We start from the raw sequence: 52,570 nt of genomic DNA, 5'->3' as shown, positions 1-52,570 counted from the left end.
GAGAGCCCCAGGCGGTAGTCGGCGGCCGCCGCAAGCGCCGCGGCAGCTCGCCCCTTGGCGCTCTCCCGCCCGGTGCGAAGCTCCTGGGCCTCATCGAACACCGCCGCGGTGAAAAAGCCGGTCTGGAAGAAGTCGATCCAGCCGAGCAACTGGCTGTAGCGAAAGAGATAGACATCGGCCTCTGGCAGCGCGTAGGGCCGCGCCTTTCTGATCCGGTGAACCCGAAGGGTCGTGAAACCGGTGAGCTTCTCCTCCCACTGGTACTGGAGATTGGTCTGCACGACAACTGCTGCGGGCAGCGTGCCCGGCGAGACCATGAGGCCTGCCGCGGAGTAAGTCTTGCCGAGGCCGACATCGTCGCCGAGAAGCAGCGTGCGGCGCGAGCACACCAGGTCAATGGCCTGGCCCTGGTAGGGGCGCACGGCCTGCCCGGGCCTGAGCCCGGTCAGCACACTCGGCGTGTAGTCGGGTGTCAGGATCTCCTCGCGCTGCGTGCAGGAGCGGTGGTAGCGCCGCTCACCGGCAAGGAGCGCCTTTCTGTCCGCCGCCTTCATCGCAAGCGGGTAGCGCGCCGTGAACCAGGCAAGATCCGCGCAGTGGATGTCATCGGCGGGGAAGCGAAAGACGCGCGTCTCCCACTTGGCAAGCCGCGGGAAGAGCTGCTTCAGGCGAATGGCGACATGCGGGGCGAGCTCGCAGAGCACCCAGCGCCCCGCCTCCTTGTCACGGGCAAGTTCTCCGTAGGTCCGCATCAAAGCCACCCCGCGCCAAGCGAGAGCACCCGCGCAGGCTTGCCGCCGATCGTCCCGGGCAGGCTGATCGCGGTATTGGAGACAAGCAGCAGCCCACCGATCGCCGGGGATGCCGCGTAACGCTCGAGCTGGCGGTAGATCGCCATGCGCGGGGCGCGCAGCTTCACCTCGATGCCAACACCGGCCTCGCACTCATCACCGACCAGAAAGTCGATCACAGAAACGGCATCCAGCACCACCTCGCGGCGCGCCGCGAGCCCAGCCCTCTCGAGGAGATCCCCGATCTCAGCCTGGGTGCGCTTCTCGCGGGTGAGCGAGAGCCGCGCGCCGTCGAGCGCGTCCATCACATGCATGAGGGCCGCGAGCGCCCCTGTCTGCCCGCCTGTCATCGTCTCGCACGCCACCGCCTGCCCTCGCCCCGCTGTAGGATCTTTTTATTTTCCCTTTTTTATATACGCCATGCAAGCCCGGCCTGCCCGCCGGCGGTGGGCCGGGCTGCTGGGTCCTCGCCTTGCGCCGCGCGCCCTAGCGCCACTCCCTCGGCGGGGTGATCGCAGCGAGGGCGCCGCCGAGATCGCGACAGAAGCGCTCGCCCCGCTCGGTGAGGCGCATGCGCTTCAGGCGCCGGTCGACTGGATCCTCCTCACGGCTCACCAGGCCAAGGCCATTGCCGACATCGCAGAGCTTGGAGATGTTGCGCGAGGTCCCGCCGAGGGTAAGACCAAGGCGCTCGGCGAGGTCACTCATGGCGATACCCGGGTGGGCTGCGATCAGCGCGAAGCAGAGCACGGCCTGCGCCTCGATGCGGCTGTCGAGCGCGCGCAAATGCCCCGTGGTGGTGATCAGGGTGTGGATGGCGAGGGTGTCCTGGCGCATGGTCTACTTGATCTCCTGTCGTGGTGGCCTGGCGGGCCACGGTACCCGAGTAGTCCCGGAAAGGCGAGCGGGGGTCGCCCACGATGCCGATGCGCGCGCTTGCGGGTGCGGTCCCTCGACACGGCAGACTGGAAATAAACCCTAAAATAATGTATTGTTACCGGTAACCTTGCAGACTCCAGGATACCCCCATGGACCAGCGACTGCTGCTGATCGACGCCTCCTCGTGCTTCTACCGCGCCTTTCACTCCCGCGCCCCGCGCCAGAGTGCCAGTGGCGAGGAGATCGGCGCCATCATGGGCGCCTACTACGGCATCGAGGAGCTGGTGCACGCCCACCCGTCGAGCCACCTGGCGGTGGTCTTCGATGTGCCGGGGGCAACCTTCCGCGAGACGCTCTACCCCGACTACAAGGCGAACCGCGGGCCAAAGCCCCCGGAGGCGCTCTCCCAGCTCGCCCACCTCCAGCTGCTGCTTGGCTATGCCGGCTACCCGGTGGTGGCCGTGCCCGGTATCGAGGCCGACGACACCATGGGCACCTTCGCGCGCCTCGGTGCCGAGGCCGGCCTTGATGTGGTGATTGCAACGCCGGACAAGGATCTCTGCCAGCTGGTCGATGAGCGGATCAAAATCTGGGACCCGCGCAACAACGTCCTGCTCGATGCCGAGGCTGTGCAGGCGCGCCACGGGGTTGCCCCGGCGCAGATGATCGACTACCTGACACTGCTCGGCGATACCTCCGATAATATCCCGGGGGTTGACGGCGTGGGACCGAAGACCGCCGTGCGCTGGCTTGCTGACCACGGCACGCTTGACGCCATCATCGCCAGCGCCGACAACGTCAAGGGCAAGGTCGGCGAGCGGCTGCGCGCGCATCTGCCGCAGTTCGCGCTCTGCCGGGAGCTTGCCACCATCCGCTGCGACTGCGAGACAGGCCTGGCTCTCGCCGACCTGGTGCGCGAGGAGCCACTGACCGCGGCCATGGCGGCGATGATGGCAAGCCTTGATCTCGGCGGGCTGCCGAAATCGATCAGCGGCGAGGCCGCAACGCCGCCTGCCCCGCCGTCTGTCAGCGCGCCGGTGGCAGCGTCTGCGGCGCCACAGACCCCGCGCAATGACGACCCCCAGGTGGCCATGGGCTTCTAGTTCCTTATTGACTTATATTTTATTGTCTGTATAATAAAGGACTCAGACATCAGAGGAGCTTCCCATGGCAGCGATCAACGCCGCGTTCACCTTCTCCGCCGTGCCGTTCCTCGCCCACCGCGGGCTTGTCATCTCGTTTGCCTTTGATGAGCGCCACCCGGACATGCAGAGCACCTACTTCTACGGCTGCGAGGGGTTTCTCTTTGACCTGCGCGACGTGGTGCCCGATGCCGGAGTGGCGAGCTGTGACTGGACGCGTGAGTATGCCGAGACACTGATCCGCCGGGCGATCGATGATGGCAGCCTGCGGGCGTATCTCGATGACGCCGAAGACCTCGATGAGGTGGACGAGACGTTCGCGATCGCCGCGAAACGCGCCAAGGACCCCGTTGTCCCCGCCGCCATTGACCTCCTCCTGCATGCGGATTTCGCCGTGGCGAATGGCGAGGGTGTCGATGCCGTGGTGGCACGCGGCGAGATGGCGGCTGCCATCCAGGCGGCGGTCAGGCGCGCCATCGCCGCTGGGGAGATTCCCCATATCGCACCAGGCGGCAGCCTCTTTATCGGCTGATGGACCCACCCGCCGGGCTCGCAGCGCGCGGGCCCCCGGCGGATAGGCAACACGAACCCAGGAGAAGAGAGCACCATTTGACATCCTCACCGGCCTGAAGGCCGATGATTCCTACGGCGCTCAGGCTACGCATGGAGCGTACCCTGAGTCGCTTCGGTGGGTTCCTGCTGCTGGCGACATTACTTCATCGCTCACTTCACAGGCGAACCGGGCGTGTCCCGCCCTTAGAATATTGATGGCGCCGACCAGGTCCGCATGCTCCTCGAAGCCGCAGTCCAGGCACGCGAACAGTGCCTGCTTGCGCCGGTTGTCCTTCGACACATGGCCGCAGCGCGGGCAGGTCCGGCTCGTGTTCTGTGGCGCCACGGCGATGAGGCATCCGCCGCTCCACGCGAGCTTGTAGTCGAGCTGGCGGCGGAACTCGAACCATCCCTGATCGAGAATCGCCTTATTCAGGCCGGACTTGGCCCGAACATGTCTCCCCGGTTTCTCAACGCAGCCCGCCGCCGACTTCGACATGTTGCGCACCTGCAGCTCCTCGATACACACCATCGCGTGGCTTTTGCTGATCGTGGTCGTGGCCTTGTGCAGGTAGTCGCGGCGGGCATTGCCGATCCGGGTGTGGATGCGCTGGATACGCGCCTTTGCCTTCCTCCAGTTGCTGCTGAATTTGGTCTTGCGGCCCATGGCCTGCTGCGCCTTGCGCAGGGACCGCTCGTGGCGCCTGAAGCTGTTCAGTGGCGCATAGAACGTGCCGTCCGAGAGCGTTGCGAAACGCGCGATGCCCATGTCGATCCCGATCGCGCTGACGGCTTGCGGCAGCGGTTGCTGCACCTCGCGCTCGGTCTGTATCGACACAAACCATTTGCCACCCGCCTGGCTGACGGTGACATTTTTCACCGTGCCCAGCACACCCCGGCTGTTGCGGTAGCGAAGCCACCCGAGCTTCGGCAGGTAGAGGCGGCTGTTCGCCTGGTCGAGCCGGAGCTGCTTCGGGTCAGGGTAGCGGAAGCTCTCGGACAGCCCTTTCTTCCTGAACCGCGGCCGCTCGGCGCGCTTCTCGAAGAAGTGGGTGTACGCCCGGCAGAGATCCTTCAGCGACTGCTGCAGCGGGTGCACCGGCGCATCCGCCAGCCAGGCGGTCTCGGCGCTGTTGCGCCATTCGGTGAGAAGCTTGCAGAGACCCGCATAGCCGAGGTGCTTCTCGCCCTGCCGATAGCGCTCCTTCTGAAGCGCCAGCGCCCGGTTGAAGACGAAGCGGCACGCGCCGGCGAAGCGGCGCATCTGGCGCTGCTGCTCGCCGTTGGGGCGCAGCTCGAACTTGAAAGCTTGCTGGCGCTTCATAGCCTCTATTATAGTTTGGCCTATGGCAACTGACAACGACTTGAGGCACGGTAGGCGCTGCGTTTTCAAGATGCACGTGCATTTGGTCTTTGTGGCGAAGTATCGCCGCAATGTATTCGATGGCGACGCCATCGAGCGACTGCGCGCGATCTTCGCACGCGTCTGCACCGACTTCGATGCAGCCCTGATCGAAATGGATGGCGAGGACGATCATGTACACCTGCTGGTCGAGTATCCACCAAAGATCGCCGTCTCGAGCCTCGTGAACAGCCTCAAGGGCGTGTCCAGCCGCCTTCTGCGCAAGGAACGCCCGGATATCCAGAGTCGCTACTTCAAGGGCGTCCTTTGGTCGCCCTCCTACTTTGCGGCGAGCTGTGGTGGCGCGCCGATCTCCATCGTGCGCCAGTACATCGAGCAGCAACAGACGCCGGCCTGAGCCGCAGGGGCGGCTGCGCCGCCGGCGCTATCCTTCCCCGCCCTGAACGGCGGGGCTTGTCGCGCACTTGGTCAGCAACAGCACGCCGGAGGCGCACGGGCTTCATCTAGTGACCATTCACTAGGAGAGCGCCATGATCAACCACCCCACCCCCCTGCTGCTTGAGACCCGCTGCGGGCAGTGGATTGCCTTTGCCGACGCGAACACGTTTCGCGCCCGCGTGCCGTCCTACTTCTACCGCCACTTCGGGCCGCACTTTCGCCCCGTGCCGCATGACCCGCTTGCCCGGGTCTTCTGTGTGCCGCGCCACCTGCACCTTGGCGAGATCACCCTCACCGCTGCCGGTATCTGCGCTCGCCTGCGCGATGGCCATGGCCGCATCCGGGACCCGCGCACGCTCCCCGGTGCGCAGCGCATCGTGACCCGTCGCCCGAGCCGACGCCGACGCCGCGCCAACACCGGTGGCTATCGCAACGTCCGCCACAGCGCCCGCCAGGAGCTTCGCGCCGATGCGGCCACCCGTGACCAGGCCGGGGCGCTTGGCCTTGGTCGGGACGCACTAGTGCGCGCGCGCCGCGCGGCCTACGTGCGCCACACCCTCGATGACTTCGACGCGCCGCTGCGCGGTGAGCGCTCGGGCTGGAAGAATAACCGCAGACAGCAGTACCGCGCGCGCCCTCACTCGCCCGGGGCGTGAAGACTAGCCGCGGGTGGGGGCACAGGCGCCCTCGCCCGCGCCGGCAAGCGCTGCCGCACGTTGAGCGACGCGGACCAGCTGCGCGTGGCTGAGCGGCGCACAAAGCCCCGGGAGCGCGACGCAAAGCGCACGCGCCCCCGAGCCCCCGTCGGCGCAGAGCACAACCAGGAACAGGCAGTCCTCGAGCGGGCCATCGCTCGCTGCCGCCATGAAGCTCGTCGTGCTCGCCACATAGTGCACCAGCGCTCGGCTGTAGAGCACCGCCTCGCGCGCCTCAAGCGCGCCCTCGGCGTCGCGATCGGCAAGCGCGAAGAGGCCGCGCTCAAGCACCTGCCGTGCGACATCGCGCTGCTCGCCGAGCGTCCCGGCGAGCGAGATGAGCTCCAGGGGGTCGGCGCGACGCGAGAGCCCGCAGTCCGCGCGCAGATCCCACAGGGAGAGCTCGATTCCGGGACCCGGTGTTTGCCGCGCAGGCTCTTCTGTGCCGATCAGCGCCCGCAACGCGGCAATCGCGCAGTACGCATCGAGTCGAATCACCCGTCCCATTGCCACTCCCCTGCCGCTGTCCTCCGGGGAGTCTAGCGCCTTTTGGGCCGCACCCGCAGCCCCGCCCGCGGCCTGCCTGCCGAAGACTGGCAAAAGCCCAGCACCTGCACTACCTTGCCGGAAGGGCCATGGCTTATGGTTCCGCCCGGGACAGGGGCCCGGTCAAAACGCCAAGGAGGACTCGTTATGCGTTTTTCCTACCCCGCGCTGATGCGCTACGCTGGTGGCCAGGAGATTGAGCTCACCTTCCCCGACCTGCCCGATACGCCAATCGCCCAGGGCGAGGAGCTCGAGGCCTATCGCCAGGCAACCGAGATTCTCACCGAGGCGCTGGCCACGCGGCTGAAGATCGGCGCGCCGCTGCCTGCCCCGGCCCCGGAGAGCGGGGACACCTCGGTGCCGGTGCCCGGTTGGCTTGCCGCCAAGCTTGCGCTGTACTTCGCGATGCAGCGCACCGGTGTGCGCTCGGCGGCGGAGCTTGGCGGGGCCCTTGGGATGAACGCAAAGAGCGCCGCGCGGCTGCTTGACCCGGATAAGCGGGCGCGGCTTGAGGATATCGAGCGGGCGCTCGCCGCCCTTGGGCTCAGACTGACGCTCGAGCTCACCACCCGCGGCGAGGGCTCGGGGATCGCGGCGCACTAGCCCGACGGCGGGGCTAGCGCAGCAGCTGGATCGGCTCCTGGAGCGCCCGGTGCGCGCGGCGCCGGGCGTGTCGGCAGTGTGCGGCAAGGACTTCCCCTGCGCGCGCCGCACTGACCGTGCCGACGCTGCCAACCCGGCCATGGATGATCGTCTCGCTCTCGGCGATGATCGCCTCGCGCGCATAGGCCTCGCGGGTCATGATCGCCGCACCCTCGCCCACGAGGGCGTCCGGCTCGAAGTCCGCGGCGAGGCGCAGGCAGCGCAGCTCGCCGCCACAAAGCCCGAGCAGGAACTCACCACTGTAGCGCTCCAGCGCGGGCAGTGACCAGTCATCGGGGTCGAGCCCCAGGTGCGCGCGGTGCGCGCCGATCAGTGGCTCGAGCGCCGCTGTGTAGCCACTGCGCGTGCGCCCCGGCGAGTCGGCGAGCACGTCCGTCAGGATCCGCTCGACCGCCTCGCGGTCGCTTGCAAGCGGCGTGTAGTCAACCCCCGTACCGGCGAGAAAGGCGAGCAGCCCGGCGGCGATCTCATCGGCCTCCTGCTCCATCTGCAAGCGCCCATCGGCGCTGTAGTCGGCGGTGCGCTCGAGGTAGTAGAGGCGGTTGTCGTAGCGGTGGTAGAAGTCGACCACCATCGGCGTGAAGGTCTCCGGATAGCCCGCTGGCTGGTAGAAGGCGGAGAGCAGCAGGGGGCTGTCGGTGATGATGTAGTCGACCTTGCCGACCAGGCGGTTGAGTCGTCGGTGCTGCTCGGCGAAGACGAAGATCTGGTCCTCGAGCAGCGAGAAGTGTCCGTCCCAGACCACGTCCTTGGCGAACTCGGTGACGAGCTCAACGCGCATGCCGCGCATCTTCATGGCATGAAAAAGCCCTGCCGCGACGGTGGACTTGCCCGCGCACGGCGCGCCAATCAGGTTGATGATCCGGGTGGTGGTCACGGTAGCTGTCTCCTTTCTTATTACTCCATTATATCTCAGAAAGGGACGCCATCGGTCGCCCTTTTCATTGACTTATAATTAATTACAGGTATAATAATAGGGTCGCAACAGGAGGTGAATCGTATGGCAGATGCGGACTTTCGGACCCGGCTGGCCGAGGCCGATGCGATGGTGCAGGTTGCCATCGAGGAGCTCCAGGCGCTGGTGCATGCCGAGGTGCGTGGCTGTTCGCATGAGTCACTTTTTGACCATGACGGGCATGGCATGCCCTGGGGGCGCGATCGGCTGACCTGCCTGCATTGCGGTGTCTCCGTTGAGGCAGGCATCGGTGGCAGCCTGTCGACGCCGCTGATCTCGCTCTCCGGCGCCAATCTTGTCTCCCGCACCAGCCGCCCGGTGCGCGTGCTGCTTCGCCTGACCCCCGAGGTCTGCTGGGCGCTGCGTTTTCCGCGCCGCTTTGCGCCGGACTACCTGTCGCAGGTGCTTGCCGAGACGCCCTGGGGTGCAGATGAGGTGCTCGCCGCCGATGCCGGTGGCTATGCCCTCGAGGGGGCCCCTTACGCCAGTCACGACGACTGGCGTGCCGCGGTCTACAGCGACTAGGCCAGGCCACCGTTTTTTGGTCTGTACGGCAACCTGCCTATACTGGGCAGACTTCATGAGTGCGCCTTTGGGCGCAGCAGCGATGGGACGGGCCGCATGCACGATGACAACGCCGCCGGGGAGATGAGCGCAGCGACGAACCCACTTGGCATCTGCCGCGTGGTGCTGCTTGACTCCTACCTGCCGCGCACCGCCTCCGAGCTCACCATCGATGGGCACTTGAGCATCACCGGGCGCAACAGCACCGGCAAGACCAGCCTGCTGCGGCTGCTGCCACTTTTCTTCGGCGCTGAGCCCCGGCGCCTGGTGCGCCCCGGGCGGGAGGGCGGACTGCTCTCCTTTGCCCACTACTACCTGCCGCGCGCCGGCAGTGCGATCGTCTTTGGCTATCGCACGCAGCGCGGCGAGCAGATGGCCGTTTTCATCCCCAACCCCCGTCAGGAGGGGCTTCGCGCGCTGCTGATCGCAGGCGCTTACGACCCGGCGCTTTTCATTGCCCCGGATGACAGCTTCCTGCCGAGCGAGGAGCTTGCCGCACGCGCCCGCGCAGAGGGCCGCCTGGTCGAGCCCTGCACCTCCTACACCGCCTACCGCAACCTCGTCTTCGGCAGCGCCCGGGAGCGCGGCAGAACGGAGGCGGCGCGGCAGTTCAACGTGCTCCACGGCACCGGTGCGCTCTCCGGGCAGTCGCTTGGCAACATCCACACCATCCTCACCGCGACGCTCCATAACCACATCGACGAGCGGCTTTTGCGGCGGCTGCTCTTCGAGCAGGCCGCAAGCGCCAACCCCGCGCACTCCGAGGACGCGCTCTCGCGCATCAACCTCGACCCCGAGCTGCTGCGGCGCTGGGTCGGCAACCACGCCGGGCTCACCACGTTGCTCTCGCTGCGCGAGAGCGCGCGCACGACCCTTGAGAGCGCCGATGCGCTGCGCACCGCCGCGCAGGATGTCGCCATCCACCGTGCCGCCGCAGAGAGGCGCCTTGCGCAGAGCGGCGAGCAGCTTGCGCGCGCCGAGAAGACCATCACCACCCAGATAGCACTGATCGGCGAGATTGACGGGAAATACCAGCTCGCGCAGAAGGCCCATGAGCAGGCGCGCGGCGCGGCCAATGACAACAAGAGCGCCGCGGAGTCGCGAATCAGGGGCTTTCGACTCAGTGAGCAGCGCCTTGTTGAACGCGGGATCGAGGATGCCAGGGCCATTGCCCCCTCGCTCGCTGATCGCCGTCAGGCGGAGGAGGCCGCCGGCAATCGCCTCCAGCTCCTGAAAAGCGAGAACGCCGATATCGAGACCGCCCTTCGCGCCCAGTGCGATGCGGCTCAGGCACATTGTGCGGAGCAGCAGCGCGCGCTTCGCGACGAGCGCGAGCAGGCCGATGCCAAAGCCCAGCAGCGCCGAGTCGCGCTCCGGGAGCGCGACCGCGCTGCGCTCGCCGCACTGCGCGAGCGCCAGCGCGAGGCGCGAAGCGCGCTTGCCGAGCGCCTTGAGCGAGCCAATGGGCAGCGCGCTGATGCAAGGGCGAATGTGCGCGTCGCCGACGCCGACGCCGCCCTGATCGAGGCCCATCAGGCCATGCTGAGTCAGCAGGTCGCGCTGGGGCGTGACATCCAGGAGGCGCAATCCCGGGTTAATGACGCCGGGCGCAGCCACCGCGAGGCGGTCGAGCGCCACCAGGCGGAGCAAGCCGCCCAGGATGCGCGGCTTGCCGAGCGCCGTCGCAAGGAGGAGGCGCGCAACGACCTCACCGAGCAGCTTGAGCGCCGCGGCACGCTTCTGCACTTCGTTCGCGAGCACGCCCCGCAGGCGGAAGCCCAGATGAGCGCGGTGCTGAGCCAGGGCACGGCGCTGCTCCTGAGCGAGACGCTCTCGCCTGCGCGTGCAAGCAGCATCGAGAGCAGTCTCTACGGCATTGAGATCGACCTCTCGCGGCTCGCGCCTGCGTCGTCGGTCGACGCCGACCTCAGGGAGGCGCTTGAGCAGGTCACGCAGCGCCTTGAGGCGCTGCGCGGGGAGCTTGAAAGCGGGGAGCGCGCCATTGCTGATGCCGAGCGCGCAGCACGCGCGCTCGCCAAGGCGAAAAGCGAGGCAGACCTGGCGCTCTCGCGCCTGCGCTCGCAGGAGAGGGCACTCGGCGATGCCGAGCGCGCCAAGCGCGAGGAGATCGAGGGGTCCCGGGAGGCGGCTGTCCGCGCGGCCAAAGAGGCGCATGCCGCCGCCGATGAAGCGTGGCAGCGCGCTGATGCCGATCTCAAGGAGATGATTGAGGCGCAGCGTCTGGAGGAGGAGACGCTTGTCGGTGATCACGATGCCGATGGGGTCGCCCTGGAGGCCGAGATCAGTAAGGCGCTCAGCGTACTCAGTGCGCGCGCCGGGGCCCTCGAGCGCGCGCGCGACGAACAGGTTGCGGCCGCGGAGGCGGCCGCAGACAAGAAGCGCTCGGAGCGCGGCGTCGATGAGCGCATCCTGCTCGACGCGGCCGAGGCCGTCAGACTCGCCACGGCGGCGCGCAAGGAGGCGCAGGAAGCGAAGCTCCTGGTCGAGGAGTGGGACATGCTCCAGAAGCAGATTGACGAGGAGCGACCGGGGCTTGAGGACACCGTGCAGCGCCTGGCAGCGGAGATCCAGGCGCTCGATCGCGACTGGAGGGCCGCCGCCGAGTCCCTCGCCGAGCGGAAGAGCGCCGCAGAGCGGATGCTTCAGCAAGCGCGCCAGGAAAAGGAGTCTGCCGAGGCAGCCATTGGTCCGCTCGAGACGCTTCTCGCCATGCCGGTCACACTGGAGGTGGACGAGGTGCCCGAGGTGCAATCGGTCAGCCTGCGCGCAGGGCTTCCGATCGCCGATCTCATCGCCTCGGCGAGGCGCGCCGGGCAGGCGGTTGCCGAGGGCAGCCAGGCGCTTCGCAAACACCTGGCAGGCTTCCAGCGCAACTTCACCCGCACGCAATCGGCGTTTCTGCGGGAGTTTGCCGCGAGCGAGGGCTATGCCGATCACGCCGGCAGCAGCGAGGCGGCAGAGCTCCTTCAGGCCGCCGGCTCGATCGAGCGCCTCTTCGGCGCGGCCGATGAGATCGACCCTGGCGCGCGACACCTCCCCGACGGGAGCCATGGCGCGAAGCTCGAGGCCATCGTCGCCGAGTTCCTGGTCCACCAGTTCGAGCTCGATGGCTTTGTCGAGGGACTCGAGGCGGTAAGCCGGGAGGTGCGCCGCCAGGCCGCCACCATCCAGAGCGCCTACCGCCGCCTGCTCTCGGCGATCGAGAGCGTTGACGCCGTCGAGATCGAGGCCGCCTTCGACCTCTCGGCAATCGACGGTTACCACGCCGCAAAGCGGATGAGTACTGCGCTTCGCGCCTACGCCGAGGAGCGCGATCGCGCCGGCGATACGCTGCTGCTACCCTCCGAGCAGCTGGTCACGTGCACCGAGGCGCTTGCCAACTATCTGGCAGGCCATGCCCATCGGCGGCGCAACGAGCTCTGGGAGGCCGTGCAGCTTGCCTTCACCGTGACCCGCATGGGTGGTCGCGAGCGCAAGCACTGTCGCCACGGCGACACCCTGGTGGCCGCCTTCTCCTCGGGCATCGGCATGCTGGTGGCGGTCACCGTGCTGGTGGGCTTTCTCGAGAATCAGCGGCGCGATGCGCCGATCGCCGTGCCGTGGATGCTCGATGAGCTGCTCGCGCTCGACGAGGAGAACATCCGCCAGCTGCTTGCCGCGATGGAGCAGGAGCGGATCTACCTCATGACCACCTCGCCGGATGTGCCCGCCGAGGTTGACCCCTGCTTCCGCCGCCGCTACGTGCTCCAGTCGGAGAACGCCCGGGGCGAGCGCCTGGCCGCACCGATCTTCATCGAGTCAGCACCCCGCGCCCAGGCCGGCGACCCCTTCGATGTGCTCGATGCGGGCGACACCGAGGCCCTGGCTGTGGACGGCGCCCACCAGGAGGGCTCGCATCATGCGTGACCAGGACGGCCTCGCCGCCGACTTCCCGCAGCTCATCGAGGCGCTGCTCGCCGGAGGGGCGCTCTGTGAGTACCGCCACCCGCGACTCCACCGGCTCGTCTGCGAGCCCGACAGCGCCGAGCGCCTGGAGGCCGAGCGGATTCTCGAGCGCCTGGGGCGGGTGCTGCGCGAGAGCGACGGGGTCTACTACGCCGCCTTCGACGGGCTCGATGCGAGCGTCGAGGAGGCGGTCTCAAGGCAGTTCACCCGCTACCTCGATGATGAGCCGCTTATCACCGAGTTCACCGAGCTGCTGCGCCAGAGCCTCACCGGTGGCGAGGTGCTGGTGGCAGGGGATCGTTTCCGCTTCGATGCCGCACTCTCGCGCATCACCGCCTCGCAGGCCCATCGCGAGAGCCTCCAGCGCCTTGCCGCACTGGTGCAGCGTCAGGGCAAGGTGCGCGACCGAAGCCCCGATGAGGCGCTGCGCCGGGTGGTGAACGCGCTCACCGATCGCGGCTATCTCTTTGAGTCCTCCCGCGAGGCGCAGGAGTATGTGCTGACCGGCGAGTACCAGCTCTTCGCCCATTGGCTTGCCTTCGCGCTCGACCAGGAGGGCTTTGTCGATCAGGGGGAGGACGCGGAGGACAATCGCGCGCAGGCCCAGGAGCAGCTGCTGTAATGGCCGGCGACGCCGCGCAGACGCCAGTCGCCGGATTCCTGCGGCTACTGAACGCGCACGCCGAGCTGATCGAGAGCCTCTTCCATCAGCGCGAGATCCACGTTGCCGCGAGCGAGCAGCGCCTGCTCGCCGAGCTCCAGGCGCTTCGCCGCGAGCGCGTGGTGACGCTCGAGGGCGATGGGCTTGGCGGCTACACCGTGCGCCTTCGCACCCAGCTGCGCGCGCTGCTCGCCACCACCCAGCGCGGCCAGCGCCTCCAGGACGTGGGCCTTGACATGGCAAGGCGCCTTGAGACGCTGCGCCACCTCGCCGGGAGCTGGCAGGCGGCGATGACCGAGCGCGACGCGGAGGTCTCCGAGACGCTCGCCGAGCAGATCACCGACCTGATCGAGGAGGTCGAGCAGGGCTTTGGCGAGCAGCTCGAGGGGATCAACGAACAGGTCGGTATCCGCTATGGCTTTGGCGCACAGCTCACCCAGCGCATCCGCGACTTCGATCTGTACATGCGCCGCCTGGAGGTGATGCGCGAGGGGGCGCAGAGCTTCCTTGATGAGCTCCAGGACGAGAGCTACATCACGGTCACCCCGGTGGGGCTCCTCGTCGCGCGGATGCGCACGCGCTTTCGCGCCCACGGGGCCGAGATGGCGCGGCTGCTCGATGAGCTCGAGCGCTTCATTCACCGCGCCCGCGCCCGCCAGGCGCAGACCCGGCGCTGGGCGCGGCAGATGGCCTGGCTGCGGCGCCACCGCCCGACCCTCGACTGGGAGCAGGCGCAGGCGGCGGCCTCACGGCTACCCACCCTCGCCCGGGCCCCTGCAATCCCGCTTGCGGGCCACCCTGACTGGGCCGGCGAGGTGTATTCAGAGACCTACGCAAGGCTGCTCGCGCGACTTCGCGCCCGGCGGCGCAAGCAGGCCGATCGGCGGCGCACGCTCGAGGACTCGGGGTCTGTCAGCACCACGCCTGCGATGATCGATGCGGCGCGGGCCGCGGCCGATGCCCGCCAGGCCGCCCGCTGGGAGGCGTCGGGGTGGATCGAGGACTTCCTCCGCCAGGTGGTGCGCGAGGCCGCCGCCGGATCCGCCACCGGCGTCTCCGCACTCGACTTTCACGCCGCGCGCGCCGCCGATGCGCCGCCGGATGCGTTTCTGCCGACCCCAAGAGCCTGGCTGAACGCGTTGTCGCTCCAGGCGTTCATGAATCGCCACAGCGGTGGCGCGCGGTTTTTCGAGCGCTTCGAGCTCCACCTCGACCCGCCGCTGCCGCGCGGGGTTGTCACCGGCCAACTTCAACTCCACGACCTGCGGGTTCGCCTGCGCGAGGGAGTCATTGAGCGGATGCGCCGCGCGCGGGGGGTTGGCGCATGAGCCAGCGCTACCGCGACGAGGTCGAGGCCGCCTGCGCGCTTGCCCGCACCAGCGAGCCCGCCCTCGACAGCCTGGTGGCTGCCCGGGGCGGGAATCTGTCGTTGCACCGCCGGCTTGCCGTTGGCCGCCGCGAGGGACGACTGCTGCGCTTTACCCAGCGCGACCGGGAGATCGTCCGTCGAGACCTTGAGCGCGCCGGCATCGATCCCGCCTGCGGGCTCCCCGAGAGCGCCACCTCGCGCACCGCGCTTGCCGCCCACCAGAGGAGCGAGAAGCGCGGCGCGCGGGGCATTGCCGCTGACCGCGCGCTCCTCGCCCTCGCGCCACTGCCCGGCAGCCCGCCTCAGATCGGCGGCAAGACGCTCTGCCTGCCGCCTGGCAGCCACCTGGTGGCATCGGCCGGGACACTCTCGATCGACGCGCTCGACTGGCTGCTCACCGTTGAGAACTACGAGACCTTTCTTGATTTCGCGAGCACGGCCCCCGGCGGCGAAATGCCCCCCGGGCAGGGCGTCCTGGTCCTGCGCGGCAGTCCCGCCTTCCCCGGCGGCTGGCGCTATGCCCGCCACCTCGCCGAGTCGCGGGGTGTCGCGCACTGGCACGCCCCGGATGCCGACCCGGCCGGACTCCTTACCGCAGCCCAGGCCGGCATTGCCGGTGTGCTCCTGCCCGCGGTCGATGCGCTGGCGACGCACCCGCTCACCAGCCCTGCCCTCTTCCACGACCAGGCGCGAGAGTTCGGCGCGCTGATCAATCGCCGTGACACGTTCCCGGGGCTCGCGCCCTGGATCGACTGGATGGCGGCTGCCGAGGCCGCGGTCACCCAGGAGAGTGCGCGCGCCGCCGCCCTGCCGCTGGTCTGGCAGGGGCTTGGCTGACCATCGACCTTCGCGCCGGCAGCGGCGGCCTGCTGCCCGCCTGCAAGGGGGGGGGTTGGCGCAAGCGCCTTGAGAGCCGGTCACCGATAGCCTTAAATAAGCGCAGGCGGCAGAAAGTGGCTTCCCGTCGCGGTTATTCTGGCATCCCAGGGCGCCGACTGCCCTCAAAAGGGCATGCCCCCGGGATACCCTTAAATAAGCGCAGGCGAGCGTTGTGTATACTTTGTGTATGCCAGGTGACCCGCTACAATCGAGGTGAGTCAGGTAGGGTAGAGTCGATGGAAGCGGACGAGAAATACCTCCGCAAGCAATACCTCCTCTCGGCCGAGCAGGTCAGAAAAATCGAGCGTCTGCGGACCCGGGGTGACCCTGTCGGCGCAACCGAAATCGTCCGTCGCGCCATTGATGCCTATGATCCCGATGAGCCTTCCGTTCGCGCTGAGGACGCGGCGGCGCTCGATGCGATGGAGCAAGCCCTGCAAGAGACACGGGCTGCGCTTTCCGCCATCCGGGAGCGCGTTGCCGCGCAGACCGCCCCGGAGATGATCGCCGAGCGCGAGCGCGGCGTCGCCGATGAGATCCGGGCGCACTATGCCGAGCACCCCGAGGCGCTCGACGCGCTCGGCGACATGCTTTTTGGCAGCGACGGGGGGCGCGATGGGCGTCTTTGATCGATTGTTTCAGTACACCCAGAGCGTGATTACCCTGATACGCGAGGTTTTGGAACTGGGCGGGGCGGTCGAGCGCATGGAGGCGCGCTCGCTTGCGCAGGGCGAGCGCCTGGTTCGCATCGAGACCATCATCGAGCTCGCGCAGCAGCGCCGCCGAGTGCAGCGGCCCGCAGAGGATCGCTAGGCGGCGGCAAGCGCCTGGCGGATCACACCCACTGCACGCCAAGGCCGAGGCGCTGCGCCTCGGCAAGCAAGGCGTCGAAGTCGGCGAGGCGCCGCTCAAGCCCCTCGGCATCAAGGCCCATGGCATGGATCGCCGGTGCGCCGTCGCGCACGATGCGCTCACCGCCCGCACTATCGACGACGCGAAGTGTCGCGCGCGCGGGCGTGCTGTAGCCCTCGCGGGTGTGCTGTGCGAGCCCGCCGTTTCGGGCAAGGAGGATGGCGCGGCGCACCGCCGGGATGTCCGCACAGGCGATCTCCCCATCGCTCTCCCCGCCAAGCCCGGCGGCGGCGATCACGGCAGCCGCATTGGCATTGCAGAAAGACAGCGTCGGCCACTCCCCCTCGAGGTCGTAATAGCCGCCGGCATCGCGCTTGTAATAGGCGCGTTCCCAGTCCGCCATCTCCGCCTCGAACGCCTCGCGGGTCTCGTTGTGGCGATCGTGCAGGTAGACCTTGCGGGTCGGCTCCACCACGCCGCCACTCGCCACAATCGAGATTTCGATACCCATGTCTTATCTCCCCTGACTTTTATTTAATTATACGCTTATTAAATGCAAAGTCAATCCCGATGACGTGTACCATCGGCGCCACCCAGCCCTGCGCGAGGCCCCGGATGGCGACGGGGCGGGTGCACGGCTCGCGCGCTTACGTCCGTGTTGCGCCAATGGGGGCCCTGCGGCCTTCGATGAAGGTGTTCTTCACCCGCCGGGAGACCAGGATGTAGGGAATCCAGATCAGTGCGCTCAGCACCAGTGTGGCAATACCCTTGATATCGCCCTCCAGGTAGGGCACGGGATCCCCGGTCACCGTTGACATCATCAGGTACTCGATGGGGACGTAGGCAAGGGCAAGGCCAAAGACGGCCAGGTAGAGTGCGGGAAAGAGCCAGTGGCGCATGAAGAAGAGAATGATCAGTGCCACCGCCGCCAGGATCATGATGCAGGTGTAGGCGGCCTCGATCAGCAGCGCCGCGTACCAAAGGGGATGGTAGGCCGGCCCCGCCGGGTCGGTCAGCCCCCACATGATGTCCGGGTCCTGGAACACTGTTATTGTCGCAGAGAGCGCTCCCAGTTGGGCAATCGGTGCGATTATAATCTGCAGGCCGATCAGGATCAGCCAGCCCCAAGCCCCCTTGGTCCATCGTTCTGCTGCCCACCTGCCATGCACCACCCCCGGTCGATTGCGCTTGTTCTGACAGCCTCCCCGGGCTTGAAGCCGGGCATCTCCCTTGCACTCAAGTGTCTGTCGCGCCCCGAGTGCTGCCCTTTGCGGGAAACTCCAAGTCTAGCGTGATGAGACAGCCAGCGCTCTCCCGCAACGACTCACCCGGCGCGCCGCGGCACCTGTTGCACCGAGAGCGCGCCCCTCGGTGAGAAGCGCGAGCCCCTAGCGCTTCTCGCCAAGCGTGATGGCCTGGAGCTCGTGGCTTTGCCTGCGGAAGCTCGCCACACAGTAGAGGGGCTCGCCTTTGATGCGGCCTGCAAGCAGGAAGTCGTACCCGGGCGTCGGGCCGTCGAGCTCGACCGCCTCGAAGCCGGTGATGTCGATCGTCTCGCCGCTGTACCCGCGCGTCCAGTCCTCGACCCGCAACTCGCCGGCTGTCACCAGCCGCACCCGCCCCTCGGCCCGGTGGCGCTCAAAGCTCTCACGCGCGCAGGGCGGCGCGCCATGGGGTTCGAACCCGGCCAGAATCTCGGCTGCGCGCGCATCCCCGGCGTTCGCGTTCGCCTCGATGTAGGCCAGTGCCCGACCAAAGGCGTGGGGTGCATGGTCGACCTCGATCGTATCGCCCAGGTGGAGCTGGAAGGTGGCGGGATCGGCGAAGGTGAAATCGATGGCGCTCGGCGCATCAGCCCCGGGAGCCTCCTTGCGCACGATCAGCGAGGTGTGCTCCCCATGGCGGTTGCCGTGGGTAAGGACAAAGAGTTCGATCGTCATGGCAGGACCCCGTTCCGGCTGGCGGCAGCTCACCCTATATATTATAGGGTTTTCTATTTAAAAGTCAACTGCGGGTGGCTGGCTTGCGCACACGCTCAGGCGACCAGGGGGAGTGTCTCCTGGCTGCGCCGCGCGTAGCGCCCGCGGCCAACACGCGGGAAGTGCGTGCGTGCCACCTTTCTGATCTGCTCGCGCCAGAAGGGGTTGTCCGTCGGCCGGCGGCCCTCGACGACGCGGTAGATGTCTGCCAGGGCGCCCTCGCCGTTGAGCTCATCGAGTGCGACGTCAATCACCCGCGCCCAGAGCGATCCCCGCCCGGTCCCCTCCATCGCCTCCCGGTAGCGCGCCTCAAGGCCGTGGCTTGCCACCGTCTCGCGGTAGAGCGCGAAGCCGACCAGAGTGCGGCGGCGATCCTTCGAGAAGATCGCAAAGCACAGCGGACACTGCAGCCCGCGGTAGATGTTGCGCGGGATCAGCGTCTGCTCCATCCCCCAGCGGCTTGCGTAGCGCGCAACGCGCGATGCCGTCTGGAAGGTGTAGACCGGCAGGATGAAGCCAACCCGGCCACCCTCTGGCAGCAGCGCGTGCGAGCGCTCAAGGAAGGCGTCAATAAGCTGGGTGCGAAACGGCGGATTGCCGATCACCGCCGTTGGCCGGAAATCAATCTCGGCGCGCGTGAAGTCCCCGGTAATCACCCGCCGCCCGGTGTTGCGCCGCGCCTGCTCGGCGAGCACCGGGTCGATCTCCACGCCCAGGGCCGGCACCTCGGGCGGGATGACCCCAAGGAAGCTCCCCGCGCCGCAGGAGGGCTCAAGCACGGCATCGCCCGCGCCAAGGCCTGCAAAGTAGCGCTCCACCAGCGCCTCTGCCACCCACACCGGGGTTGGGTACTGCCCGAGCTCGGCGGTTCTGTTCATGTGCACCTCCAGCGGCAATGCTTTAATTATAGTCTTATTATTCATCAAGTCAAGTTCGGCAGTTGCCTCCGAAATCACCCGTCCGGGAGCCAAACCCCGGACGGATGGGTGGTCGTGCACTCGTCTGTTGTGTTGCTCAGGCGCTCTTGCGGGCGTTGGTGACGCCGCGCTCGCAGGCCTCTATGCAGTCGGCGAGCGCATTGAACGCCTCGCGCGGGCGTGCCTGGTGATCGCCGCCCGGCGCGGGCTGGCTTGCGGGGATGAGAAAGCAGGCAAGCCCCTCCTCGGCAAGCACGCGCTCGCGCACCGACTCGCCGCAGAGACCGCATTCGACGCGCAAGCCGCGAAAGTGCGCCAGCACCCCACGGGCGGCCTCCGTCCACTCGGCCGGGAAGACCAGAGCGTGGGCGCGAAGCGCGGGCAAATGCTCGGCGGTGTAGTAGCAGATGCCGTCGGCGAAGGCGGCATTCTCGAGGAGTTGCTGGACGGTCACGGTCATCGGCGGTCTTCCCTGCACTGGTGGTTTGGTGTGTTGTCGCGCGTAGCCTACCGCGGGCTGCGGCGCTGTCAATCGCCTTGATCGCGAAGTCGAGAGATTGGTCACAATTTTGACAATGCGCTCCCCGGGCCTGGAACAAACCCCCACCCCTGGTGACCCTGGGGCGCGGGCTCTGCACGGCGCTCGCTGTCGGCAAGGGGCCTAATAGATAACGGTCTAATAGCCTTTCACCCATTCGGATTTCATTTCCGTACCTCTGCCGATTGATTTATTTAATTGTTTATTATATAATCAACCTGTAGCTGGTGATTAGGTGCGGTCATGCGAGAAGCAGTTCTTGCGCGTTACAACAAGCAACTCGTCGCCCTGCGCTTCTACCTCATGGGGCGCGGCTACCACACCGCGGCGCGCGCGCTCGAGTATGCCAGGCGCCACCATGCGGGCGTGCGAAAGGACGGCTTCACCCCGGAATTCGCCCACCAGGTCGAGATCTCGCTCTATCTCCTCACACTCAGGTCCGTGCGTGACCCCGAGGTACTGATCGCAGGCGCTCTGCTCCACGACGTCATAGAGGACTACCCGGTCACCCGCGAGGCGCTCGCCGAGGAGTTCGGGGCGTCCATTGCCGGCATTGTCTACACACTGTCGAAAAAGCACGACGGCAAGCCGCTCCACGGTGAGCACTACTTCGAGAACATTGCCGCCTGCCCGGTCGCCTCGATCATCAAGGGCGGGGATCGCATCCACAATGTGCAGACGATGGGCGGGGTGTTCAGCGAGGACAAGCAGCGGCACTACCTTGAGGAGGTGCGCGATCACTTCCTGCCGATGCTAAAGGCCGCGCGCTACCGCTTCACCGACCAGGCACTGGCCTACTTCAATGTCGAGCATGTGCTGCGAAGCCAGTACGCGCTTCTCGCCGCAGCCCTTGGCATGCCGCCGCTGATCGCCCAAAACGCCTGATCGACCGCTGCGCCGAGCATGCCTGTCGCACGGGGCGGGCTTAACGCGTCACCGACGCACTCTCAACCGAGCTCTGCCCCCTCGTGCGTCTTTGCTATCTCGCGCATTCGATCGCGCATCTCCTCGGCAATCTGCACCCGGTCCAGCGCCCGTGGTGGTGTCACGAGGAGCTTCAGCAGCTCCTGTCGGTCCGGCAGGCGGCCCTGGTAGACATAGTTGCGGTAGAGCTCCGTGTAGCCACCGAAGTCAGCGTTCAGTTCATCGCAGACGGCCAGTATCGCCTTGGTCTTCTCGCGATCGGCGAAGGCGTTGAACCAGGCCAGCACCTGCCCGCTACCGCCTGCCCCGTCGCCGGCCGCAGCCTTGTGGTGGGGCATCTCGTGGTCGATGAACCGCTGGAAGAGTGCTCGCTTCGCCCGATGCTCCGGGCTTGACTGAAGCGTGTCGAGAATCGCGCCACGTGTCGCATTGAAGCGCGCCTCGTCACCTTCCTGCCGCAGGCCTTCGATCAGGCCCAGGATGTAGCCGACGGTCACCTCATCACGGCGAATCAGCTCGACCTCGAAGTCGATATTGGCAAGCATTGACGGCTCACCCTCCGCCTCCTCCCCGCCCTCGGCTCCCTCCTTGCACGCAGCCTTCTTGCCCGCCTCTATATCCTCGCGCAGATCGAGGTACTTGCTCTGGTATTCCACCAGATCCGACGTCGTGATGCCAAGGGCCCCGCGCTCGATGTCCTCGCAATACTCGTGGAAGGTCTTCAGCGTGTTCTGCAAGCGCAGCACCTCGCGAAAGCGCACGATGAACTCGCACTGCTCCTCCTCGCTCTCCAGAGCGCCAACGCTGTCCACCGTGGGGGCGATAGACTTCAGCTTGTCCACCTCATCGCGAAACCGCTCGGCGAGATCCGCGTATGGCTCCATCACCACCGCATCCGGACCGCAGAGCACCGTCGACTTGGCGTGCCTGTTGGCAAAGATGGAGAGCGCCTCATCGGTTGCCTCCTTCAAGTCGCGATAGCAGACGATGTTGCCGTGAGACTTCTTTGCGTCGAACACGCGATTCGTCCGCGAGAAGGCCTGAATCAGCCCGTGGTGTCGAAGGTTCTTGTCGACGTAGAGCGTGTTCAGGGCTTTGCTGTCAAAACCGGTCAGGAACATGTTCACGACCAGGAGGACGTCGACCTCGCCGCGGCGAACCCGCTTTGAGACATCCTGGTAGTACTCGTAGAACGACTTGTTGTCGGCCGCGCGGTAGGAGGCCCCGTAGAGCGCGTTATAGTCATCAATGCAGCCCTGAAGGAAGGCGAGCCGGGAGGCATCGATACTCTTCGCGCTCATGTCCGGCAGGTCCTGTTCTGACACGCCCGAGAACTCCCCGGATTCGCCCCGGGCGCAGCTGAAGATCGTGGCAAGGCGAAGCGTGTGCTGCCCGGCGAGTTTTTTCTCCTTGAACTGCGTGTAGTACTCCTGGAGCATCTCCACATTGGCAACGCAGAGCATCGCCGTGTACTCACGCTGATGGGTCTTGCTCTCGTGGATCCTGATGATGTCATCGGCGACCTTGCCGATGCGCTGGGGTGAGGTGATGAACTCACGCTCTGCGGCCATCTCCGGTGTCAGCCCGACCCTGCCATCCTCGCGCGCCTCATCCCCATCGGATCCCGAGACCGCTGTGCGGTATTCGATGGAGAATCGCAACACGTTGCGATCACGGATGGCATCGGTGATGACGTAGCGATGCAGGGCCTGGCCAAAGAGGTGCTCCGTGGTGCGCTTGCCGAACTTCGTGTCGCTGATGTTCTGATCGAAGATCGGTGTGCCGGTGAAGCCGAACATCTGCCGGTTGGTAAAGAAGTCGCAGATCCGCTGGTGCGTCTCACCGAACTGGCTGCGATGGCATTCATCGAAGATAAAGACGAACTTCTGCGCGCGCACGCCCTCGCATTGCTTGCGGAACCTGTTGCGGGTGATGGCGGCGTTGAGCTTCTGGATGGTGGTGACGATGAGCTTGCAGGCCGGGTCGTTTAACTGCGCCACGAGCTTGCCGGTGTCCTCGGTGGTATCGACGCTGTTGGCACTGAAGGCATTGAATTCAAGGGCTGTCTGGTAGTCGAGATCACGGCGGTCAACGACAAAGACCACCTTGTCGACGGTCTGGTCATTGCTGAGGATCTGGCTTGCCTTGAATGAGGTCAGTGTCTTTCCGGATCCGGTGGTGTGCCAGACGTAACCATCCCCCTGGGCGCACGCCACCCGCTCCAGGATTCGCTCGACGGCGTAGTACTGGTAGGGGCGCAGGACCAGGAGGGAGCACGTCGTCTCGTGCAGCACCACGTAACGGGCGATCATCTTCGAGAGGTGGCAGCGCTCCATGAAGGCGTCGACGAAGGCGCTCAGGCGATTGATGCGCTGGTTCTCCTCGTCGGCCCACTCGAAGGTGAACTGGTAGCTCAGCTCGGCGTTGTTGGAGAAGTAGCGGGTGTCCACGCCGTTACTGATGACAAAGAGCTGGATGTAGTCGAAAAGTCCGCTGTTGGTGCTGTAGGAGGTTTTCCGGTACCGGTCGATCTGGTCGAAGGCGGTGCGCATGTCCGACCCCGGGGCCTTGAGCTCCATCTGCACCAGGGGCAGCCCGTTAATCAGGATCGTGACATCGTAGCGGCTGTGATTTGACGCAGACTTGTTGGTGATCTGCCGGGCCACCTGGAAGCGGTTCTGGCACCAGTGCCTAGTGTTGAGGAGTTCGAGATAGAGGCTACTCACCCCATCGGCGCACTTCACCTCGACGCGCCCCCGGAGTTGCTTGGCGCGATCAAAGACACTGCCGCGATTCAGGGTGTTCAGGAGCTGATCGAATTCGTCCCGGGAGAGTGTATCCCTGCCATGCTTCGCAAGCTCGTCCTTGTTGTGGGCCTCGATCTGGGCCTTGAAGTTGTCCACCAGGGCCGGCTCGTTTCTGATCTCGACGATCTCATAGCCAAGGCCGCCCAATTGGTCGACCAGGGCCTTCTCCATGTCGAGCTCACTCTGCATGGTCATGCCGCCTCCTCGGTCAGTTCAGTGTCGACGGCCAGACGACGCTTGCCAGTTAGCAGTTGCTGCATGAGGGCCTTCTTTTCTTGCTTCAGGCACTCTAGGCGCTTTTGCAATGCTTCGATTTCCTTCTCGGCATCGGATAGAACACTGGCTATAGCAAGTTGTTCGCGCAGGGAAGGCATAGCAATGTGTGTCTTTAAAAAATCCGCTGGATTAAGCCTCTTCGATCCAGTGCCAGTCATCTTTGCTTCGAGCCGCTGGTAGAAAGACTCCTGCGCGCAATAGTAGAGAAGCCACTGCGAGTGGCAATTTTCTTTAAAATCGAATGCTGGAATGTCTTGAGATGTCTCATACATATCAAAGCACTCAGGCACCAGACCGAATGCCCCTTTGTGGATGTTTTGTTTGCCGTAAATGAACTGGCCTGACCTTCTGACAAAGTGAGCCGTTGCCCCATCCGATTCGGTCCCTCGACACGCCCTTGCCTCTATACCATTTAGGTGGAGGCGCACGGTTAGTCTTTTGTGAGGGTTATTTTCTGTTGAATGGATACGGCTTTCGGAAAGACAGTCGGATAAGGCGTTTACTGCCCACTCCCCCTCAAACCCAGGCAACCGCTTCTCCCCAGTCAGCAGCACCTGCATCAGCCCCTTCTTCCGGGCCTGACTGTTTGTGAGCAATTGCTCTGTGGTGGCGATGGAGACGTCCCAGGTTGAGAGGATTTTGGCGATGGCTTTTTGTTCTTCAATGGGAGGAAGTTTGAGCTTGAAGTCTTTGACAATAGCAGCGTTTAAGTTGGCTTGAGTGCCCTGTTGACCTAAGGACTTAACATTGTCTTTTAGAGAGCAAAGATAGAAATACAAATAACTGAAGTCGAGACAGTCGCTCGGCACAATACCAAGTATTGCTTGCGACGAAGCAAGATCTGCCTGTGCAATGCTGCACTCGCCGATGGATCCATACATCGCATACAGTATGGTGTTTTTTGGATACAACCTTGCTGAGCTATTGCTCAGACCTAATTCGGTCAGGCACTTGTCAGTTTCACCAATCCACTTCCCCCGCTTGGTCATGTCTGAAATGGACACCCATGGGATATTTCCACCATAGTACTCAGACACAGTTGATTTTGGCGTTCCACCACTACCAATTGAGGCCACGTCACCCAGGCGGACATCAATCCACTGGCCGGAAAAAGCGCTCTTTAGCTCATTTGCGTCAAGAGACATAACCAATCTCCCTCAGGTAGCCGGCCATCTGTTCATTCAGCCCTGCAATGGTCTGCTCGATCTCCGCGCGCTCGGCCTGCACTGCCATGAGATCAATCGCGTCCTCCTCCTCGAAGGTATCCACGTACCGCGGGATGTTGAGGTTGTAGTCGTTCTCCCTGATCTCATCGAGGCTTGCCAGGTGGCTGTACTTGTCAATGGATGACCTGGTATCGAGGGTGTCGATGATCTTGCGAACATCCGCACTTCGCAGCGTGTTCTGATTCTTGCCCTTGGCAAAGTCCCGGCTCGCGTCGATAAAGAGAACGTGCTCGGAGTCCTTGCGGCACTTCTTGAAGACAAGGATGGCTGTCGGGATGCCTGTGCCGAAAAAGAGGTTCTGCGGCAGCCCGATCACCGCATCCAGCGCATTCATCTCCCGGATAATGTGCTGGCGGATATGCCCCTCGGCCGCGCCACGGAAAAGAACGCCATGGGGCACCACGACCGCCGCCGTGCCGTTGTCCGCAAGCTGGAACAGCATGTGCTGGATGAACGCCATGTCGGCCTTGGTCTTGGGTGCAAGCCTGCCGAAGCTCGAGAAACGATCATCATTGAGGTGCAGCGGGTTGGCCGACCAGTCGAGCGAGAAGGGGGGGTTGGCCACGATGGCCTCAAAGCGCTGCTCCCGGTGCTGCGGGTTCTCCAGGGTGTCATCCTGCTTGATATCAAAGTCCTTGTAGTGGACCTTGTGCAGGATCATGTTCATGCGGGCCAAGTTGAACGTGGTGCGGTTGAACTCCTGGCCATAATACCGACCAACCTTCTGAACATGCCGGGAGACGCGAAGCAGCAGGGAGCCGGATCCGCAGGTGGGATCGTAGACGCTTTTCAGTTCTGTCTTTCCCAGTGAGACGATTCGGGACAGGATTTCACTCACGCGCTGCGGGGTATAGAACTCGCCGGCCTTCTTGCCACCACTCGATGCGAAGTTGCTGATGAGATACTCGTAGCTATCACCCAGGACGTCGGCCTCCACTTCGTCCATGCGGAAGTCGATCTTCGAGAGCTGGCGCAGGATCTCTTTCACCACAGTGTTCCGGACGTCCGGGGTCTTGCCAAGCTTCGAGGAGCTGAGATCCATGTCCTCAAAGAGGTGCACGAAGTCATCCTCTGACTCCTCGCCGCGCGAGCTCTTCTCGATGTCGTTTAGCACGGCCTGGACGTCCCCAAGAACAAAGGCGTCCGCGTCAGCCTCAATGCGCGCCACGACATTGCGGAAGAGCTGGCCTGGCGCCAGATGGTAGCCAAGGGCGTCAACCGCCTCCTCGCGCACGGCCTCGATCAGCGCGGCCATGTCCGGGTCCGAGTCATCGATCTTCGCGTAGTCGATGCCATCTGCCTCAAGCGTCTTTTCTGCAATCAGGTACAACTGCTCGGAGAGGAACTTGTAGAAAATGAACCCGAGGATATAGTCCCGGAACTCATCACCGCTCATCTTTCCGCGAAGATAGTTGCAGATCGCCCAGAGCTGGGCCTGTAGCCTGTTTTTTTGTTCTTCTGACATGTGCGTTCCGCTCTCCAGGGCCAAGACGGCCCTCGGGTGGTGCGTCGATCACGGCCAACGAAGCCTTGGCGATCCCTGCCCTGCCACGCAACCGACGCTATTGCCCAAACTTTAATATATGATTTATTAATTGTCACGCTCCATGTCACACCTGTCTGCTGGTCGAGGGGGTCGTTAGGCGGGCGTCGATTGCCCCATGCGCCACCTTGCACACGTTCGGGCAATGTAGCGCGGGTAGCGGACCTTGGTCGCCGCCCACGGGCCACAGATGACCGAAGGTCCTGGGCGCATCGTGTCGCCGCCAGGGTCTTGCGCCTCCCGCGCCCGGATGCCCGCGCCAGCGATTTCGCTGCCATGCATCAGATCGCGCTGCCGCTCGACCACCCAGCGCTTTTCCGCACTCATCGCGAGCGGTGCGAGGAGGACGGTGCCTGCCAACAGGGCGGCGGCGAGCAATACACTGCGCGAGAGGGTGTGATTGGTTGCTCTTCTGCCTCTCATATCAGGACGTCATAATCTGGCGTGCGGGCAGCGGCTAGTTGCTCCCGCGGACGCACTCCGCGCCTTGAAATCAAGCTTGGCGCGGGGCACAGGCCGTTTCCAGAAACGACCACCTCAGAGCGCGGCTGTGGCGCCTACCAAGGCGAGCGCGCACTCTGCCACGAGCAGGGGCGTTGGTCGAGCCCGCACCGGGTGGCGGTCTGCTAGGGCAATACTAGACTCTTGGATGCGGCCACAAGGAGTTAAGTCGATGCGTCCATGGCCTTCAGTAGCCCAAACGATCCTGGCTCCGACATTGCTAGTGCTTGCCTCGGCAACTAGCGAGGCAATTATTCATGATGACGGGGACACTGCGTATGAGCCCCATGCCGGGGCGTGGGAGGTGGGCCTATATCACTCAAGCGAGACAGGCAAGCCCGCCGGTGCATACATCAGGGGGGTCTCCAATGACGGGATGACACTTAGAAGCTCCATGCTCTTCGAGCTCGGATGCTGGGTTATGAGGGGCTTCAACGTAGGGATTCCCGCGCATGTCGCGCCCTCAGACTGGCAGCCGCTCAGCGAGCGCTGGAGCGACGTAAGGGCCAGGGTTGACCTGGGGCAGATCCACGAAATTGAGGTCGACTACTCGATCGCGCCGGACTGGATGGAGGGAGCGATCGCCATCGCACTCGACCCTGTTTCGTCTGAGCCGATCTACCATGCGCTCGACGGTGATGCTCTCTACCTTGAGATGGGACCCCGCGAAGGTGGAGAGCGCCTCTATATGCGCCTGCCTTTAGAAGGTGCGCGTTCGGCGTACAGAAGAGCGCGTGACCTTTGCCTTGAGAGTGATCCTGCACTCCACTTCGTCGCCCCGGAGAGGATTCATGTAGAGATCGACCTGGATTAGCGGTGTCGCGCTGCCGCGGGGTACTCGGATCATGGGCATTTCGCGGCGCGCGCCGGCCGCCAGTGCTCCTCGCCGCGAGCGCCTGAGCCGCGCGCTTCCCACACCGGCGTTTCGACGCTACCCTTGGTCACGGGCGCGACAAGTCACTAGGGGGGGAGGCATGGCGGCGATGGGCGCGCCAACACTGGAAGTCGACTACGTGCGCCCGGCGAAGGCGAGCGGCGGGGTCGACCCGCTCGGCGTACAGACCATCGGCGTTGGCGTCTACACCCAGCTCCTGCCCGGCATCACCAATGTCACCAACCGCGCCTTCTACTATGTCTTCCACCCCTGGCTCTTCTCCGCCTTTGAGCGCCGCGGCTGGCGCAGTGCAGCCCTGGTGCGCGAGCGGCTTCGCCGCGCCGAGGTACTGCTGCTCCTGATCGCGGTGCACCACGGTGCGCGCGCCGGCGGGGTCGACCGCGAGCACAGCCCCGCGGTGGTCGGCATCAACCGCGTCTGGAACGCCTACCCCGGGATGGTGCGCGCGGGCGCGGTGCGCCTGTCTGACTTCGCCCACCGCCGCGCCGATGCGACACGCTACTTCAAGGCGCCGGAGGGTGGCCTTGGCCAGTACTACTTCGGCTCGCTCTGGCAGCTCGGGCTCCTTGATGGCGAGCGCGCGTCAAAGGCCTTTGCCACTGACGGTGTCGGCACCCACTTTGCCGCGCGCATCGACGCCGCGCTGCCCGCCGATGCCTTTCTCGATGCGCTCGAGGCCGATCGCGTGAGCATCGCAACACTCGAGGCCCTTGCGGGCTTCTGCCCCTGCTGCCTGCAACACCCCGGGGCGCTGCGCGAGGATCTCCTGGCGCTTTTCACCGAGGGCTTTGAGGCCATCGCCCCTGGGGCGGTTGGCGCGGCGGCGCGCGAGCGCGACACCGATGTCGCCGCGCGCGCCGAGAGCCTGGCGCTCATCCAGTGGCTCATCAGTGTGCGGGGCTGGGGCCGTGCGGGCTCCGATGGCGCCTTTCTCGCCGAGCGCTTCCGAGCCCTTGTCTACACGCTCCATGATGATGCTGGCAGCCCCCTTGCGCTGCCAGCAGGCCTTATCGACTGCGCCCGGCGCTGGCAGGTCTACCAGCGCCACGAGCTCCTCTCCTGCGCGCTCCAGGCGCTCTTCCATGGCGCGCTTAGGTGGCTCGAGTGCTGCCGTGCCGAGCAGCGCTTTGCGAGCGGTCAGGCGGCGGCCGACGCCTTTTTCGAGACCGGCCCAGGCTCCGCGGCACTCGCCGAGACGCCGGGCGCACACCCTGGCGCGTGGCTTGCCGCGCGCGCAAGCACACTGCCGGGGTACGCCGACTGGGGGCACCCGGGGCACGAGCACCAGCGCCTTCGCGCGGCGGTCGCCGCCAGTGCCCGCGGCGGGCTCGATGGGCCCGGCATCCAGGCGCTCACCAGTGATGCGCTCACCCTCCTCGCCGCGCTGCTGGTGCGCGAGGATAATGCGGATCGCTACGGCGCGGTGGGTTTTCGCGCCGGCTTCTTCGAGGACTACCCGCTCACGCTCGAGCGCGTCCACACACTGCTCCTCACACACCACCGGGATGCGACCCCGGCGCAGGCCTTCGCAGCACTGCTCCGCGACTGCTGCCTCGAGGCCCATCAGCGCGTCGCCCTTGGCAAGCTGCGCTTCCAGGGCACGGACACCTTCTGCGTGCTTGAGACCGAGGGCGGGCTTGCTGTGCAGGGCGTGCCGGCGATCGCCGAGACCACGCCGCGGCTTGCCAACGCGCTTCGCATCCTGCGCGACCTCGCGCTGCTGCGCCGGGCCGACGACGGGGCGCTCGAGGCCTGCGGCGAGCCGCTCTGGGAGCGCTACCTGTGAGCGGCGGTCTTTCGCTGCTCGAGGCCGTGCGTCGTGGCCGCTACAGCGCCTGCCTTGCCGCCACCTACGCGCTCGACTTCCCCTTCTACGAGGAGCTGCTGCTGCGCCGCCTCGCAGCCCAGGGGGTCACCCACCACCTGCTCTTCGCCGACCAGGCGCGGGTGCGCGAGGCGCTGCTCGCGCGCCCGCCACGGCTTCTTGGCACGCACTACACGCTTGCCCCCATGCACCTCGCCCGCGGCGCCTTCCACCCCAAGGTGGTGCTACTCCTCGGCGAGGAGCACGGGCTACTCGCCCTTGGCAGCGCGAACCTCACCGCCGCCGGCTTTGGCCACAACCTCGAGGTCAGTGCGCTTGCCCGCTTCAGCCCCGAGGCGCGCGGCGAGCACGCGCTCTTCGCGCAGGCCTTCGCCGCCTTCACCACCTGGCTTAGTGATTTCGGCGCGGCGCTTCCGGCGGCGATCAGTGAGCTCCTCGACGCCACCCATACGCTCTGCCCCTGGCTTGCCGAGACGCCGACGCCCGCGCCCGATCCGAGCGCGGCATTTTTCGCAAGCAGCGCCTCGCGCGCACCGCTCTGGGAGCAGGTGGAGGGTGCGCTGCCGCAGCGCGTTGCCACCGTGCGCGCACTCGCCCCCTACTTCGATGATGCGCTCGGCTTTCTCGCGACGCTCGCCGAGCGCAGCGCGAGCCCACCGGTCATCGGCATCCAGCCCGACCAGGCGCTCATCAACCCGAGCGCCCTCGCCGATCCGCGCTTTCGCCTCGCCGATGTGAGCGCGCTGCCGGCACTCGGTGAGCGCGCGCGCTTTGCCCACGCCAAGGCGATTGCGCTCGACGGCCCCGACGCCAGCACGCACCTGCTCGTTGGCAGTGCAAATCTCTCCCGCCCGGCCTGGCTGCTCGCACCCCCGCAGGGCAATGCCGAGGCGGTGATGCTGCTCGGCGGCGAGGCCGCGCGCGCGGCAAGCGAGCGCCTCGGGCTTGGCGCACTCGATACGGCCCCCACCCCGGACGCGCTGAGCGCGAGTGCGCCCGGCACATCGGCGGCGGACGTGGCCGGCGTCTCGATGCTGGTCCTGCCCTGCAGCCACGCGTCCGGGCTTGAGATCCCGCTACCGCCTGGGAGCGGTCAGGCCTGCGCCTACTACCCGGGGCAGGGCGGCCAGGGCGGCCAGGGCGGCGGGGCCGAGCAGCTCGCGCCCCAGCGCCGCGGCGACGCGCTTCACCTCGCCCATACCGTGCTTCGCCGCGGCGAGGTGGTGCACGTTGCCATCGATGGCGCATTGCGCCTGCTTGTCTGCCCGCTCTTCGTTGATCTCGTCCGCGAGCATGCGCGCTCGGGCGCGGCGCGTGAGATCCGCCAGGTGCTCTCGCGCCTTCGCGACGAGGAGCCTGCGCTGGCAAGTCTTTTTGAGTTCCTGGAGCGCGCGCTGGCCGAGTCCGATGACGCGCCGACGGTCGCCGCCCTCGACGCGCTCCCCCGCGAGGCGTCGGCCACCGCCGAGCCCGGCGACGTGCGCGGGCCGCTGGTCGCACCGGCCGATGTCGCGGCCCGGGAGCGCCTGGCGAGAAGTCGCGCCCACGCCCGGGGCGAGTCGACACTCTCGAGTCTGCTCTCGGCGCTGATCGACCAGGCCGGTGGCAGCACCGGGGGGTTCTCGCCAACGGCCCGCGACAGCGCAGCCGTCACCGAGGATGCGCTTGCCAATGCCGGCGATGAGGCCACCGAGGATGCCCCCATCGCCGATGCGCAAGCGCCCGGGGAGCAGGCTGCCGAGGCGCGTCGCCGCGCGCTTTGTGCGCGCAAACTGGCAACACTCGCCACCCGCCTGCAGACGGCCTTCGCCGACCGGGCCGATCGCCGAAGCCCGCCGGCGCGGCGCGTCCAGCAGGCCGCCGTCGCCCTTGGCACCCTGCGCCTGCTCCATCGTCTGGACGCGGCCTGCGTCGGGCGCGAGCAGCTCGAGGCGATCACCCGTCTTGCCCTGCCCGCGGTCTTCAGCGAAGAGCAGCGCCCCGGGCCACTCGCCAAGGAAGAGACACCGGCAACCGAGGGCTACGCGCAGGCGGCAGCGCTCGCGCTCTGGGCGCTCTACACGCTTGGCGCGTCGCTGCGCGACAAGCCACCGCTCTCCACCGACCCCGCCCTCGCCGCGGCGGCACACTGGGAGAACGCCGCCCTGCTCTTCCTCGGCCAGCGACTGAACGCCGATCCGGCGATTGCGCTCGCCGCAGGGCGCCTGCTCGGCGAGGGCGATGCGCCCGGCGCCGACTGGCTCCATCAGCAGCGCGCCGCCTGCCAGGGGCTTGCCAGCGGCGGCTCGCTTGGCGGCTACGAGCTGCTGCGCCAGACAAGCGGCGCGCTCTGGGGTGTCTGCCTTGGGATCGAGCGGGACGGCGGGTCGGTGCGCCTGGCAAGCATTGCCACACCCGAGGTCTCGACCCGGCGCTTTCGCGCGGAGGCGCTTGAACCCATCACCCCACCGACAGACAGCGGAGACGCCCCATGAAGGTACTCTATTTTATCGCCATACTCCTGCTCGGCCTATTGCAATTCCTCGCGATCTGGACCGGCATCGAGGTTTTTCTTGGCATCCACGCGATCTTCGCACTGATCCTCGCGCTTTTTCTCACCGGCATTCCGCTCATCGGCACGCTCGCCGGGGTCTACGGCGCGGTGGCGGGCTGGGGCTGGAGTCTCGTCGCCGCGCTCACCCTCTTCTTCGGGCTCTTCGCGCTGATCCTGGTGCTGTTCGCGCTCGACCGCGCGGACGGGCACCGCGGCTGAGGGGCAGCGCGGCTTGCCGGCGCCCGGCCGTGCTCCGCTGGAGAACCTGCTGGAGAACCTGCTGGGGGCTTGCTGGGGGCTTGCGGGCGTAGCGCCAGTGCTTGCGACTGGGCTGATCTCAGGCGGCTCTGTGAACCGACTCAGACTCAGCCCAGTCGCGGGCGAGCTGCACGCGTTCGCCGCGGCGAACGGCTTTTTTGGACTTCCCGTGGGCCGCCCCTTTGCCGAGGAGAGGGGTGCGATGCAGCGGATTGCGCTGCCGGATCGTCGTTACCTTTTTGGCCATAATAAATCTCCTGTGATTGTTCACTTATTATATCTCTTGATAATAATAAAGTCAATCACCTGCACCGCGCACGTCGCGGCTGCGCCCTGCCCCAGCGCAAGGCCCCGTGCATTTTTTAATCGATAACAAATTCCATTCTGTGACGTCCCGCACAGTGGTTTCGTGACCTGGTCACGGCATTGGCGCTCGCCGCTGCGTATCTTGCCGGTGCCTGTGGCTGCACCTGCGCTGCTGCCCATCGACCGAGGACACGATTTTGTTATTTACAAATAATTACCCATTTGGTGGCCGTCTGCCGCTTGCCGCCGCAACGCTCGCCTCGGTGCTGCTGCTCGCCGGCTGCGTCTCCGAGGGCAGTGCCCGCTCGGGCAGTTCAGCGGAGCGCGACCCACCGCTCTCCCAGGATGGTGGTGTGGGTGTTCCCGATAACGCGGCCGGCGCCGCTCCCGTGGTGCCCCCTCCTGCCCCTGAGCCTGCCCCTGAGCCTGCCCCTGAGCCTGCCCCTGAGCCTGCCCCTGAGCCTGCCCCTGAACCGAAACCTGAACCTGAGCCTGCGCCCGAGAATGAGCCCGAGCCAATCCCGGAGCCGGAGCCGGAGCCGGAGCCGGAGCCGGAGCCAGAGCCGGAGCCGGAGCCGGAGCCAGAGCCAGAGCCAGAGCCGCAGGCCACGGTCTCCTGGACCGCGCCGGTGACGCGCGTCAACGGCGAGCCGATCTCGCTCTCGGCGATCAGCCACTACACCATCCACATCGGGACACAGAGCGCGCAGTACGACCAGGAGATCCTGGTCACCGACTACGCGCAGACCGTGTGGGTGTTCGATGACCTCGATCCGGGCACCTACTACGTTGCCATGCGCGTCGAGGACGTCGACGGGCTTCGCAGCAGCTACTCCGAGGAGATCAGTTTTACCGTGGAGTAGGCGGGCCGTCTAGCCGCCCGCCTCGCCATTCGCGAACAGCTCAATGAAAAGCAGCACGCCATCGATGCCATAGCTTGCCGCAAGCAGTAGCGCCCCGATAATCAGCCAGACGTTGCGGGTCGACTGCCAGCTGTCCCAGTTGATCGTGATCTGCCTCTCGATCGCGGCGCTTGCCCGCTCCATGCGCGAGAGTCCTGGCGCGGGCTCTCCCGCAGGATCCGGGGCAGGCTCCGGGGGTGTCTCCAGGGGTGTCTCCATCCCCGGGGCAGACGCGGGCTCTCCCGCGCCCTGGTCACCTCCAGCGGGACTGCCGGCTCCCTGGGCGGGAGTCCCCGACCCTCTAAGTCCGCGCGCCCGGACGAGTTGCGTTGCCATCAGGCTCGCGCGCACCGCCTGCACCGTGAAGATCACGGCCGCCGCCGCGCTGAGGGCGAAGCTAAGCAGGGCCGCGGCCGCACTCACGGTGGGCTACTCCTTCTCCGCGTGCACCATGACGTGGATACCCCCGGTCTCGCCTGTCTCGCGGACCTCGGACGCCAGGTGCTCCTCGATCAGATTGCCTGCCTCCAGCATGGCCTCGGTCAGCGCCGCGTGACTGCGCCTGGCGCTGTAGGGGCGCACCGGCGGTTCCGCGACCTGCGCCAGAATCACCCGGCGCGGAATCGCCTCAATCGCAATCTCGTAGTCACAGGCGGCCGCAACCTCGCCGATCAGCAAGAGGCTTGGCACATACCCCTGGTTGCCACGCTCAAGGCGAGAGATCTGCGACTGCTTGAGCCCCGTGCGCTCGGCAAGCGCCTCCTGAGAGAGCCCGCAGCCAACGCGCATGTCGAACGCCATCTTGCCAAGCCGCGTTGCAAGATCGCTTGCCGCGAGCGCCTTGGAGAAGCGCGGATCACGGCGGCCACGATCAATGAAGTCCTGTACCTTGCTCATCATCTCAAGCCTCTGCGGCCATCAGTCATAGTCACCACGCCGAATCTCGGACTCAAGCACCCGCCAGTCCTTTGTCTTGTGGCAGTCGAGCACCATGAAGCGATCCTGATCAATGCGCTTGAAGAGCGTCGTGTAGCCATGGCGCTCGACAGCAAAAAAGCGCTCGCGCTCGCCGGCGGCGTTGACCCGCTCGAGCAGCACGTCGTCATCGTAGACATCGAGATGGCTCGGGTCATTGTAGGCTTTCTGTGCAAAATCGAGCCCTTCCAGCAGTCCAAGGTGCAGTTTGCTGCCATCCGCAGGCCCACCCTGCTCCACGCGCTCGATGCAGTGATCCACCCGCGGGTGAATCCAAGTGTCCGGTAGTTCCTTCATGAGTATAACATATCTGTTATGTTTGTCTCCCCGGCCTGCTCCGGGAGGTGAGGGTGAGGCCGAGCCGCCCGCAGGCGGCCCGGCCCGTAGTGCCGACTCAGAAGAGCCCCGGCCCCTGGTAGGCCTTGATCCAGGCGTCCATCGCTCGCACGGGGCGATCGCCGAACTCGGCCATCAGCGCATCCGCCCGGTCCTCGACCCCCGCAGGCAGCGCCGGGTCGGTGGCGCTCCAGGCGACTGAGCACATGCCGCCGGCTGGCCCCCGGAAGGCCTCCCAGACGCGAAACACCTCGCGGCCGCGCACCATCGGCACGCCGGCAACGCTTGAGGCAGCCCGCCAGCCGTGCTCGGTGAGATACCACTGCTCGCACTCGTGCGCAGGCTCCGCGCCGCTATCCTCGGGCGTGGCTGCCGCCTGCCCGGACGGCGCGCCTGCCCGCGCCCGCTGCCCCGCCACCTGGCGCTCCCGGGTGCGCACAAGCTCCGTCCAGTCCGAGCAGCCGCACTCGCGCGCCTTCAGCGCAAGCAGGTCCTTCAGCCGCAGGCGACCGAGATCGGTGTCAGGCGCGAGCCCGCAGGCATCCGGCGCCATGCGACCGGCACGCAGTGCTCGCAGCGTCTTTCGGGCATCCGCCTTCAGGCGGCCAGGGGTGGGAATAGTTTGATCGGTCATTGGATGATCCCTCTGTGTCGACTGGCCCGATCAGCACCATCCCGCCTGGTACTTCCCGAGCGTTCGTCGAGAAGAATGACCATCTGCCACAAGGGCTTTGCTCGGTGCAGCCCCGGAGCGGGGGCTTTTCAATTGCGGGATTGGGTGGCCGGCACCAGCGACACGACTTGACGCTAGCACGGCGCAGGCGCGCCGCGCAAGCACAGCGGCGCAGGCCCTCAGCCGGGGCGGTGCAGGCCAATCGCCTGCCAGCCGAGTGAGACGAGCTGCGCCTGGTTCGAGCAGTGGAGCTTGCGCCGCAGCTGCTTCACGTAGCTGCGGATGGTGCCAATCGTCGAGCCCCGGGCGGCGGCGATCTCCGCGAGCGTGCGCCCGTCGAGCAGGTGCGCCAGGACGTCGGCCTCGCCCGGGGTGATGCGAAAGCGCCGGCGCAGATAGCGCCGGTCGATGCTGCTCGCCTCCCCGGTGCGCCGGCAGAGCACCAGGCGCAGGCCCTCCGGCACCCCATTGCCCTCGAATGGCAGCACCGTCAACTCGAGCCCACAGGCCCCACAGGGGTCATCGAGGTAGAGCGTTGCACCCGCGTGCAGCAGCGCCGCCCCAGGGTCGCGCAGCAGCATGGCGAGGCGGCGGTCCGCGCCCTCATCGGCAAGGCGCAGCCGGCCGCTCGCGCAGCGCACCATCGCGCCCGAACCGGCGAGCAGCGCCTCCGCCTCGCCCTGCAGCGCGGTGATCAGCCCGCTGCGGTCGCACTGAATGAGACCAAGCCCCCAGTTGCTCAAAAGCCCACTGCTCGCCTCGGACGCACGGCGCACCTCGGCAATCCGCCAGCGAAGCGCCATCGCGCGGCGCAGATGCGGGATGACCGTGTCGAGATCGCGCAGCGTCTCGGGGCGGATCGGCCCTGTCCCGCGGCCATTCTGCACGCTGATCCCGCAGTTCAGCTGCGGGCCAACCGGCAGGTAGCCAACGGCGAAGTGCGTAACACCGCCCGGCTCGTAGAAGCCCTCGAAGACCGCGCTGCCCTCGAACTCCTCGCGGCTCATCAGCGCCTCATCGGTGAGCGCACGCCCCGGGGAGCGGGCAAAGAGCTTGGGTCCAATCTCGTCGCGCGCAGCCCAGTTGCGGATGTAGTGCTCGACTTCCGCCGCGCTCACCCCCGAGGAGGCGCCCTCAACGATGATGCCGCCGCAATTGATGGTGAGTATGTGACAGAGATCCGTGGCGAGGTAGCGGTGCAGGGCCGCCACGTCCCAGGCCTCGCCCTCGGCCGCCCGGGCGTAGAAGCTCTCAATGACGCGATTGAATTCCGCCAGTCGTCGCTGATGCATGCATGGCACCCCACCCTGCCACGCTTTGACATTATCGCGCTTCGGGCGTCGTCGCAACCCGACACTTTTCCGGGGCACGGGCGACATCGCCCGGCGGCGGTGCCTGCACTCAGGGGACAGGGGGTTCGATCAGCGACGCGTCCTCGGCGTCGGACCGGTTGACCCGGGTGCTGACCGCGTGCAGCGCGATCACCTCGGAGTCAAGCCGCACGCTCGCCTCGCGGATCGCCGCATGGCGGGTGATCGCCGGATCCATCCAGGCACCGAGGCACGCCGGCGCGAGGATGAGTGGCATGCGCGGGTGCACCGTCGCCGCACGCGCCTTCGCCGGCACCGTGATGATGGCAAAGCCCGCCGGCGCGCCGTCCGGCGTGCAGGCGTAGACGCCGGCGAAGTAGAGCAGCGCGCCCTCGGCGTGGTAGTGGTAGTAGGGCTGCTTGCCGCCCTCGCCCGCCTGCCACTCATACCAGCCATCGGCCGGCACCAGGCAGCGGTGGTGGGCGAAGGCCTCGCGGAAGTAGGGGCTCGTTGCCACGCGCTCGGCACGGGCGTTGATCGGCGTCGGGCTCTCGGCGCTCGCCCAGTGCGGACGGTAGCCCCAGCGCAGCTGCTCGAAGGCCAGCGTCTCGGCGCGGGCGTTCAGTGTGAGCGGTGCCGTGCCCGGGGCGATGTTGTAGCGCGGCGTGTTGCCGCCGACATTGCGGGTGACGCCAAACTCCCCGGCGATCCGCGAGCGCGGCGAGTAGAGTGCGTAGCGCCCACACATGCCTGTCTCCTGCCAGCCGCCGCCGTTTCGGGCAGCCTAGCGCATCGCCGCGCGGGCGTCACCGTGCGGCCCCGGGTGCGAGAACCCCCCCCGGTGCTGGCGGCCTTGTGTGCCGCATTCACTCCCGGCCCCAGGTGAGCGCATAGGCGGCGGCATAGCACTCGCGCATGGCGGCGTGGCGCTCGCGCTCGGGCTGCGCCATGAAGTCCCGGGCGTGCCCGATGGCATCGGTCATGACCAGATACTCGAGCACCACGCGCAGCTGCTCCTCGCTTGCCGGCGAGCCACCCTCCTCGATCTGCTGCAAGCGCAGATCCACCAGCCTGGTATAGCCTGCGGACCCGCGGTGGGTGTATAGCATCTCCACAAAGCCACGCTCCCCGGGCGGCGTTGCGGCAAGCTCGCCGTAGAGCCGCTTCACCGCCGTACACGCCGACGCCGCCTGTTGATAGTCCGTCCAGTCGCGCACCACCGCCATCGCCGCGAGCCCGGGCTCCGTCGCCGCGTCCTGGAAAAGTCGCACCGACTCCCGCGCCGAGGCCGGCGAGGCCGCATGCAGTGCTGCGAGCAACACCACCATCAAGCCAAGGCCGCGTCCGATCTGTCTGCTTCGCATCGCTCCCCCTCCGAGTGCCGTTCAAAGGCGGCCTGCCTGCCGCCTGGCCGAGTCTAGCCACATTCGCCCCGTTCGCCCAGCGCAACGGACCAGAGGGCGCTGCGCGCAGGCCGTGTGCTGCTTGACATGTCTTTATTTTATTGTTATTATATTAAACATCACCTTCACGGAGAGCCCGCCATGATGCGAATCGCCTACCTGCCCGTCAATGACGCCTGGGTCGTGCTCTTTGGCGATGCCATCATCTCCATTGGCAGTGCCTGCCAGACCCTTTTCGCGTCGCGTGCGATCCTCGAGTCGACGCTCGAACACCTCGGGCTTCGTGTTGACGGCAACCGTGTTGTCTGCGTGGACTAGCGGGAGCCGGGCACTTTCCGGCACCTGCCTGGCGTTGACCGCTGGCCTTTATTTTCTGTATAATTAAGAATTTATCGGTACTGATCGCAACGGTGCCGACCACCAAACCGAGGAGCCCCGCCGCCCATGATCTGCTATCGCCACTACCCGCTTCAGCTCGACCGTGACGCCATCGGCCGCTGCCGCCTCCCACGTGGGGCTGAGATTGTCGGTGTCGACCCGGCCGAGCGTGCCGGCGGGGCGCTTCGCCTGCGCTGCCTGGCCGATGCCGCGCAGCCCGAGGAGGCGCGCGACTTCCGCCTGCTCTCCCTCGATGATTCGGAGAGCGCCCCGGTGCGCGCCGTCGGTGCGGTGGATGGCTTTCTGCTGGTCGAGATCGACCCCCCGGCGCCTGCTGGCAGCGTGCGCCTGTTCCTCGACCAGCACTATGACCGCAGCTGGGGCGACCCCACCTACGCCAAGGACGGGGATGCCGGGATCGACCTGCGTGCGGCGCTGACCGACGCCGACTCACTCACTCTCGCACCGAACAGCAACGCACTGATCCCAAGTGGCATCCGCGTGCGCCTGCCCCGTGCGCTTCAGATCGAGCTCCGGCCGCGAAGCGGACTCGCCCACAAGCATCGCCTGGCCGTCACCAACAGCCCCGCCACCATTGATTCCGGCTATCTCGGCGAGATCTTCGTGAGCCTCGAGAACCGCGGCCAGGCGCCCTACACGGTGGAGCGCGGCGAGCGCATCGCCCAGGCCGTGCTGATGCCCTATCAGCGCGCCGGCTTCGTCGCGGTCGACCATGCGGATGCGCTCGGCGAGAGCCTGCGCGGGGCCGGCGGCTTCGGCCACTCCGGGCGCCGATAGCCCCGCGCCCTGGCGGACAACGGCGCCATCAGGGCGCCGTCCTCCTGTGCGATCCTGCGGTGCCTCAGGACATGCCAGGGCCGCCCGCCCCGGACTCGACCCGCGCCTTCGGTGCGCGCTCCCCCGTTACCCGGGCGGTAAGCCCCCGGTGAGCAACGCCGCGCGCGGCCGCCGGCGCTTCCTGCTCGCGCGCGATGGCAAGCGCCTGGCGCAGCACGCAGAGAAGCTCATAGGCGTTTTTCGCATCGACACCGACGTGGGCGTGGTGGATGCCAAAGGAGCCGTGCGGCGGGTGCCCGAGCGTGCCCTTGGCAAGTGTCAGCACCGCATCGAGCTGCTGGCAGGTCTCAAGACTTGCCTCCTTGCGCGGCCTGTCAGCCGGTGCCGACTCGCTCAGCACCCCCATGCGGGCGATCTCGCCGATGTACTCGAACTGCCCGATCCCAACGCGCATCAGAAGCTCAAGGGCAAGCCCCATCGACTGCGCCTGGCGCTCGCTCATCGTCATCACGACCTGCCGGTCTGCTGCCCCGTCTGTCATCGACCCTGCTCCCAGGCTTTTTCGGCTGGCCACGAACACCGCGGCGCACCACACTTGATTTCCTCTATTCTATCACGCACCGCGATCCTCCCAGGCGTCCGGATGCTCGACTGATAGATTTCTTTCACGATCTATCAGTTTTCCGAACATTGATAGGCCCCTCGCCGGAGGGATCACGTTTTTGCACCGAGAGGCGGCGTCCCACGCGCCTCCCCCTCGATCGCAACGCTGCAGCGCCAGTAGACCCCGGGCGCAAGTGACTGGACGCCCTCGGCGCGCTCAAAGCCCTGCGCTCCCGCTGCTGGCAGCAGGGAGCAATCGCTCATGGATAAACCTCGATTCATTGACTCCTCTTATAGTCTGTATATTATTTTTTGCCGATCAAACCCCGCGGCCGGCGGGGGTCGTGATACACTGAAAAGACAAAGCCGCGCAGCAGGAGCGCACCCGCATGGCAGCAACACCACCGTTGGTCAGCGTCGAGTATTTTGTCCGCCCGGACCGCAATTACTGCTTTGCGACCATGGCGGTACGAAGCGATGTTGCCGATGGCGATCTCAGGGCTGCCTGGTGGGTGGGCGATCAGCTTGTGGTCGGCTCGGCCGAGGGCACCCCCGTGCTTGCGCTGAAACGACTCGAGGGCGAGGCGCTTCGCCGCATGCAGGCGATGTACGGCCTGCTGCTGGCCGAGGTTGACGCCGGCGGCTTTGTGCGCCACTTCGACCTGCCGATCACAGGCGGTGCGCAGGCGAGCGGCTCGCTGCTCTAGCGCTTGCGCCTTGCGAGGCGACTGCCCGCTATGCTCCACTGAGCTCTCGAGACGGAGGGGGGTGGATCAATGTTTGGCTGGCTCGCGCACCGCACCGAGAAAAAGCGCATCGAGAAGCTCACGGGTGTGTATCGCCGCGCGAGCAGCGATCAGCTCGCCGCCTGCATCCTGGGTGTCTGGGTCGTGCGCGGGCTCCTGCTGACACCGGGAGCCGACGCTGTCGGTGTGCGGATTTTTCATTATGTGCGCGGCGCGGAAGTGCCGCTCACCGACTGGGAGCAGGGCTTTCTCGCGCAGGGCGATGAGAGCATGGCGCTTGCGATCAGCCACCACCTGCTCACAAATCACGCGGTGAGCTACCCCGACTCTGGCTACGGCGCGCCGGTACGCGAGCTGTGGGACGCGCTCCTCTCGGACACCAGTGCGCTTGCCGCCACCCCCCTGCCGCTCACGCCCGAGTTACAGGAGATTGTCGACCAGGCCGATGTCAGCCATCAGGCGCTCATCGCCAGGCCGCGCGCGATCCTCCCCCACTTCATGGTCCCGGGACACCCCCTGAGTGCCGAGCTCCTTGAGCGCGACAAGCTCGCCCGGCAGATGCTCGGGGAGTAAGCGGCCCCGACCGCGCTCAGGCAGATCCGGCGCCAAGGCGCGCCATCAGCGATGCCGCGCGCAATGGATGCTCTCCAGTGTGTTCATCATGGGCGCCTGCGCGGTGCCCGCCGCCGGGTGCTCGAGCGCCACCCGCGCATGGAGATTGAGAGCGCTTGCGGGCTGTCGCCGCACTGACCTCCAATCCACCCGCGGGCGGCCCTGGCTGGATCAGGCCGCCCGGGGTTCGATCAGATCGGGGAGCGGCTCGCCGCTCTCACCAACCCAGTCACTGAAGGGGTTGGCGATGGCAAGCCCGATCACGCGGCTCGCATCGCCCGGGGTGGGAAAGACATGGTCGCGGGCAAAGACCAAAACACCCGCCTTGCGGACGATGACACCCTGCTCCACCAGGCGTTCGCGCTCGCGCTCCTGCTCGCGCAGCGGGCGCCTCGCGCCATCCCCCGCCCCGCCGGCAGGCTCGGCGCAGCGCGAGCCCCGCAGCACGCAAAGCCCGCTTGCGGTCAGCACCGCACGCGCGTCGGCTCCGCGCACCGTGCAGGTGTACTCCTCGGCGCCCGCCGCGCGCGCCGTCCCCGCCTGGTCATCGAGAATGTCCACGCCAACGGCGCCAAGCAGGCAGTTCGCGGTCTCAACGAGCTCATCGCAGTCGGCCTGCAGCGAGGGGGTGAGGTGCGGACAGGTGCCGGCGCGGTCGTTGCGAATCGCATAGCGCGAGACGCTGCGGGCGATCTCAAGGGCGCGGTACTCGAGGTAGAGTGCATGGGCCTCGGTCAGCGAACTGTTGCTCGAGATCACCACCAGGGCGCGGTCCCAGTCCGCTCGCTTCTGCTCGTGCGTCTCGAGTCGCCTGCTAATCACCCCGGCCTTGCCGATGTAGCAGCTCTGCGTCCCCTGCCGGCTCTCGCGCACCAGGAAGTAGATCCCAACCCGGCCAGCCTCCGGCATGCCAAGAAAGGTCATGAGGTGGCGGCGCGGCACATCGATCACCTGGAGGTTGCGCGTGGTGAACTCGGCGATGCGAATGCCCCGGGGGTCGCCGGAGGGGAGAAAGAGCTGAATCGTCTTCGGTCGGCCTGTCAACACACCACGCTCCCGGGCCTCTTCTGCGGGCCCTTCACCGGTCGCGGGCGTCAGCGCGCCATCACGGCAGCATCCGACTCTCCCGCTGGAGGGGCGGGGCGCTTCGCCGCGCACCCTCCTGCTGTCTGTTGAGGCCGATCATACACCGGATTCCGGAAACTGCCAATAATTTCGTGTTTATTAATTAAGGCAGGGCCGGCGGGGCGCAAACCCTGCTGCCGGGGCGGCAGGTGTGATGGGCTGCCCGCCGCGCGCGCCAGGCCGTGGGTTACTGCCCGGCGAACGGGGGGAGCCCCCAGAGCACGGCGGAGCAGGCAAGCGCCACCGGGCCAGGGATGCGCCGTCTGCCCGCCTCCCAGTCCTCGTAGGTGCGCACCGGGACCAGCAGTGCCCGGGCCGCCTGCGCCTTGCTCGCCACCTTGCCGCGCTCGGGCTTCAGGCGCTGGCGCCACTGACTGAGCGCCTCGGGCGTCATTGGCCCACCCCGATGGGTGCGGTGTCGGCGAAGGGGATCGCCCTGTACAGCCGGCCGTTATAGCCCGGCTCGACGTGAGCGGTCCGCGCGGCGTCAAAGAGCACGCCCACCTGCCCCTGGTCGCGGGAGCGAATGGTGCCGGTTGCGCCTGCCTGGACCAGCAGGCGGCCGTCCGTGTGGTGGACGTCGCGGGTGACGATGATGCGGTCAAAGTCTGTCATGGCGCCCTACTCCTCGCCGGTGAGTACATCCCAGCGCTCGACCGCCGCGTCGAAGAAGGCGGCGAGCGGATGGCCCTCGGTGTGCATCCGGGCTGCAACCTCATCCCAGCTCTCGTCCGGCACACTGATCCCGGCCCGGTAGCATTCGGCGCGCACCCGGTCCTCGAGGGCGGTGAGATCTGCACACTGGGCGAGTTCGTCACGGTACTGCGTCTGCTTGCTCATCGGCTCTTCTCTCCTGTCTGGCGCGCCATCCATGGCGCGCGCCACCTGTCAGTCGTCGTCCAGCACAATGTCGTTGTCAGCGCACCAGTCGCGGGCGATGCCCCGTCCGTGCCGCAGGGCTTCCTCCCTGCTCGGGAACGGTCCCGCGTCCGCGACGAGGGTGTCCACGAAAGCACCCGTGTCGCTGTCAACGACCACCGTCACGTACCAGCCCAGAGCGAAGTCGGACTCATCGTGGGCGTCGATCTCCTCCTGCGTCAGCTCCTCGACCTGGTAGTAGACACCATCATCGCCGCTGCCGAGATAGCTTGCGCAATCGGGGTCGAAGCAGACCACCCGGGTCATCGTCGGCGGCGTGTTGGCGGCCTCCTCCATCGCGTAGTGGCTATCCCAGTCATGACTCGGGCAGTGCGCCATATTGGAGATCCTCGCTGTCTTTGATAGTGCCCATTATACTCCACGCATTGCGTGGTGTCAATACGGGATAATGCGTCTATTTGCGTTTGACTTGGAATTCCGATGGATGCGCTTGGGTGGGGTGGCGGCCAGCGGGCTCATCACCGGCGAGAGCCCCGCCGAGGTCGAGAGCTGGGATGCCCGCGTGAGCCGCATCGGCCGCTGACTCCACAGGAAGAACAACCGCTAGCCGCCCGGGCTTCCCCGGGCGGCCTTCTTGTTGCGCCCGAGGCGCCATCGGCAGTCAGCAGAACACGGGCGCTAGCCTGCGCCCGCCAGCTGCCTCGGCCTAGCGCCCCGAGGGTGTCGGCGCGCTCGCCGAGGTGCTCGGTCGGGTGGCGGCACGTGCCTCGCGCTCGGCAAGCTTGCGCCTGGCCCGCGAGGTCTCGACAAAGCGCTCAAAGCGCGTCAGCGCCGCCGCCTTCGGGATCTCCCCCACCCGCCCGTCCTTGCCGTGGAAGAAGGTCTGGTTGGCATCGAAGACAAAGGAGCGGACCACGTCGTAGACCCGCATGCCGCCCGTGCCGCCCTCAAACATCGACTCACGGGCGTCGACATCGAGCTGCTCGGTCAGCTTCAGCAGGTTGGTGCCTGTTGCGCGCACCCCGAGGATGAACTCGCCGCTAAAGCCCTCGAGCCCCTCCCGGTCGTGGCGCAGGAAGTCTTCCTGGTAGGCCTCGAGGATCTTCATGACAGCGGGCTTGAGCTTGGTAAAGTACTCGGCGCCGGCCGGGCGCTCGTAGACATCGCCGGTCGCCGCCTCCGCCGCACGGATCGCCTCGACAATCGGGAAGGACTCCCACTCGGGCCGAATCGGCGTGTACGGGCAGTCCTCCCAGCCAAACCCCTGGCGCTCGATATGCTCGCGAATACGCGTCAAGTCCGTCATCCCCTGATCCTCACGTTGTTTGTCCCTTGACTCCATTTTACCACTGCCAGGCAGGCGCCGGGGCGCGGGACGCTTGCAGTGGTGCGCGTGGGTGCCGGCGGCGCGCCTGTTAGGCGTCGGCCAGGCGCTCTGCGAGATAGCAGCCGAGCGGGTCGTCGCCATCGTACCCGCGACTGACCACGCCCGGCAGCGTCTCGACAAGGACGTATTCGATACGGCTATGCTCGAGGTAGTAGCAGGTCACGCCGGCAAAGCGGCTGCGGAAAAACTCCACCGCGTAGTCATCGGCAAGGCGCAGGTGGTGATCGTAGCCGAGGGCCGCCTCGAGCGCCCTGTAGGCCGCCGCACCAAGGCGCCGGCGGAAGGTCTCGGCGCTCACCGTCCGCGCCTGATCAACCATCGCCTCGACTGCCTCCGCCGTGAGCCCCACGCAGCGCCCAAGATACAGGTTGTGCATGCGGCCTCCCGGCGACATCCCGACTTTCTTTAATTATACGTTTATGAATTAGGAAGTCAAGTACCAGAGCAATCAATGGGTGTGAAGGCAGCCCACGGCCAGGCGCACAAGCGCATCACCCGCGGCCGGTTGCGTCGCGCCCGCTCGGCCGCGGCCATCTCGGCAAGCCAGGGGGCGATTGCCTGCGCCATTGCCGGATCGAGCTCCGCACCCGCGCCTCCCCTGCCTGGTCTCCTGTCCCGTCTCTCCGCCATAACCCTGCCTCCCTTACGCACTGCGCCAGTCTCGTGTGGTGAGCTCCAATCATAACAGATGGCAGCAACAGCCATGCGAGAACAAGAACCGCGCCGCTGCCCAACGCCCGGGTGGCGGCGCCCCCTGGCCGCCCCTGCTTCACGCATGCACGGATTCGTGACCGCGCGCACATTTTATTGAAACTTTATTATTGACGGATGCCGGCGCCACGGTATACTGCCCCCATGCCCAGGGCGCCAGCAGGTTGCCCCGGGCGCACACTCAACCACCGTGGAGGTGAGCACCATGTATGAATTCATCAATGACAGTGCGCTGAGCGCAGCCGAGATCGAAGCAGCCCTCGAGGCCGGTGTGCCCGTCAACCTGGTGCACGACACCCCCGAGCTTGCCTGACCGACCAATCGTCCTCACTTGCTGATTGGATCTTGGCCCGCCCTGGTGGCGGGCCTTTTCTTGTCCCGCACTCCCCGGGAAGGGGCAGATGCCCGCCCGCGCCTTGACTTTTTTATATATTTATGCTATATTATTTGTGAATGCGGGACTCCCGCGACAACCGGAGCACGCCGATGAGTGGCACCACCACGAATGACTTTGACGCCGACGCCTATCTCGCGATCAATCGCGCGGTGCGGCCCCACGCGAAGGATGTCATCCTCTCCACTGATGCGGTGCGAACGGTGGCTGATCTGGACCGGGTGGCCATTCACGGGCGCTGCCGCCTGATCCATGAGGCCGACACCTTCTTTGGCGGCGAGGAGTCGATGGACTTCGTCTCGCCGGTGCTCGAGAACCCGACCTGGCTTACCGTCGCCATCCAGGCGCAGGCGATGATCGAGTGCGTGGGTGATCGCCACCATGTGTTCCTGGAGGCGCTCCATGAGCATCCGGGCGCGACCGACATCGCCACCTACCGCTTCGTCATGGGCTCCTGACGGCGTCATTGGCTTTGGGGAGGTCGTGGGGGCGTTCGTGAGGTCCCTGAAGCCGGTCTGCGGACTTCTCCATGGGCCAGTCCGAGCAGGCAGTAACGCCGGGCGTGCGCTCGCCAGAGGACTGGCCCGCCCGGTGCGCACTACGTTGTCGAGGCAAGCCATGCCTCTGCGTCCAGTGCCGCCATGCAGCCCGTGGCCGCCGAGGTGATCGCCTGGCGGTAGACCTGATCCATCACGTCGCCGGCGGCGAACACGCCCGGCACGCTGGTGGCGGTCGCATTGCCGGCCAGTCCGCTGCGCACCTGGATGTAGCCACCCGCCATCTCCAGCTGCCCCTCGAAGAGGCCGGTATTGGGCGTGTGGCCGATGGCAATGAAGACGCCTGTGACGTCGAGGTCGCGCGTCCCGCCACCGGTGCCCGCGGCAAGGCGCGCGCCGGTGACGCCACTCTCATCGCCGAGCACCTCGGTGAGCGCGTGGTTCCAGATGATGCTGATCCTGCCGGCCGCCACCCTGTCCATCAGCTGATCCTGGAGGATCTTCTCCGCGCGCAGGCGCCCGCGCCGGTGGACCAGTGTAACGTGCGCGGCGATGTTCGACAGGTACAGCGCCTCCTCCACCGCCGTGTTGCCGCCGCCGATCACCGCCACCCGCTGGCCCCGATAGAAGAACCCATCGCAGGTCGCGCAGGCGGAGACCCCCCGGCCCATGAACGCCTCCTCCGAGGGCAGCCCGAGATAGCGGGCGCTCGCCCCGGTGGCGATGATGAGCGCATCACAGGTGTAGGTGGCCTGGTCGCCCGCCAGGCGGAAGGGGCGCGCCGAGAGGTCGGCTGTGTGGATATGATCGACCATGATCTCGGTGCCAAAGCGCTCGGCGTGGGCGCGCATGCGCTCCATGAGCGCCGGGCCCTGCAGCCCCGCGGCGTCGCCCGGCCAGTTCTCGACCTCGGTGGTGGTGGTGAGCTGGCCACCGAGCTGCAGCCCGCTCACCATCACCGGGGAGAGGTTCGCGCGGGCGGCGTAGACGGCGGCGGTGTAGCCGGCCGGCCCCGAGCCGAGTATCAGTAGCCGCTGGTGGCGGAGTGTGTCCATGGTTCTGCTCCTTCCCTGGTTGGTGCACGCCGCAACCCCGCGCTCGCGCCCGATTGCGGGCGCAGATCAGCGCCGAGTGCGCGCATCATGAGTGCACCAGTATACCACGCCTCGCGCGCGCCATCCCATCGCAACGGCACAGTGCTTGCGCGCCCAGCTCAGCAGTTTTAATTTCATCTTAATAAATAAAACTGTCCGCACTGCGGGCCACCACGAGTGAGGCGATCATGCGCATCCGGCTTACCGCACTAACGCTGGCGATGGCACTGCCCATCCTCTCGACACAGGCCCTGGTCGAGAGCACCGAGGCCTATCGCCTGACGGTGCCCTTCAAGGGCCTGAGTGCCTCCGTAAGCCCCGCGCCTGACGCGCCGCCCGCTGCGCCCACCGAGGCCGAGGTCTGCGCGGGCATCGCCATTGGCGAGAGCTGTGTGCTCGAGGGGGAGACGGTCTTCTACGCCGGGAGTGTGGACGCCCGCCGTGTCTATTTTGCCGATGCAGCGCAGGCCGACTGGCTACAGTGGCAGCAATACCCCGACGAGCTCTCTGGCACGAACAGCTTCAGCGACGGAATCGCCAACACCGACGCGATTGTCGCCTCCGGGCTTGGCAACCCCCAGGCGGCCCTCGCCTGCCGGGCGCGCGGCGAGCGCTGGTTCCTGCCGGCACTCTTCGAGCTCCAGCTTCTCTCAAGCCCCGCCTTCGCGGGCAGCGGCAGCGCGCTTGCCACTTCGCCCGATGCGCACTGGACCTCGACGCAGTACTCGAGCAGCCCGACCGAGGCGCTCTCCACCGCCCCTGCCGGTGGCTCAACGCAGCCGACCTGGAAGGCCCATCACATGCCCGTCCACTGCGCACGCCACGCCCCGTAGGGTGATCGACCTGACGCGCCGCCCCGGGCGTTCACCGCCGGGGCGCTCGCAACCGCCCTGCCAGGTTCGACCCAATGGCGCGGCTCGCCGCTGAACGCCTGATCCACGCCCGCCAACATGCCAGCGCTGCCCGAGGCACTGCAACGCAACCAGGATTGACTTTATTTAAGTTTTATTATATAATACCCATCTGGTCATTGATGAGGTAACGCCATGTCACGCGTCGACCCGAAGGTGCTGCAAAGCCTGCGCGCGGATCTCAAGTCCATCGTCAACTACAACATCGAGGGCGAGTACGACGACTTCCTCGAGAACTTCGGCGCTGTTGTCGCGCGCGCTGGCGTCGAGGCGGCCGACCTTGATGCCGCGAAGGAGACACTTGATCGCAGGCTCGATCTCGCAGGACCCCAGCACACCGCCAGTCAGATGTGTGTGGACGCAGCCCGCGCCCTTGCGCGGATCAGCGACGGGCATATCTACTGCGCGCTGGTTCGCATCCAGGACGCCTGCCTCTAGGCGGCGTCCTGCGACACGGGCCTCGGCGTTTTTAGTAAAATGGAAATTAAACCAACAGGGAGCCACGCCATGACAGACCCCGTCTTTCCAGATCGTATCGATCCCGTGCGCACCGTCGAGGGTAAGCGCGCCCTGAAGGCGCTTGCCGACGACGTGCTCGAGGCGGTGGGCGAGCAGATGCTTGCCGCCGGTGAGGCCGGACACTACCGCATTGGCAACATCGATTTCGGCGAGCACATGACGGGGCGGTTCATCACCCTGTGGCACCCCGACAACAAGGGCCTGGGCGTGCTGGCCGCGATCGAGACGTCCGAGCCGGACGGGCTTGGGGACAAGGTGACCTGCTACCTCCAGCACCGCTTCGCCAAGCCCAGCCTGGTGCGCGCCGAGCCCGACAAGCGCCACATCCTGGTCCACATCGCCGGCAGCGCGCGCTTTCTCGACAAGCCGAGTGTGGAGGCGATTCGCACCGAGGCGCGCCGGATGCTCGAGCGCCACCCGCGCATGGATCTCGAGAGCACCTGCGCGCCCTGACGGGCAAGCACCGGACAGGCCCAGCGGCGTCGCCCGAATCAGGCCGCGCCAGGCTGCCAGCCCCTAACCAGCAGGCACCCAACAACCACAAGAGGAGTCAGCACCATGGCCAAGGACTATCGGAATAACTTCGGCGAGCTTGCCTACAACGACGCCAACAAGCAGCGCTTCCTGCGCGAGACCCGCGCGCTGCTGCGCCGTGTCGCAGCCCGCCTCACCGCCTCCGGCGTCGCCGCGGAAGCGAGCGTGCGGGTCAACAAGGGCGGCATCGCCGTTGGCGGCGACGTCTATCTCGATGTCGCGCTGCCGGGCGGACAGAGCGGGGTGCTGCTCACCGTCACCCACGCCAGCTTCTCCCCCCGCCGCCCCGATGGCGTGGTCGCCTACGCGCAGTTCCGCGGCGCCGAGCGCCATCGCGCGCTGTCGCGCTCGGCAAGGGGGCCCTGGCGTACCCGCATCATCGGCAGCAACGTGACCCCGCGGGAGATCGATGAGGACACCCTGGTGAGCTGCTGTGCGGAGATGCTCCGCCTCCACCCCGAGCGCCACGTCGCCTGCGAGGCCGAGGCGTGTGCGGCGCCAGCGCCCTAGCGGCTCGCCGCAGCGCCCAGAGGGTCCGCGGGCACCGCCGCGGGCCTTTTCCAATTGACTTATTATTTAATTTGTAGTATATTAATAAAACAGTCGGCGGCAACAGGTCGCCAGACACACACAAGGAGCCATCCCATGGCCATGAACTGGAAGCGCGCCGGGCGCGGCGTCGAGGTCCTCGAGGGCCTGCCCGAGCACATTCGTATCGATCTTCGCAGTGACGTGAACGGCAACGCCGTCTCCCGTCTCATCAATCGCAAGAGCAGCCTGCCGCGGGAGCCCCAGCGCGAGGTGCGGGGGACGCTGCACTCCGTGCGCAGGACCGCCGAGTGCTGGACCGAGAACCTCCCCGCCTGAGGCGGGCGCCGCTGCGACGGGGCCATGAACACCATGCGCCTGTGCTGCTACCATCACAGTGCGCCACCGGAGTAGGGCTATGCACGACGACAACCCACAGCAGTCCGCCGAACACCTTCGCGCGTGCCTGGTCGAATCACTGACCCGGGCGATGGTTGCGGAGCTACGCGCCTCTGGCGAGCAGCTGTACGCCTTTGCGCGCGAAGGCTTCGCGGGGTGTGACAATCTTGATGCCGCCGAGCTGGTCGAGATGCTCTTTGATCGCGGACTACACAGGACGACCACCGACCCCGTGCTTCGCAAGGCGCTCGGCCCGCAGAGGGGCCCACGGCTGTCGGTCAGCACCGAGGATGCAATGCGTGAGCGGCTGCTGCTCGCCCTTGGCGATCCGGACACGCTCGAGGATGCGCGCCACCGCGTGATTTCGGCGCTTGATTTTGACTCCCGCTATGTGGTGCTCGACCACGCAGGAGGCTTCGGGGCCGGTGCGGCGGAGAGCACCTTTATCGGCTCCCTGCGCCTTCAGTGCCGCCGTGACGGACGGCGGCTCACCGCGCAGCTTGACGCCGCGTTTGTGCCCGGCAGTGCTTCGCTCCAAAGCCTTCGCGCCGTCGAGATTGACGAGCGCGGCAGGCACCTCGGCCCGATTGAGTCCCCCGAGTGGCACCCTGGCAACGGAGCGCCACCCCGTGGCACCACTTCACATCGCAGACAGCCACCCGGTGGAGACCCCGAGCCATGAGTGACTGGACACTGGAGCGACTCTCGCGTGCCAATGCGGCCGTGCTTGAGCACAGCAAGGAGGTCGTGCTTCGCGAGGGCGATCTCGAACACCTGATCGTCTGGATCGAGCCTGCCGCCATCGGCTCGATGCTCGCCCTCGCCTTCCCGGTGCCCGCCGGGGACGACGATCGCACGAAGCTCGGACTGATGCTCCGGGCGCTCTGCCGGGAGGCCGGAACGCCTGCCGCCTCCGTCTCGATGTCTGCCTGGCAGTCGACCAGCCCCGACTACATCGCAAGCGGCGGGCGGCCCTCCGATGACCCCGATCGCGCGGAGGTGCTGGTGGTCAGCACCGAGCACACGACGCTTGGCACGCATACCCGCAGCGTGCTGATGCACCGCGACCCGCAGAACTGGCATGACGTGCGCTTCGGCGCCGTGACTGACATGCCGCCAGACGGTATCAGCGGGAACGTCCAGGGGCGCTTCCAGGGGCTACTCACCGACCACAGCGTGCCCCTCGATGATGAGATCAAAGCCTGGGCGAAAAAGGCGCTGGCAGCGCTGATCGCCGAATACCATCGATCGAGCGAGGCGCAGCCCGATGACGCCGGGCCGGGGCTGCACTGAGACACCCCCACGGCCGCAACAGCGAGGAGTCGATACCCACATGTCGAGCGAAGCGCGATTGATCGCCGGGCAGGACCCGGTGGCCATGATCGATGACGGTGCGCCGATCCCCGGCGCCTGCCCGGCCTGCCCCTTCAACGAGGGGCGCAACCAGGACGCCACCGAGGCGCAGACCCATGGCTGCCTGCCAAGCGAGGGGGAGATCCGCGCGCTCTATCGCGACGGCGAGGTCTGGGCCTGCCACGAGCGACCACACCGGACTTGTCACGGCTTGCGCCATCACGCCCGCACCCACGGCCTGCCCGCCCCGGGGCGCCCGACCCTTGGCGAGCGCGGCGAGATCCACCATGGCGACTGAGTGGTCGCTCGAGGCTGCGCGGCGCTTTGTCATCGGGCACGCCGCGGGCCCTGGCGATGCCGGCCTTGCTGCGCGCATCAATCGCACCGTGCAGACCCGCGGGGCGAGCGGGAGCGACCTTGATCTGAGGTAATTATTTTGTTTTCCAAAATCAATGGACGCCCGAGGATCGCCTTCCTTTGGCAGCAGTAACCCTCGCCTCGGCACTGATTCTCACCGGCTGCATCTCGGAGATCGGCACCGAGAGCGCGTCCTGCGAGCACGAGATCGAGGAGATCACCTTTACCGTTGACTAACCGCCCTGCCTGGCCGTGGCGCGCGCCGTGCACTAGCGCGGGCGCCACTGCACGGCGGCGAAGATG

At 66.5% G+C, this 52,570-nt stretch carries 67 protein-coding genes (2 of these 67 cut by a window edge); 32 read left to right on the top strand and 35 right to left on the bottom strand.

Annotation, left to right across the window (positions count from 1 at the left end; translation table 11 throughout):
- From J2T57_RS07660 to J2T57_RS07650, 3 genes are all read right to left on the bottom strand, one after another.
- Positions 1–752: the 5' portion of an SNF2-related protein gene (locus J2T57_RS07660; protein WP_253476443.1), read on the bottom strand. The gene continues 919 nt to the left of window position 1, outside the view; the window shows 752 of its 1,671 coding nt (coding positions 1–752); it begins with the start codon at positions 750–752; its stop codon lies beyond the left edge, outside the window.
- Positions 752–1,096, bottom strand: coding sequence for a hypothetical protein (locus J2T57_RS07655; RefSeq protein ID WP_253476441.1), 345 nt, complete (start codon positions 1,094–1,096; stop codon positions 752–754). Before J2T57_RS07655 ends, J2T57_RS07660 begins: the two co-directional genes overlap by 1 nt.
- A 181-nt stretch (positions 1,097–1,277) precedes the next feature.
- Positions 1,278–1,628: a MarR family winged helix-turn-helix transcriptional regulator gene (locus J2T57_RS07650; protein ID WP_253476440.1), complete on the bottom strand. Its 351-nt coding sequence runs from the start codon at positions 1,626–1,628 to the stop codon at positions 1,278–1,280.
- A gap of 191 nt (positions 1,629–1,819) precedes the next feature.
- On the opposite strand from J2T57_RS07650, the gene J2T57_RS07645 reads away from it, so the two are divergent.
- Together J2T57_RS07645 and J2T57_RS07640 are read left to right on the top strand one after the other, a co-directional pair.
- Positions 1,820–2,773: a 5'-3' exonuclease gene (locus tag J2T57_RS07645; RefSeq protein WP_253476438.1), complete on the top strand. Its 954-nt coding sequence runs from the start codon at positions 1,820–1,822 to the stop codon at positions 2,771–2,773.
- A 64-nt stretch (positions 2,774–2,837) separates the two neighbouring features.
- Positions 2,838–3,344 (top strand): hypothetical protein, encoded by a 507-nt coding sequence (locus J2T57_RS07640; protein ID WP_253476436.1) that lies wholly within the window; start codon positions 2,838–2,840, stop codon positions 3,342–3,344.
- Positions 3,345–3,464: 120 nt separating this feature from the next.
- On the opposite strand, the gene J2T57_RS07635 is transcribed toward J2T57_RS07640, so the two are convergent.
- Positions 3,465–4,688 carry an RNA-guided endonuclease InsQ/TnpB family protein gene (locus J2T57_RS07635; protein ID WP_253476434.1) on the bottom strand — a complete coding sequence of 408 codons (1,224 nt, stop codon included), beginning with the start codon at positions 4,686–4,688 and terminating at the stop codon, positions 3,465–3,467.
- 22 nt (positions 4,689–4,710) lie between these two features.
- Here J2T57_RS07635 and tnpA point away from each other — a divergent pair, with 22 nt between their 5' ends.
- Positions 4,711–5,124: an IS200/IS605 family transposase gene (tnpA, locus tag J2T57_RS07630; RefSeq protein WP_253476432.1), complete on the top strand. Its 414-nt coding sequence runs from the start codon at positions 4,711–4,713 to the stop codon at positions 5,122–5,124.
- A 133-nt stretch (positions 5,125–5,257) separates the two neighbouring features.
- Positions 5,258–5,821 (top strand): hypothetical protein, encoded by a 564-nt coding sequence (locus J2T57_RS07625; protein WP_253476430.1) that lies wholly within the window; start codon positions 5,258–5,260, stop codon positions 5,819–5,821.
- A 3-nt stretch (positions 5,822–5,824) separates the two neighbouring features.
- Here J2T57_RS07625 and J2T57_RS07620 read toward each other — a convergent pair whose 3' ends face one another.
- Positions 5,825–6,367, bottom strand: a complete 543-nt coding sequence (locus J2T57_RS07620; RefSeq protein ID WP_253476428.1) for a hypothetical protein — start codon at positions 6,365–6,367, stop codon at positions 5,825–5,827.
- Between the two features lie 186 nt (positions 6,368–6,553).
- On the opposite strand from J2T57_RS07620, the gene J2T57_RS07615 reads away from it, so the two are divergent.
- A complete protein-coding gene (locus J2T57_RS07615; RefSeq protein WP_253476426.1) occupies positions 6,554–7,009 on the top strand; it encodes a type II toxin-antitoxin system HicB family antitoxin in 456 nt (151 codons plus the stop codon).
- 13 nt (positions 7,010–7,022) lie between these two features.
- Here the strand turns inward: J2T57_RS07615 and J2T57_RS07610 are convergent, their stop codons facing one another.
- A complete protein-coding gene (locus tag J2T57_RS07610) occupies positions 7,023–7,946 on the bottom strand; it encodes an AAA family ATPase (RefSeq protein WP_253476424.1) in 924 nt (307 codons plus the stop codon).
- 123 nt (positions 7,947–8,069) lie between these two features.
- Here J2T57_RS07610 and J2T57_RS07605 point away from each other — a divergent pair, with 123 nt between their 5' ends.
- The 7 genes from J2T57_RS07605 to J2T57_RS07575 all read left to right on the top strand — a co-directional run bounded on the left by J2T57_RS07605 (position 8,070) and on the right by J2T57_RS07575 (position 16,276).
- Entirely contained in the window at positions 8,070–8,549 is a 480-nt protein-coding gene (locus J2T57_RS07605; RefSeq protein WP_253476422.1) for a hypothetical protein, read from the top strand.
- 96 nt (positions 8,550–8,645) lie between these two features.
- On the top strand, positions 8,646–12,515 hold the full coding sequence (locus J2T57_RS07600) for an ATP-binding protein (protein ID WP_253476420.1): 3,870 nt from the start codon (positions 8,646–8,648) through the stop codon (positions 12,513–12,515).
- Positions 12,508–13,176, top strand: coding sequence for a hypothetical protein (locus J2T57_RS07595; RefSeq protein ID WP_253476418.1), 669 nt, complete (start codon positions 12,508–12,510; stop codon positions 13,174–13,176). Before J2T57_RS07600 ends, J2T57_RS07595 begins: the two co-directional genes overlap by 8 nt.
- Positions 13,176–14,543 carry a hypothetical protein gene (locus J2T57_RS07590; protein WP_253476417.1) on the top strand — a complete coding sequence of 456 codons (1,368 nt, stop codon included), beginning with the start codon at positions 13,176–13,178 and terminating at the stop codon, positions 14,541–14,543. Before J2T57_RS07595 ends, J2T57_RS07590 begins: the two co-directional genes overlap by 1 nt.
- Positions 14,540–15,421 (top strand): DUF7281 domain-containing protein, encoded by an 882-nt coding sequence (locus J2T57_RS07585; protein WP_253476416.1) that lies wholly within the window; start codon positions 14,540–14,542, stop codon positions 15,419–15,421. The genes J2T57_RS07590 and J2T57_RS07585 overlap by 4 nt, the downstream gene beginning before the upstream one ends.
- 278 nt (positions 15,422–15,699) lie before the next feature.
- Complete coding sequence (locus J2T57_RS07580) at positions 15,700–16,092, top strand: hypothetical protein (protein WP_253476415.1); 393 nt, start codon at positions 15,700–15,702, stop codon at positions 16,090–16,092.
- Positions 16,079–16,276, top strand: a complete 198-nt coding sequence (locus tag J2T57_RS07575) for a hypothetical protein (protein WP_253476414.1) — start codon at positions 16,079–16,081, stop codon at positions 16,274–16,276. Before J2T57_RS07580 ends, J2T57_RS07575 begins: the two co-directional genes overlap by 14 nt.
- A gap of 22 nt (positions 16,277–16,298) precedes the next feature.
- On the opposite strand, the gene J2T57_RS07570 is transcribed toward J2T57_RS07575, so the two are convergent.
- The 5 genes from J2T57_RS07570 to J2T57_RS07550 all read right to left on the bottom strand — a co-directional run bounded on the left by J2T57_RS07570 (position 16,299) and on the right by J2T57_RS07550 (position 19,671).
- Positions 16,299–16,826, bottom strand: coding sequence for a hypothetical protein (locus tag J2T57_RS07570; RefSeq protein ID WP_253476413.1), 528 nt, complete (start codon positions 16,824–16,826; stop codon positions 16,299–16,301).
- 136 nt (positions 16,827–16,962) lie between these two features.
- Positions 16,963–17,484, bottom strand: coding sequence for a DUF2569 family protein (locus J2T57_RS07565; protein ID WP_253476803.1), 522 nt, complete (start codon positions 17,482–17,484; stop codon positions 16,963–16,965).
- A gap of 219 nt (positions 17,485–17,703) precedes the next feature.
- Positions 17,704–18,255 (bottom strand): hypothetical protein, encoded by a 552-nt coding sequence (locus J2T57_RS07560; RefSeq protein ID WP_253476412.1) that lies wholly within the window; start codon positions 18,253–18,255, stop codon positions 17,704–17,706.
- Between the two features lie 95 nt (positions 18,256–18,350).
- Positions 18,351–19,172, bottom strand: a complete 822-nt coding sequence (locus J2T57_RS07555) for a hypothetical protein (RefSeq protein WP_253476410.1) — start codon at positions 19,170–19,172, stop codon at positions 18,351–18,353.
- Between the two features lie 136 nt (positions 19,173–19,308).
- Positions 19,309–19,671, bottom strand: a complete 363-nt coding sequence (locus J2T57_RS07550) for a hypothetical protein (protein ID WP_253476408.1) — start codon at positions 19,669–19,671, stop codon at positions 19,309–19,311.
- A gap of 321 nt (positions 19,672–19,992) precedes the next feature.
- Between J2T57_RS07550 and J2T57_RS07545 the strand changes: the two genes are divergently transcribed.
- Complete coding sequence (locus tag J2T57_RS07545) at positions 19,993–20,634, top strand: HD domain-containing protein (RefSeq protein WP_253476405.1); 642 nt, start codon at positions 19,993–19,995, stop codon at positions 20,632–20,634.
- Between the two features lie 62 nt (positions 20,635–20,696).
- Here the strand turns inward: J2T57_RS07545 and J2T57_RS07540 are convergent, their stop codons facing one another.
- From J2T57_RS07540 to J2T57_RS07525, 4 genes are all read right to left on the bottom strand, one after another.
- Positions 20,697–23,675 carry a type I restriction endonuclease subunit R, EcoR124 family gene (locus J2T57_RS07540; protein ID WP_253476403.1) on the bottom strand — a complete coding sequence of 993 codons (2,979 nt, stop codon included), beginning with the start codon at positions 23,673–23,675 and terminating at the stop codon, positions 20,697–20,699.
- The gene (locus J2T57_RS07535) at positions 23,672–24,901 is read right to left on the bottom strand and encodes a restriction endonuclease subunit S (RefSeq protein ID WP_253476401.1); all 1,230 of its coding nucleotides are present in this window, start codon (positions 24,899–24,901) and stop codon (positions 23,672–23,674) included. Before J2T57_RS07535 ends, J2T57_RS07540 begins: the two co-directional genes overlap by 4 nt.
- Positions 24,891–26,447, bottom strand: coding sequence for a type I restriction-modification system subunit M (locus tag J2T57_RS07530; RefSeq protein WP_253476399.1), 1,557 nt, complete (start codon positions 26,445–26,447; stop codon positions 24,891–24,893). Before J2T57_RS07530 ends, J2T57_RS07535 begins: the two co-directional genes overlap by 11 nt.
- A 174-nt stretch (positions 26,448–26,621) precedes the next feature.
- Positions 26,622–26,948, bottom strand: a complete 327-nt coding sequence (locus tag J2T57_RS07525) for a hypothetical protein (RefSeq protein ID WP_253476398.1) — start codon at positions 26,946–26,948, stop codon at positions 26,622–26,624.
- Between the two features lie 472 nt (positions 26,949–27,420).
- Between J2T57_RS07525 and J2T57_RS07520 the strand changes: the two genes are divergently transcribed.
- The 4 genes from J2T57_RS07520 to J2T57_RS07505 all read left to right on the top strand — a co-directional run bounded on the left by J2T57_RS07520 (position 27,421) and on the right by J2T57_RS07505 (position 32,498).
- A complete protein-coding gene (locus J2T57_RS07520; protein WP_253476397.1) occupies positions 27,421–27,840 on the top strand; it encodes a hypothetical protein in 420 nt (139 codons plus the stop codon).
- A 160-nt stretch (positions 27,841–28,000) separates the two neighbouring features.
- A complete protein-coding gene (locus J2T57_RS07515) occupies positions 28,001–29,707 on the top strand; it encodes a hypothetical protein (protein ID WP_253476396.1) in 1,707 nt (568 codons plus the stop codon).
- On the top strand, positions 29,704–32,220 hold the full coding sequence (locus J2T57_RS07510) for a phospholipase D-like domain-containing protein (RefSeq protein WP_253476395.1): 2,517 nt from the start codon (positions 29,704–29,706) through the stop codon (positions 32,218–32,220). Before J2T57_RS07515 ends, J2T57_RS07510 begins: the two co-directional genes overlap by 4 nt.
- Positions 32,217–32,498 (top strand): hypothetical protein, encoded by a 282-nt coding sequence (locus J2T57_RS07505; RefSeq protein WP_253476394.1) that lies wholly within the window; start codon positions 32,217–32,219, stop codon positions 32,496–32,498. Before J2T57_RS07510 ends, J2T57_RS07505 begins: the two co-directional genes overlap by 4 nt.
- Positions 32,499–32,616: 118 nt before the next feature.
- Here the strand turns inward: J2T57_RS07505 and J2T57_RS07500 are convergent, their stop codons facing one another.
- Entirely contained in the window at positions 32,617–32,784 is a 168-nt protein-coding gene (locus tag J2T57_RS07500) for a hypothetical protein (protein ID WP_253476393.1), read from the bottom strand.
- 256 nt (positions 32,785–33,040) lie between these two features.
- On the opposite strand from J2T57_RS07500, the gene J2T57_RS07495 reads away from it, so the two are divergent.
- Positions 33,041–33,706 carry a fibronectin type III domain-containing protein gene (locus tag J2T57_RS07495; RefSeq protein WP_253476392.1) on the top strand — a complete coding sequence of 222 codons (666 nt, stop codon included), beginning with the start codon at positions 33,041–33,043 and terminating at the stop codon, positions 33,704–33,706.
- A gap of 9 nt (positions 33,707–33,715) precedes the next feature.
- On the opposite strand, the gene J2T57_RS07490 is transcribed toward J2T57_RS07495, so the two are convergent.
- The 7 genes from J2T57_RS07490 to J2T57_RS07460 all read right to left on the bottom strand — a co-directional run bounded on the left by J2T57_RS07490 (position 33,716) and on the right by J2T57_RS07460 (position 38,403).
- Positions 33,716–34,168 carry a hypothetical protein gene (locus J2T57_RS07490; RefSeq protein WP_253476391.1) on the bottom strand — a complete coding sequence of 151 codons (453 nt, stop codon included), beginning with the start codon at positions 34,166–34,168 and terminating at the stop codon, positions 33,716–33,718.
- A gap of 6 nt (positions 34,169–34,174) precedes the next feature.
- Complete coding sequence (locus J2T57_RS07485) at positions 34,175–34,645, bottom strand: helix-turn-helix transcriptional regulator (protein ID WP_253476389.1); 471 nt, start codon at positions 34,643–34,645, stop codon at positions 34,175–34,177.
- A gap of 18 nt (positions 34,646–34,663) precedes the next feature.
- Entirely contained in the window at positions 34,664–35,017 is a 354-nt protein-coding gene (locus J2T57_RS07480) for a hypothetical protein (protein ID WP_253476387.1), read from the bottom strand.
- A gap of 97 nt (positions 35,018–35,114) precedes the next feature.
- A complete protein-coding gene (locus J2T57_RS07475; RefSeq protein ID WP_253476385.1) occupies positions 35,115–35,690 on the bottom strand; it encodes a hypothetical protein in 576 nt (191 codons plus the stop codon).
- A gap of 218 nt (positions 35,691–35,908) precedes the next feature.
- Complete coding sequence (locus J2T57_RS07470) at positions 35,909–37,021, bottom strand: helix-turn-helix transcriptional regulator (RefSeq protein WP_253476383.1); 1,113 nt, start codon at positions 37,019–37,021, stop codon at positions 35,909–35,911.
- A gap of 109 nt (positions 37,022–37,130) precedes the next feature.
- Complete coding sequence (locus tag J2T57_RS07465) at positions 37,131–37,787, bottom strand: SOS response-associated peptidase (protein ID WP_253476382.1); 657 nt, start codon at positions 37,785–37,787, stop codon at positions 37,131–37,133.
- Positions 37,788–37,905: 118 nt separating this feature from the next.
- Complete coding sequence (locus J2T57_RS07460; RefSeq protein WP_253476381.1) at positions 37,906–38,403, bottom strand: hypothetical protein; 498 nt, start codon at positions 38,401–38,403, stop codon at positions 37,906–37,908.
- A 180-nt stretch (positions 38,404–38,583) separates the two neighbouring features.
- Here J2T57_RS07460 and J2T57_RS07455 point away from each other — a divergent pair, with 180 nt between their 5' ends.
- Positions 38,584–38,760: a hypothetical protein gene (locus J2T57_RS07455; RefSeq protein ID WP_253476380.1), complete on the top strand. Its 177-nt coding sequence runs from the start codon at positions 38,584–38,586 to the stop codon at positions 38,758–38,760.
- 126 nt (positions 38,761–38,886) lie between these two features.
- Complete coding sequence (dut, locus tag J2T57_RS07450) at positions 38,887–39,618, top strand: dUTP diphosphatase (protein WP_253476379.1); 732 nt, start codon at positions 38,887–38,889, stop codon at positions 39,616–39,618.
- A gap of 64 nt (positions 39,619–39,682) precedes the next feature.
- On the opposite strand, the gene J2T57_RS07445 is transcribed toward dut, so the two are convergent.
- Complete coding sequence (locus tag J2T57_RS07445) at positions 39,683–40,159, bottom strand: hypothetical protein (RefSeq protein WP_253476378.1); 477 nt, start codon at positions 40,157–40,159, stop codon at positions 39,683–39,685.
- Between the two features lie 173 nt (positions 40,160–40,332).
- Entirely contained in the window at positions 40,333–40,485 is a 153-nt protein-coding gene (locus tag J2T57_RS07440; protein WP_253476377.1) for a hypothetical protein, read from the bottom strand.
- A 125-nt stretch (positions 40,486–40,610) separates the two neighbouring features.
- On the opposite strand from J2T57_RS07440, the gene J2T57_RS07435 reads away from it, so the two are divergent.
- Together J2T57_RS07435 and J2T57_RS07430 are read left to right on the top strand one after the other, a co-directional pair.
- Complete coding sequence (locus J2T57_RS07435) at positions 40,611–40,928, top strand: hypothetical protein (protein ID WP_253476376.1); 318 nt, start codon at positions 40,611–40,613, stop codon at positions 40,926–40,928.
- A gap of 69 nt (positions 40,929–40,997) precedes the next feature.
- The gene (locus tag J2T57_RS07430) at positions 40,998–41,540 is read left to right on the top strand and encodes a hypothetical protein (protein ID WP_253476374.1); all 543 of its coding nucleotides are present in this window, start codon (positions 40,998–41,000) and stop codon (positions 41,538–41,540) included.
- A gap of 45 nt (positions 41,541–41,585) precedes the next feature.
- Here the strand turns inward: J2T57_RS07430 and J2T57_RS22175 are convergent, their stop codons facing one another.
- The 8 genes from J2T57_RS22175 to J2T57_RS07395 form a co-directional block, all read right to left on the bottom strand.
- Positions 41,586–41,714, bottom strand: coding sequence for a hypothetical protein (locus J2T57_RS22175; protein ID WP_301289211.1), 129 nt, complete (start codon positions 41,712–41,714; stop codon positions 41,586–41,588).
- 36 nt (positions 41,715–41,750) lie between these two features.
- A complete protein-coding gene (locus J2T57_RS07425; protein WP_253476372.1) occupies positions 41,751–42,623 on the bottom strand; it encodes a GIY-YIG nuclease family protein in 873 nt (290 codons plus the stop codon).
- A 268-nt stretch (positions 42,624–42,891) separates the two neighbouring features.
- Positions 42,892–43,098, bottom strand: a complete 207-nt coding sequence (locus J2T57_RS07420; protein WP_253476370.1) for a helix-turn-helix domain-containing protein — start codon at positions 43,096–43,098, stop codon at positions 42,892–42,894.
- On the bottom strand, positions 43,095–43,319 hold the full coding sequence (locus J2T57_RS07415; protein ID WP_253476368.1) for a hypothetical protein: 225 nt from the start codon (positions 43,317–43,319) through the stop codon (positions 43,095–43,097). Before J2T57_RS07415 ends, J2T57_RS07420 begins: the two co-directional genes overlap by 4 nt.
- A 6-nt stretch (positions 43,320–43,325) precedes the next feature.
- Positions 43,326–43,544, bottom strand: coding sequence for a hypothetical protein (locus J2T57_RS07410; protein ID WP_253476366.1), 219 nt, complete (start codon positions 43,542–43,544; stop codon positions 43,326–43,328).
- Between the two features lie 48 nt (positions 43,545–43,592).
- Positions 43,593–43,961 (bottom strand): hypothetical protein, encoded by a 369-nt coding sequence (locus J2T57_RS07405; protein ID WP_253476364.1) that lies wholly within the window; start codon positions 43,959–43,961, stop codon positions 43,593–43,595.
- Positions 43,962–44,289: 328 nt separating this feature from the next.
- Positions 44,290–44,889, bottom strand: a complete 600-nt coding sequence (locus J2T57_RS07400) for a hypothetical protein (protein ID WP_253476362.1) — start codon at positions 44,887–44,889, stop codon at positions 44,290–44,292.
- Positions 44,890–44,998: 109 nt separating this feature from the next.
- The gene (locus J2T57_RS07395; RefSeq protein ID WP_253476360.1) at positions 44,999–45,346 is read right to left on the bottom strand and encodes a hypothetical protein; all 348 of its coding nucleotides are present in this window, start codon (positions 45,344–45,346) and stop codon (positions 44,999–45,001) included.
- Positions 45,347–46,167: 821 nt separating this feature from the next.
- On the opposite strand from J2T57_RS07395, the gene J2T57_RS07390 reads away from it, so the two are divergent.
- Positions 46,168–46,533, top strand: coding sequence for a hypothetical protein (locus J2T57_RS07390; protein WP_253476359.1), 366 nt, complete (start codon positions 46,168–46,170; stop codon positions 46,531–46,533).
- Positions 46,534–46,673: 140 nt separating this feature from the next.
- On the opposite strand, the gene trxB is transcribed toward J2T57_RS07390, so the two are convergent.
- Complete coding sequence (gene trxB / locus J2T57_RS07385; protein ID WP_253476357.1) at positions 46,674–47,627, bottom strand: thioredoxin-disulfide reductase; 954 nt, start codon at positions 47,625–47,627, stop codon at positions 46,674–46,676.
- Positions 47,628–47,854: 227 nt separating this feature from the next.
- Here trxB and J2T57_RS07380 point away from each other — a divergent pair, with 227 nt between their 5' ends.
- The 9 genes from J2T57_RS07380 (at position 47,855) to J2T57_RS07340 (ending at position 52,341) form a co-directional block, all read left to right on the top strand.
- Positions 47,855–48,499 carry a hypothetical protein gene (locus J2T57_RS07380; RefSeq protein ID WP_253476355.1) on the top strand — a complete coding sequence of 215 codons (645 nt, stop codon included), beginning with the start codon at positions 47,855–47,857 and terminating at the stop codon, positions 48,497–48,499.
- A gap of 213 nt (positions 48,500–48,712) precedes the next feature.
- Positions 48,713–49,015 carry a hypothetical protein gene (locus tag J2T57_RS07375; protein WP_253476353.1) on the top strand — a complete coding sequence of 101 codons (303 nt, stop codon included), beginning with the start codon at positions 48,713–48,715 and terminating at the stop codon, positions 49,013–49,015.
- A gap of 69 nt (positions 49,016–49,084) precedes the next feature.
- Positions 49,085–49,549: a hypothetical protein gene (locus J2T57_RS07370; RefSeq protein ID WP_253476351.1), complete on the top strand. Its 465-nt coding sequence runs from the start codon at positions 49,085–49,087 to the stop codon at positions 49,547–49,549.
- 105 nt (positions 49,550–49,654) lie between these two features.
- Positions 49,655–50,140: a hypothetical protein gene (locus J2T57_RS07365; protein WP_253476349.1), complete on the top strand. Its 486-nt coding sequence runs from the start codon at positions 49,655–49,657 to the stop codon at positions 50,138–50,140.
- A 135-nt stretch (positions 50,141–50,275) separates the two neighbouring features.
- Positions 50,276–50,497, top strand: a complete 222-nt coding sequence (locus J2T57_RS07360; RefSeq protein ID WP_253476348.1) for a hypothetical protein — start codon at positions 50,276–50,278, stop codon at positions 50,495–50,497.
- Between the two features lie 79 nt (positions 50,498–50,576).
- On the top strand, positions 50,577–51,239 hold the full coding sequence (locus tag J2T57_RS07355) for a hypothetical protein (protein WP_253476346.1): 663 nt from the start codon (positions 50,577–50,579) through the stop codon (positions 51,237–51,239).
- On the top strand, positions 51,236–51,850 hold the full coding sequence (locus J2T57_RS07350) for a hypothetical protein (RefSeq protein ID WP_253476344.1): 615 nt from the start codon (positions 51,236–51,238) through the stop codon (positions 51,848–51,850). The genes J2T57_RS07355 and J2T57_RS07350 overlap by 4 nt, the downstream gene beginning before the upstream one ends.
- 40 nt (positions 51,851–51,890) lie before the next feature.
- Positions 51,891–52,208, top strand: coding sequence for a hypothetical protein (locus tag J2T57_RS07345; RefSeq protein WP_253476342.1), 318 nt, complete (start codon positions 51,891–51,893; stop codon positions 52,206–52,208).
- Complete coding sequence (locus J2T57_RS07340) at positions 52,198–52,341, top strand: hypothetical protein (protein WP_253476340.1); 144 nt, start codon at positions 52,198–52,200, stop codon at positions 52,339–52,341. Before J2T57_RS07345 ends, J2T57_RS07340 begins: the two co-directional genes overlap by 11 nt.
- 195 nt (positions 52,342–52,536) lie before the next feature.
- Here J2T57_RS07340 and J2T57_RS07335 read toward each other — a convergent pair whose 3' ends face one another.
- Positions 52,537–52,570: the 3' end of a hypothetical protein gene (locus J2T57_RS07335; RefSeq protein WP_253476339.1), read on the bottom strand. It continues 407 nt past the right edge of the window; only the last 34 of its 441 coding nucleotides appear in the window; its start codon lies beyond the right edge, outside the window; it ends in the stop codon at positions 52,537–52,539.

Origin of the sequence: Natronocella acetinitrilica (assembly GCF_024170285.1) — a bacterium.
Classification (GTDB): Bacteria; Pseudomonadota; Gammaproteobacteria; order Nitrococcales; family Aquisalimonadaceae; genus Natronocella; species Natronocella acetinitrilica.
This window is presented reverse-complemented; position numbering and strand designations above follow the sequence as displayed.

Bases quoted from the DNA above. Each gene is read 5' to 3' on its own strand.
- J2T57_RS07655 (WP_253476441.1), bottom strand. From the start codon at position 1,096: ATGGACGCGCTCGACGGCGCGCGGCTCTCGCTCACCCGCGAGAAGCGC.
- J2T57_RS07650 (WP_253476440.1), bottom strand. From the start codon at position 1,628: ATGCGCCAGGACACCCTCGCCATCCACACCCTGATCACCACCACGGGG.
- J2T57_RS07645 (WP_253476438.1), top strand. From the start codon at position 1,820: ATGGACCAGCGACTGCTGCTGATCGACGCCTCCTCGTGCTTCTACCGC.
- J2T57_RS07640 (WP_253476436.1), top strand. From the start codon at position 2,838: ATGGCAGCGATCAACGCCGCGTTCACCTTCTCCGCCGTGCCGTTCCTC.
- J2T57_RS07635 (WP_253476434.1), bottom strand. From the start codon at position 4,688: ATGAAGCGCCAGCAAGCTTTCAAGTTCGAGCTGCGCCCCAACGGCGAG.
- tnpA (WP_253476432.1), top strand. From the start codon at position 4,711: ATGGCAACTGACAACGACTTGAGGCACGGTAGGCGCTGCGTTTTCAAG.
- J2T57_RS07625 (WP_253476430.1), top strand. From the start codon at position 5,258: ATGATCAACCACCCCACCCCCCTGCTGCTTGAGACCCGCTGCGGGCAG.
- J2T57_RS07620 (WP_253476428.1), bottom strand. From the start codon at position 6,367: ATGGGACGGGTGATTCGACTCGATGCGTACTGCGCGATTGCCGCGTTG.
- J2T57_RS07615 (WP_253476426.1), top strand. From the start codon at position 6,554: ATGCGTTTTTCCTACCCCGCGCTGATGCGCTACGCTGGTGGCCAGGAG.
- J2T57_RS07605 (WP_253476422.1), top strand. From the start codon at position 8,070: ATGGCAGATGCGGACTTTCGGACCCGGCTGGCCGAGGCCGATGCGATG.
- J2T57_RS07600 (WP_253476420.1), top strand. From the start codon at position 8,646: ATGCACGATGACAACGCCGCCGGGGAGATGAGCGCAGCGACGAACCCA.
- J2T57_RS07595 (WP_253476418.1), top strand. From the start codon at position 12,508: ATGCGTGACCAGGACGGCCTCGCCGCCGACTTCCCGCAGCTCATCGAG.
- J2T57_RS07590 (WP_253476417.1), top strand. From the start codon at position 13,176: ATGGCCGGCGACGCCGCGCAGACGCCAGTCGCCGGATTCCTGCGGCTA.
- J2T57_RS07585 (WP_253476416.1), top strand. From the start codon at position 14,540: ATGAGCCAGCGCTACCGCGACGAGGTCGAGGCCGCCTGCGCGCTTGCC.
- J2T57_RS07580 (WP_253476415.1), top strand. From the start codon at position 15,700: ATGGAAGCGGACGAGAAATACCTCCGCAAGCAATACCTCCTCTCGGCC.
- J2T57_RS07575 (WP_253476414.1), top strand. From the start codon at position 16,079: ATGGGCGTCTTTGATCGATTGTTTCAGTACACCCAGAGCGTGATTACC.
- J2T57_RS07570 (WP_253476413.1), bottom strand. From the start codon at position 16,826: ATGGGTATCGAAATCTCGATTGTGGCGAGTGGCGGCGTGGTGGAGCCG.
- J2T57_RS07560 (WP_253476412.1), bottom strand. From the start codon at position 18,255: ATGACGATCGAACTCTTTGTCCTTACCCACGGCAACCGCCATGGGGAG.
- J2T57_RS07555 (WP_253476410.1), bottom strand. From the start codon at position 19,172: ATGAACAGAACCGCCGAGCTCGGGCAGTACCCAACCCCGGTGTGGGTG.
- J2T57_RS07550 (WP_253476408.1), bottom strand. From the start codon at position 19,671: ATGACCGTGACCGTCCAGCAACTCCTCGAGAATGCCGCCTTCGCCGAC.
- J2T57_RS07545 (WP_253476405.1), top strand. From the start codon at position 19,993: ATGCGAGAAGCAGTTCTTGCGCGTTACAACAAGCAACTCGTCGCCCTG.
- J2T57_RS07540 (WP_253476403.1), bottom strand. From the start codon at position 23,675: ATGACCATGCAGAGTGAGCTCGACATGGAGAAGGCCCTGGTCGACCAA.
- J2T57_RS07535 (WP_253476401.1), bottom strand. From the start codon at position 24,901: ATGTCTCTTGACGCAAATGAGCTAAAGAGCGCTTTTTCCGGCCAGTGG.
- J2T57_RS07530 (WP_253476399.1), bottom strand. From the start codon at position 26,447: ATGTCAGAAGAACAAAAAAACAGGCTACAGGCCCAGCTCTGGGCGATC.
- J2T57_RS07525 (WP_253476398.1), bottom strand. From the start codon at position 26,948: ATGAGAGGCAGAAGAGCAACCAATCACACCCTCTCGCGCAGTGTATTG.
- J2T57_RS07520 (WP_253476397.1), top strand. From the start codon at position 27,421: ATGCTCTTCGAGCTCGGATGCTGGGTTATGAGGGGCTTCAACGTAGGG.
- J2T57_RS07515 (WP_253476396.1), top strand. From the start codon at position 28,001: ATGGCGGCGATGGGCGCGCCAACACTGGAAGTCGACTACGTGCGCCCG.
- J2T57_RS07505 (WP_253476394.1), top strand. From the start codon at position 32,217: ATGAAGGTACTCTATTTTATCGCCATACTCCTGCTCGGCCTATTGCAA.
- J2T57_RS07500 (WP_253476393.1), bottom strand. From the start codon at position 32,784: ATGGCCAAAAAGGTAACGACGATCCGGCAGCGCAATCCGCTGCATCGC.
- J2T57_RS07485 (WP_253476389.1), bottom strand. From the start codon at position 34,645: ATGATGAGCAAGGTACAGGACTTCATTGATCGTGGCCGCCGTGATCCG.
- J2T57_RS07480 (WP_253476387.1), bottom strand. From the start codon at position 35,017: ATGAAGGAACTACCGGACACTTGGATTCACCCGCGGGTGGATCACTGC.
- J2T57_RS07475 (WP_253476385.1), bottom strand. From the start codon at position 35,690: ATGACCGATCAAACTATTCCCACCCCTGGCCGCCTGAAGGCGGATGCC.
- J2T57_RS07470 (WP_253476383.1), bottom strand. From the start codon at position 37,021: ATGCATCAGCGACGACTGGCGGAATTCAATCGCGTCATTGAGAGCTTC.
- J2T57_RS07465 (WP_253476382.1), bottom strand. From the start codon at position 37,787: ATGTGTGGGCGCTACGCACTCTACTCGCCGCGCTCGCGGATCGCCGGG.
- J2T57_RS07460 (WP_253476381.1), bottom strand. From the start codon at position 38,403: ATGCGAAGCAGACAGATCGGACGCGGCCTTGGCTTGATGGTGGTGTTG.
- J2T57_RS07455 (WP_253476380.1), top strand. From the start codon at position 38,584: ATGATGCGAATCGCCTACCTGCCCGTCAATGACGCCTGGGTCGTGCTC.
- dut (WP_253476379.1), top strand. From the start codon at position 38,887: ATGATCTGCTATCGCCACTACCCGCTTCAGCTCGACCGTGACGCCATC.
- J2T57_RS07445 (WP_253476378.1), bottom strand. From the start codon at position 40,159: ATGACAGACGGGGCAGCAGACCGGCAGGTCGTGATGACGATGAGCGAG.
- J2T57_RS07440 (WP_253476377.1), bottom strand. From the start codon at position 40,485: ATGAGCGATTGCTCCCTGCTGCCAGCAGCGGGAGCGCAGGGCTTTGAG.
- J2T57_RS07435 (WP_253476376.1), top strand. From the start codon at position 40,611: ATGGCAGCAACACCACCGTTGGTCAGCGTCGAGTATTTTGTCCGCCCG.
- J2T57_RS07430 (WP_253476374.1), top strand. From the start codon at position 40,998: ATGTTTGGCTGGCTCGCGCACCGCACCGAGAAAAAGCGCATCGAGAAG.
- J2T57_RS07420 (WP_253476370.1), bottom strand. From the start codon at position 43,098: ATGACGCCCGAGGCGCTCAGTCAGTGGCGCCAGCGCCTGAAGCCCGAG.
- J2T57_RS07415 (WP_253476368.1), bottom strand. From the start codon at position 43,319: ATGACAGACTTTGACCGCATCATCGTCACCCGCGACGTCCACCACACG.
- J2T57_RS07410 (WP_253476366.1), bottom strand. From the start codon at position 43,544: ATGAGCAAGCAGACGCAGTACCGTGACGAACTCGCCCAGTGTGCAGAT.
- J2T57_RS07405 (WP_253476364.1), bottom strand. From the start codon at position 43,961: ATGGCGCACTGCCCGAGTCATGACTGGGATAGCCACTACGCGATGGAG.
- J2T57_RS07400 (WP_253476362.1), bottom strand. From the start codon at position 44,889: ATGACGGACTTGACGCGTATTCGCGAGCATATCGAGCGCCAGGGGTTT.
- J2T57_RS07395 (WP_253476360.1), bottom strand. From the start codon at position 45,346: ATGCACAACCTGTATCTTGGGCGCTGCGTGGGGCTCACGGCGGAGGCA.
- J2T57_RS07390 (WP_253476359.1), top strand. From the start codon at position 46,168: ATGAGTGGCACCACCACGAATGACTTTGACGCCGACGCCTATCTCGCG.
- trxB (WP_253476357.1), bottom strand. From the start codon at position 47,627: ATGGACACACTCCGCCACCAGCGGCTACTGATACTCGGCTCGGGGCCG.
- J2T57_RS07380 (WP_253476355.1), top strand. From the start codon at position 47,855: ATGCGCATCCGGCTTACCGCACTAACGCTGGCGATGGCACTGCCCATC.
- J2T57_RS07375 (WP_253476353.1), top strand. From the start codon at position 48,713: ATGTCACGCGTCGACCCGAAGGTGCTGCAAAGCCTGCGCGCGGATCTC.
- J2T57_RS07370 (WP_253476351.1), top strand. From the start codon at position 49,085: ATGACAGACCCCGTCTTTCCAGATCGTATCGATCCCGTGCGCACCGTC.
- J2T57_RS07365 (WP_253476349.1), top strand. From the start codon at position 49,655: ATGGCCAAGGACTATCGGAATAACTTCGGCGAGCTTGCCTACAACGAC.
- J2T57_RS07360 (WP_253476348.1), top strand. From the start codon at position 50,276: ATGGCCATGAACTGGAAGCGCGCCGGGCGCGGCGTCGAGGTCCTCGAG.
- J2T57_RS07355 (WP_253476346.1), top strand. From the start codon at position 50,577: ATGCACGACGACAACCCACAGCAGTCCGCCGAACACCTTCGCGCGTGC.
- J2T57_RS07350 (WP_253476344.1), top strand. From the start codon at position 51,236: ATGAGTGACTGGACACTGGAGCGACTCTCGCGTGCCAATGCGGCCGTG.
- J2T57_RS07345 (WP_253476342.1), top strand. From the start codon at position 51,891: ATGTCGAGCGAAGCGCGATTGATCGCCGGGCAGGACCCGGTGGCCATG.
- J2T57_RS07340 (WP_253476340.1), top strand. From the start codon at position 52,198: ATGGCGACTGAGTGGTCGCTCGAGGCTGCGCGGCGCTTTGTCATCGGG.